The organism is Mesorhizobium sp. B2-7-1 (assembly GCF_006440735.1).
GTDB lineage: Bacteria > Pseudomonadota > Alphaproteobacteria > Rhizobiales > Rhizobiaceae > Mesorhizobium.
In genome coordinates, this window is record NZ_VFUA01000007.1 from 57,215 (window position 1) to 112,928 (window position 55,714).

Here is a 55,714-nt window from a genome sequence, read left to right on the forward strand (position 1 = left end):
GATCTGCACCAGCACCCCGTCGGCGAGGATGCCGATGCGGTCGGCCATGGTCATAGCCTCGATCTGGTCATGCGTGACATAGAGCATGGTGGCGCCGAGCTCGGACTGGATGCGCTTCAACTCGAGCCTGAGATCGGCGCGCAGCTTGGCGTCGAGCGACGACAGCGGCTCGTCCATCAGGTAGATCGCGGGCTTCCTCACCAGCGCGCGGCCGATGGCGACGCGCTGCATCTCACCACCCGACAGTTTTGTCGAACGGTTGTCGAGCTTGTGGTCGATGCGCACCATGCGCGCGACCTCCTCCACGCGGCGGCGCACCGCCTCCTCCGGAAAGCGCCGCGCCGGCGAGCGCAGCGGGAAGGCTAGGTTGTCGAACACCGAAAGATGCGGGTAGAGCGAATATTGCTGGAAGACGAAGGCGGTGTCGCGCTCGGCCGGCGACAGCGTCGTCGCGTCATGGCCGCCGATCTTGATCGTGCCGCGGTCCGGCCGCTCCAGCCCCGCGACCAGCCTCAGAGTCGTCGTCTTGCCGGCGCCAGTCGGTCCGAGCAGCACGACGAACTCGCCGTCCTTGATCGCGAGGTCGAGATCGTCGATCGCGACGGTGTCGCCGAAGCTTTTGGTCACGCCCTGGATATGGACATCAGCCATGGCGCGCCTCCGCTGCCTGATCATGCATGACGGTCCTGACCGCGCGGCCGGAACCCTTCTCGAACAGCGACAGCCGCGCGCTGCTCAGCGCCAGCCCGACCTGTTCGCCGGGATTGAGAGGGATGCCCGCCGGCACGCGCGCTTTGATGATGCCGTCGGCCGTCTCGACCGCGACGATCTGCGTGGTGCCGAGATATTCGGTGCCATAGATCGCGCCGCGCAGCTTCGAGCCGTCGTCGAAGCGGATGTGCTCGGGCCGGATGCCCAGCGCCATGTCGGCGGGCGCGATATCTTCGCGCACCTCCGGCACCGCCACCTTGGCGCCCTGCACGACGATCTCCTTCGCGCCCCTGGCGAGCCCGCCGCCGAACTTCAGGAAATTCATCGGCGGCGAGCCGATGAAATCGGCGACGAACATGGTCGCCGGCCGGTCGTAGATCTCGCGCGGCGTGCCGAACTGTTCGATGACGCCATGGTTCATCACAGCAATCTTGTCGGCCATCGACATCGCTTCCATCTGGTCGTGCGTGACATAGACCGTCGTGGCGTGGATGCGGTTGTGCAACTCGCGCAGCTCATGCACCATCAGATCGCGGAACTCGGTATCGAGCGTGCCGAGCGGCTCATCCATGAGAAAACATTTCGGCCGCCGCACGATGGCGCGGCCGAGCGCGACGCGCTGGCGGTCGCCGCCGGCAAGGCCGGAGACGGATTTGTTCAGCAAATGGTCAATACGCAAGAGCTTCGCCGTCTCCTCGACACGGCTGCGGATCTCGGCCGCCGGCATGCCCTGCGCCAGCAGCGGGAAGCCGATATTCTTGCGCACGTTCATATGCGGATAGAGCGCGAAGAGCTGGAAGACGAAGGCGATGTCGCGCTCGCGTGCCCGGCGCATGGTGACGTCCTCGCCGCCGAGCAGGATCTTGCCGCCGGTCGGCAACTCGAGGCCGGCGATCATGCGAAGCGTGGTCGTCTTGCCGCAGCCGGACGGCCCGAGCATGACGAAGAACTCGCCATCCTCGACGACGAAGTTGGAATCCTGCACGGCAACGAATGCGCCGAAGGCCTTCCTCAGGTTCTGAACACGGATCTCGGCCATCGTTACTCCGGGAATTTCGAGACGATGATGAACATCACCGTGCCGGCAAGCATGGTGACGAAGGAATAGGTGTAGAGCGACAGCGCGAAGGGCTGGAACAGCATCAGGAAGCCGATCGCGATGATCGCCGTCGCGATGTTTTCCATGAGGCCGCGCCTTGCCCAGACAGGCCAGCGCGATTTGCGTTTTGCAGGCTGTATCGTGCTCATTTGCGCACCGCGCCGAAAGTTATGCCGCGCAGCAATTGCTTGCGGAGCAGGATGGTGAAGACGAGGATCGGCACCAGGAAGATCGTCGTGCCCGCGGCCACCGCCGGCCAGTCCTGGCCGCCCTCGCCGATGATGGTCGGGATGAAGGGCGGCGCGGTCTGCGCCGTGCCGGAGGTCAGCAGCGCGGCGAACGCATATTCGTTCCAGGCGAAGATCAGGCAGAAGATCGCGGTCGCGGCGATGCCGGTCGTCGCCTGCGGCAGCACCGTGCGCCAGAAGGCCTGCAGCCGCGTGTAGCCGTCGATCATCGCGGCCTCTTCGTACTCGCGCGGGATTTCGTCGATGAAGCCCTTGAGTAGCCAGACCGCCAGCGAGACGTTGACCGCGGTGTAGAGCAGGATCATGCCGAGCGCCGTGTCGGAGAGGCCGAGCTCGCGATACATCAGATAGATCGGGATCGCTACGGCGATCGGCGGCATGAAGCGCGTCGACAGGATGAAGAACAGAAGGTCGTCGGCCAAAGGCACCTTGAAGCGCGAGAAGCCATAGGCCGAGAGCGTGCCGAGGAACACCGCGCAGAAGGTCGAGCCGAAGGCGATGATCAGCGAGTTGACGAAGCGCGGCAGGAAGTTCGACGGCCCGGCGATGACCATGTTGCGCTTGCGCACCGTCTCGTCGCAGAAGCCGGTCGGCGGCCCCAGCGCGTTGATGTACTCCGGCGTCTGCCGGGTGCGGGTCGTGAACAGGTTGCAATAGCCCTCGATGCTCGGCTGGAAGACGATCTTCGGCGGATAGGCGATCGAATCCGGCGGCGTCTTGAAGCTGGTGGCGAAGATCCACAACAGCGGCACGATCGAGATCAGCGCATAGGCGATGATGATCGTGCCGGCGATCAGCTTCGCGTTCGACGACGGTGCTACGACGGAATGGGCGGTGGTCAGGCTCATCTCTGCTTCACCTTGTTGAGCGCCTTGACGTAGATGTTGGCGAGGCCGAACACCGCGACGAACAGGATGATGGCGAAGGCCGAGGAATAGCCGGTGCGCCAGCTTTCGAAGGCCTGCCGCTTCAGCGTGATCGAGGCGACCTCGGTGGTCGAGCCTGGCCCGCCGCCGGTCAAGAGGTTGACCATGTCGAACATCTTGAAGTTCTCGATGCCGCGAAACAGCACCGCGAGCATGATGAAGGGCAGCGCCATCGGCAGCGTGATCGACCAGAACTGCCGCCAGTTGGAGGCGCGGTCGACCTCGGCCGCCTCATAGATGTATTCGGGAATGGAGCGCAGGCCGGCAAGGCAGATCAGCATGACGTAGGGCGTCCACATCCATGTGTCGACGATGATGATCGACCACGGCGCCAGCTCGACATTGGACAGCATCTGCACATTCGTCGGCGGAATGCCGGTGACGAAGGAGACGACATAGGAAAACAGCCCGATCTGCGGCTCGTAGAGGAAGCGCCAGAAATTGCCGACCACCGCCGGCGACAGCATCATCGGCACCAGGATGATGGTGGTCCAGAAGGCGTGGCCGCGGAATTTGCGGTCGATCAGCCAGGCCAGCGTGAAGCCGATCACCGTCTGCAAGAGGATCGTCCAGAACACGAAATGCGCGGTGGTCTGCATGGCGATCCAGATGTCCTGATCGCCAAGGATACGCTTGTAGTTTGCGAGCCCCAGGTTCTTCACCACCTCGTTGGGCCGGTTGGCGCGGTAGTTGGTGAACGACAGATAGATCGCCCAGAACAGCGGGAAGATGTTGATGGCAAGCAGCAAAAGGATCGTCGGCGAGATGAACAGCCAGGCGAGGCCCTTGTCGCTGATGCCCCGGATCTTCTTGGCCAACGGCTCCGGGGTCGCCCGGGCAGCGTTGTCCGCAGTCCGATTGAGCATGGTCAGTCCTGCTTCGGTCACGGTAGGTCTCGATGATGGAATTTATCTGAACTGCGTCCCGTGCCAAGGGCGGCACGGGACGCTTCGGTCCGGCTCGGGAGGAGCCTTACATCTTGGCCCGGTTACATCTTGCCGTCGTCCTGGAAGACCTGGGTCCAGTCCTTGACGAGGCCGTCGAGCGCGTCCTTGGGCGAGCCCTGGCCGGCCACGACATAGTCATGGAAGCGCTTCTGCGAAGCCTGCAGCAGCGGTGCGTAGCTCGGTTCGGCCCAGAAGTCCTTCACGATGGCCATCGAGTCGAGGAAAGCCTGCGCGTAGGGCTGACTGGACGGGAACTTCGGGTCCTTGACGACTGAGTTCAGGCAGGAATAGCCGCCGAGCGACCACCACTTGGCCTGCACGTCCTTGTTGGCGAACCACTTGATGTATTTCAGCGCCGATTCCTGCTTGTCGGAATAGGAAACCACTGAAATGCCCTGGCCGCCGAGCTGCGCGAACTGGTCGCCGTCGGGACCTTTCGGATTGACGAAATAGCCGATCTTGTCACCGCCGACATTCTCGTCCTTCTGCAGGCCGGGCCAGGTGAAGGCGAAGTTCATATGCATCGCCACCTGTCCGGATTTGAAGGCGTCGACGCCTTCGCCCATGTAGCTGTTGGAGGCGCCGGGCGGCGTGCAGCAGTCATAGAGCGCCTTGTAGAACTCCAGCCCCTTCACCGATTTCTCGGAATTGACGAAGCCTTCCATCTCGTAGGGCTTCTTGGGGTTTTCATACTGGAAGCCATAGCTGTAGAGCACGTCCATGGCGCCCATGGTGATGCCTTCCGAGCCGCGCTCGGTATAGATCGAGGCGCCATAGACCGTCTTGCCGTCGATCTGCCGCTTCTGGAAGAATTCGGCGATCTGCTTCAGCTGGTCGAAAGTGGTCGGCGGGGCGAGGTCCCAGCCATATTTCTCCTTGAATTCCTTCTGCAGCTCGGGCCGCGAGAACCAGTCCTTGCGATAGGTCCAGCCGACAACGTCGCCCATGGCCGGCAGCGCCCAGTAGTTCGGCGTATTCTTCGGCCATTCCGAATAGCCGACCACGGTCGCCGGCACGAAGTCGTCCATGCTGATCTTCTCCTTGTCGAAGAAGTCGTTCAGCTTGACGTAGTGGCCGTTCTCTGCGGCGCCGCCGATCCACTGGCTGTCGCCGATGATCAGGTCGCAGAGCTTGCCATGCGAGTTGAGCTCGTTGAGGAAGCGGTCGGCGTAATTGGTCCACGGCACGAACTCGAACTTCATGCCGATGCCGGTTTCCTTGGTGAAGTCCTTGGACAGTTCCACGAGCGCGTTGGCCGGATCCCAGGCCGCCCAGCACAGCGTCAGGTCTTCCGCATGCGCGACGTTCGAGACGGCTGTCGACGCAAAGATCGCCGAGGCCAGTCCCAACGCCAGTTTCAAGGTCGATTTCATGCCTTACCTCCCATTTGCGAAACGCGTCCGGATGACGGCTTCAAGAGCCCTCAACCCTCGCTCCTCCGAGGGCCCAAACATGGTGCGCCAAGCGCTGCCAATGTTTAGTAATTTGTTTAGTAGTGCCATTTTTACTAAACAAGGCAAGCGAATTCGTTGCTGCGCCGCAGCATGGCGAAAACGGGTGATTGAAATCGTTGGGAAATGATTTCCGGACGCTGCGGCCTGCCGCCGTCAGCCGGCCGGGTTGGCAGGGCTCGGGCTTGCCGTCACCGGCCGGACCGGCGGCGCTGGCGGCAGCAATGCGCGTATGTCGGCGAAGGGAAAGGTCGGCTCGAAGCGGAAGGCTTCCGCCAGCGCGCCGGAAACGCCGTTGCACTGGCCGGCGCGAAACTCGTTCTGAAGGCGCGCCCTGTGCACATAATGCTCCGGACCCTGCGACTGGTGCGCGCGGATCGCCTTCGCCTTGATCTCCCAATGATGCGAAATCTCGACATAATGCGTCGGCGAAAAGCCGGTGCCGCCGAGCGTGTCGGCATGCAGCACCGGAACGGCGAAGGATGCGGCGATGCGCACGCCGTCGGACAGGGCGCGATGGTCGCCGTGATAGTCGTAGGGCGCATGGGTGATCGCCAGGTCGGGTTTCACTTCGCCGATCAGCGCCTTCAGCATCGAAATCAACGCCGCATCGGCGACGAGTTCTCCGTCGGGAAAGTCGAGGAAGCGCGGCTCGACGCCGAGCAGGCCTGCCGCCTTGGTCGCTTCCTGGCGTCGCAAGCGGGCAAGCGCCTTCGGATCGCCCTTGCCGCCCTTGGCACCATCGGTGGCTATCGCAAAATTGAGCTCTGCGCCTTGCGCTGCATAGGCGGCCAGCGTACCGAACATGAATATCTCGATATCGTCGGGATGTGCCCCCAGCGCCAGTATCCTCATGTCTTCTCTCCCGGAAATGGTATGCCGAACGGAATCCTGCTCGCCCTTCTCGCTTACGCAAACTATTCGTTCAGCGACGCCGTCATCAAGGGTCTGGGCGGGCAGTTCACCGTCTTCGAGATCGGCTTCTTCGTAACCTTGTTTGCCGGCTGTTTCCTGTTCTTCACCCGGCCGAAGGAGGAGCGCTGGCGCGATTTCTGGCGCACCAGGCGGCCCTGGGCCGTACAGGCCCGCGCCTGGGCGGGTATCGTGTCGGGCGTGCTCAGCGTCTATGCCTTCACCACCATTCCGCTGGCGGAAGTCTACGCCCTGCTCTTTCTGGCCCCGTTGCTCGTCACCGTGCTTTCGACCGTCATCCTGAAGGAGAAGGTCGGTCCATGGCGGTGGCTGGCAGTGGTCGCCGGCTTTGTCGGCGTCATGCTGGTGGTGCGGCCGGGCTTCCGCGAGCTGCATCTCGGCCATCTCGCCGCCTTTGCCAACGCGTTTGTCGCGGCAACCATCGTCATCCTGATGCGCTCTCTCGCCCAGCAGGAGAAGCGCACCACCATGTTGGGCACGCTGATCGGCTGCGGCCTGTTGTTCAACGGCGTCGGCGCGGCCGCGACGTCGTTTTCGCTTCCCAATCTGTGGCAACTGGGCTGGCTGGTCCTGGGCGGTCTGTTCACCGCCGGCGGTCAATTGCTGCATCTCCTGGCGGCCAAATACGCTCCGGCCAACCGCATCGCGCCGACGCATTATTCGCAGATTGTCTGGGCGGTCATCCTCGGCGCGATGTTCTTCAAGGAATACCCCGACGCCATGACGCTGGTCGGCCTTGTCGTCGTCGGCGCTTCCGGCCTGCTCACCATGGTGCGCGAGGAAGTGCGGCTTGGCACGGTGCGCTGGAACCCGTTCACGCGCACCCGGCTTTGAGTTGCGCAGCGGTCGCGACCGCTGATATGCGGGCGCCATGACGACGAAACCCTTGCCGGACCTTCCGGTCGCAGCCGTGCTGCCGGCGCTTGCCGAGGCACTTGCCGGGCGCAGCAGCGCCGTGCTGGTGGCACCGCCCGGTGCTGGCAAGACGACGCTGGTGCCGCTGGCGCTGCTCGACGCGCCGTGGCTCGGGCCGGGCCGGATCGTGCTGCTCGAGCCACGTCGGCTCGCCGCCCGCGCCGCCGCCCGCCGCATGGCCGAGCTGCTGGATGAGGAACCAGGCGGCACGGTCGGCTACGCCATGCGCATGGAGAACCGAACCTCGGCGCGGACAAAGATCCTGGTCGTCACCGAAGGCGTGCTCTCGCGCATGGTCCTCGACGACCCGGAGCTGCCAGGCGTTTCGGCGGTGATCTTCGACGAATTCCACGAGCGTTCGCTGGATGGCGATTTCGGCCTGGCGCTGGCGCTCGACGTGCAGGGCGCGCTCAGGCCGGACCTGCGTCTGCTGGTCATGTCGGCGACGCTCGACGGCGCCCGCGTGGCGAAGCTTTTGTCGGATGCGCCGGTGATCGAAAGCGAGGGCCGCGCCTTTCCGGTCGAGATCCGCCATGACGAGCGGCCGGCCGGCATCGCGATCGAGGATGCCATGGCCAAGGCCGTGCGTGCGGCGTTGGCCGGCGAGCAGGGCAGCGTGCTCGCCTTCCTGCCCGGACAGCGCGAGATCGAGCGCACCGCCGAGCGGCTTCAGGGCAATGTCGCCGCCGATACCGACATCGTTCCGCTCTCCGGTCAGCTCGACAACCGGGCGCAGGACCAGGCGATCAAACCGGCGCCGGCCGGCCGCCGCAAGGTGGTTCTGGCAACCTCGATCGCCGAGACCTCGATCACCATCGACGGCGTGCGCGTCGTCATCGATTCCGGCCTGTCGCGGCTGCCACGCTATGAGCCGGCGAGCGGCCTGACCAGGCTCGAGACGGTGCGCGTCAGCAAGGCTTCGGCCGACCAGCGCGCCGGCCGCGCCGGCCGCACGCAAGCCGGCGTGGCGGTTCGCCTGTGGCGGGCCGAGCAGACGGCGTCGCTCCCTGCCTTCACGCCGCCGGAGATCCTCGAGGCGGATCTTTCCGGCCTGCTGCTCGACTGCGCCGCTTTCGGGGTGGCCGATCCGTCGAGCCTTTCCTTCCTCGATCCGCCGCCGGCGCCGGCGCTCAACGAGGCGAGGGTCCTGCTCAAGGCGCTGCATGCCATCGACGATGCCGGCAGGCTGACCGGGGCGGGCGCCGCCATGCGCAAATTGGCGCTGCCGGTGCGGCTGGCGCATATGGTCGCCGAGGCCGCGAAGACCGGTCATGCGCGGGAAGCGGCCTTGCTCGCCGTGCTTTTGACAGAGCGTGGATTAGGCGGCGACAGCGCCGACCTGGAGCGGCGCCTGATCCGGTTTCGCGGCGAGAAATCCCCCCGCGCCAACGCCGCCAGGCAGCTCGCCGAGCGGTTGGCCAGGCAGGGCGGCGGCGGCCAGGGCAGCGAGGCGGCAGCCGCCGGCTCGCTCCTCATCCATGCCTGGCCGGATCGGGTCGCCAGGGCGCGCGGCGAGCGCGGCCGCTTCGTGCTCGCCAACGGGTCGGGCGCCATGGTCGATGCCGCCGATCCGCTGGCCAACGAAACCTGGCTCGTCGTCGCCGACCTGCAGGGCAAGGCGCAGAACGCCCGCATCACCGCCGCCGCGCCGGTTGAAGAAGCCGATATCCGCGCCGCCCTTGCCGAGCGCATCGAGACGAAGCGCGAGGCGGGCTTCGACCGCGAGCGCCGTGCCGTGCGCATGCGCGAGACCGCCAGGCTCGGCGCCATCACGCTTTCCGAGCGCATGCTGCCGGCGCCATCCGGCGCCGATGCCGACCGCGCCATGATAGATGCCGTGCGCGAGCACGGCCTGTCGCTGCTCGACTGGGGCAAGGAGGCGGAAACGCTCCGCCAGCGGCTTGGCTGGCTGCACAGTGGCCTCGGCGCGCCCTGGCCCGATGTTTCGGATGAAGCGCTTGTCGAGGGTCTCGACGATTGGCTCCTGCCGTTTCTCGCCGGCGACGCCTCTTTCGCCGCCATCAAGCCGGCGACGCTGTCGTCGGCGCTGATGGCCTTGGTCCCGCACGACCTGCAGCGCAAGGTCGACGCGCTGGCGCCGACCCATTTCGACGCGCCGTCGGGCAGCCACGTGCCGATCCGCTATGACGGCGAATGGCCGGTGCTGGCGGTCCGTGTGCAGGAGCTGTTCGGCCTCGACGGCCATCCGGCGATCGCCAACGGCACCGTGCCGCTGACGTTGGAATTGCTGTCGCCGGCGCACCGGCCGATCCAGACGACACGCGACCTCCCCGGCTTCTGGCGCGGCTCCTGGGCGGACGTGCGCGCCGACATGCGCGGCCGCTACCCAAAACATGTCTGGCCGGAAAATCCGCTCCAGGCGGCCGCCACCAGTCGCGCCAAGCCGCGCGGGACGTAGTGTCGGGGCGGACCGCAAACCTTTGCGATTGGCGCAAACGCCCGTTCCTTCGTCGTCCACGGGCGGAGCAAGGAGCGAAGCGACGCGCGTAGAACCCGAGGATCCATTCCGTGACGTTGAGGCGGCGCCGCGGTTCAGAATTCTGTTCCGCTGCATTCTACGCTCAAGGTAACGGAATGGATCCCCGGGTCTGCGCTCCGCTTCGCGTCGCTCCGCCCGTGGATGACGAAGTCGCGAGGGCCTCGGCCAATCTCGAATGGTTATGATGAAACACCCGCTGCCAACGGGTCGGGTCGCCTTTACAGGGCTACTAGCGCTTACCCTCCCGCGGTTATAATCGTAAGTCGATGATCAACATCCTGCGCGCGCCCGATTCCCAGCAAAGCCAGCGGTTGCGGCTCAACACGCTGATCCGCCTTCGCTGGCTGGCCATCGTCGGCCAGAGCCTGACCGTGCTGGTCGTCGCCTATGGCCTGAAGTTCCCGTTGCCGGTGTCGATGTGCTTTGCGCTGATCGCCTGCTCGGCCTGGATGAATCTGTGGCTCACCTTCCGCTATCCGGCGGCGCATCGGCTCACCCCGCTTTCGGCCTTCGCGATCCTCACTTTCGACGGCATCCAGCTCACCGGCCTGCTCTACATGACCGGCGGCCTCACCAACCCGTTTTCGGTGCTGCTATCGGTCCCGGTCGTCATCTCGGCCGCTTCGCTGCCGCTGCGCATGACCGCGGTGCTTGGCGCGCTGGTCATGATGGCCGCCACGCTGCTGGTGTTCTTCCACCTGCCGCTGCCCTGGTACGAGGAGGCGCCGCTGCCGATGCCGTTCATCTATGTCGCCGGCATGTGGATGGCTGTCTTCGCCTCGATCGCCTTCACCGCCATCTATGCTTTCCGCGTCGCGGCCGAAGCGCGCCTGCTCGCCAACGCGCTGGCCGCCACCGAGCTGGTGCTGCAGCGCGAGCAGCATCTGTCGGCGCTGGACGGGCTGGCGGCGGCCGCCGCGCATGAACTCGGCACGCCCCTGGCAACCATCACCGTCGTCGCCAAGGAGATGGAAAAGGCGCTCGGCAAGGACCCTAAATACGGCGAGGACGTGAAGCTCCTGCGCTCGCAAAGCGAGCGTTGCCGCGAGATTCTCAAGCGGCTGACCAGCCTTTCCTCGGAAGGCGAGGCGCATATGTCGCGCATGCCGCTCACCTCGCTCGTCGAGGAGGTGACGGCGCCGCATCGCGATTTCGGCATCTCGATCCGGCTGCGGCCCGGCGAACGCATCGGCCCCGAGCCGGTCGGCCAGCGGAGCCCCGGCGTCATCTACGGGCTCGGCAACCTGGTCGAGAACGCCGTCGATTTCGCCCGCAAGTCCGTCACCGTCAGCTGGAGCTGGGACAATGAGGCGGTCATCTTCTCGATCACCGATGACGGGCCGGGCTTTCCGGCCGAGATCATCGACCGCATCGGCGAGCCCTATATGTCGACGCGCCAGGGCACCGAGGCGGGCGGCGGGCTGGGGCTAGGGCTGTTCATCGCCAAGACCCTGCTGGAACGGTCGGGCGCCACCATCGATTTCCGTAATTCGAGCGGGCTCGGCGAAGGCGCGGTGGTGCAGATCGCCTGGCCGCGCGGCGTCTTCCTTAACCAGGACCAGGCCTCCACCATGTTCGACAATGCCTAGAGCAATTCCAGGAAAAGTGCGTAGCGGTTGGGCTCGGCGACTTCGCCGTAGCTTTCCGTCCGGAATTGCGAAACGGTGAACCATGCCTTGCATTTACTGCATGGCAGCTCTGTTGCGGGCTCTAAAAATTGGACATTGCTGTTGCGGAATTGTATCTGCGTAAAAGTGAGGCATGTCGCCTAAAACTGTGCAGCCGCGTTTGGCGAGACGGCATGCCTGGAAACAAGGACTTAAGGCGCATTCGGTAGAATTCGTTTTGATGCGAAGGTGCTCTTGGTCAGTAGGATGTCGATAAGATGAGCGGAGACGAAACGACGGGCGCAATGGTCGAGGGCGAGGATACCTCGCTGCTCATCGTCGAGGACGACAAGCCGTTCCTCACCCGGCTTGCCCGGGCCATGGAAACCCGGGGTTTCGTGGTCGAGACGGCGGAGAGCGTGGAAGAGGCGGTCGCCAAGGCGCGCGCCCATCCGCCGGCCTATGCGGTGGTCGACATGCGGCTCGGCGACGGCAACGGCCTCGATGTCGTGGCCGCCATCCGCGAGAAGCGCAACGACGCCCGCGCCATCATCCTGACCGGCTACGGCAACATCGCCACCGCGGTGACGGCGGTGAAGCTCGGCGCCGTCGACTACCTGTCCAAGCCCGCCGATGCCGACGACGTCTTCGCCGCGCTTACCCGCACCTCCGGCGAGCGTGCCGCGCCGCCGGAAAACCCGATGTCGGCCGACCGCGTGCGCTGGGAGCACATCCAGCGTGTCTACGAAATGTGCGACCGCAACGTTTCCGAGACGGCCAGGCGATTGAACATGCACCGCCGCACGCTGCAGCGGATCCTCGCAAAGCGGGCGCCGCGGTAGGCAGACATTCGTCATCCTCGGGTCTCCGCGGTCGCTTCGCTCCTTGCTTCGCCCATGGATGACGAAAGGACAGGCGTTTCAGCCAACTTTCGAAACATGCGCTGGCGTGTAACTTGTAAGCCTTGCGTCATCGCTGGCGCCGCGCATCATTGGAATACAGACTCCCGGCCGATAAGGCTAGGTGAGGCTGGGCTAGGGAGGGACCATGCGAGACGAACGGCCGAAATCGATCCTGCGCGAATTCCTCGATGGCGAGGCCGCCGGCGGCATCATCCTGATGGTGGCCGCCGCGCTCGCGCTGATCGTCGCCAATACGCCTCTGGCTGCAACCTATTTCGCCGTCCTGCACGCCTATCTCGGGCCGCTCAGCGTCTCGCACTGGATCAATGACGGGCTGATGGCGGTGTTCTTCCTGCTGGTCGGGCTGGAGATCAAGCGCGAGATGCTGGACGGCCAGCTCTCGACCTGGCCTCGCCGCGTGCTGCCGGGCATCGCCGCCGCCGGCGGCATGGTGGTGCCGGCGCTGGTCTATGTCTTGATCAACCGCAACAATGCGGCCGCGCTCTCCGGCTGGGCGATCCCCACCGCCACCGACATCGCCTTTGCGCTCGGCGTGCTCTCGCTGCTCGGCAGCCGCGTGCCGGCCTCGCTGAAAGTCTTCCTCACCGCTCTCGCGATCATCGACGATCTCGGCGCCGTCATCATCATCGCGCTGTTCTACACAAGCGGCCTGTCGCTCGCTTATCTGGCCGCCGCCTTCGTCGTCATCGCTCTGCTGGTCGTGCTCAACCGCATGCGGGCCATGAAGCTCTGGCCATACCTGCTGCTCGGCGCGCTGCTGTGGGTTCTGGTGCTGAAGTCGGGCGTGCACGCCACGCTTGCCGGTGTGGCGCTGGCGCTCACCATCCCGCTGGAGCGTTCTCCCGGCATCAGCCATGATACAGAACATTCGCCGCTGCACCGGCTGGAGCACGGCCTGCATAAGCTCGTGCCCTTCATCGTCATCCCGATCTTCGGCTTCGCCAATGCCGGCGTCTCGCTCGGCGGCGTGAGCTTTGCGGCACTTGTCGAACCGCTGACGCTGGGCGTCGCCGCCGGCCTTGTGCTGGGCAAGCTGGTCGGCGTCTTCGGCTCTTCGGCGCTCGCCATCCGCTTCGGCCTCGCCGACCTGCCGGTCAATGCCGGCTGGCTGCATATGCTGGGCATCTCGCTGCTTTGCGGCATCGGCTTCACCATGAGCCTGTTCATCGGCCTGCTCGCCTTCGCCAGCGACCCGGCGCTGCAGGACGCGGTGAAAGTCGGCATTCTTGCCGGTTCGCTGATTGCCGCGCTGGTCGGCGCCGCCGTGCTGCTCATGGCGCCGGCGGCCGGCGGGGTGGACGAGGATCTGGGCTAAGGCAGGCTGGGTTCCGGCGGCAGGCCGAAGGCCGCAAACAAGCTGGGACCGAGCGGCGGGACATAGATCGTCAGCACGGCGATCCTGTCGCCGGTCGGCTCGATGACATGCAGCGAATGCGGCCGCCACTTGGAATCCTGGCGGCCAAGCGCGTAGACGCCGACGGCCGGCTGGGTGTTGGCGCCGACGGCCACCGCGCGATAGCCGGCAAAATTACCCCAGACGCTTCCCAGGAAAGCGCCGATGGCAGGACGTCCGAAGTACCATTCCCGCCAAGGCGGCATGTGGTAGACGGCGTCTTCCTTGAGCAGCTCGACGAGCCCGTTCAGATTGTTGGCCTGCCAGGCCCGCATATAGCGTTCGAGAAGCACGCCTTCGTCCGCGCTGGGCCGCGACCGTTGCGGCGGGCGCACCTGGCGGCCACCCAGCGTCGCGCGGGCCCGCTGCAAGGCGCTGTTGATCGAGGCGGTCGATCCGCCCAGCAGTTGCGCGGTCTCGATTGCGGACCACCCGAGCACGTCGCATAGCAGCAAGGTTGCTCGCTGCCTCGGCGGCAGCAGCTGGATCGCCGCGACGAAGGCGAGCCGCACGGCCTCGCGGGCTTCGTAGCGCGCTTCCGGACCGGGCCTGTCGTCGGCAATGTCGGGCAGTTCCGCGTCCGGATATGGCTCCAGCCAGGTGAGTTCGATGGCCGGGCCGCCGGTCGCTCTTCCTTCGGAAGGCGGCCGTCCGGGCTGCTCGAGAATGCGCCGCGTGGATGCCCGTGCCTTGATCGCATTGAGGCAGCTGTTGGTGGCGATCGAGTAGAGCCAGCCGCGCGCCGAGCCGCGTCCGTCGAATTGCGACCGTGCGCGCCAGGCCTTGAGGAACGTCTCCTGGACGAGATCGTCCGCCTCGTTGAGCGAGCCCATCATCCGGTAGCAATGCAGCTTGAGCGCGCGGCGGTGGGCGACGCTCAGGCGCTCGAAGGCCAGCCGGTCGAGGGCCGGCTGGCCTGGCCGGCCCAAAGGCCGGGTAGGGCCGGAAGCGTCAGTCATGCGGAGCCCGGAGAGCTGAATTCGGCCGCCATCCTGCGCGCCTCATGCCGTCGCCGCAAGGCCGCTGCCGCTCACCGTGAAGGAACTGCCTTGCGGCTTGCCCGTCACGAGCTGGATCACCGCCTGTCCGACATCGGCCGGCGTCTGCATGTCGCTCATGCTGGCCAGGAAGTCGGCCGGGCGGATGCCCATATAGGCCGCAATGCCGTCGATGCCGCGATCGCCGACTCCGGTGCCCGGCATAATGCGGGCCGGTGAAAGCGCCATGAAGCGCAGGCCGAGGCCGAGCCGGTCCGATTCCTTCTGGCAATGGCCGGCCAGGAATATCTGCATGCGCTTTGCGCCGGCATAGCCGCCCGAATTCGGCGGGCCGCCGCTGATGGCGGCGCCGCTGGCGATCAGCAGCACACGGGCTCCGGGCTTGAGCCGGCCCTTGAGAGCTTCCCGGCAGAACAGGAACGACGCCTTGACGTCCATCTCCCAGTTGGCCGAGAAGACCTCCCAGCTCTGCTCCTGGATCGGCGCGGCCGGGGCGAGCGCGCCCGCGCAGACCACCAGCACGTCGGGCGCCAGCGCGTCGAAAACCACTTGCGGCGCGTCTTCCGCCGTCGCGTCGGCGGCCAAGGTCTTCAGGGCTGGCCGTTCCCAGGCGAGTTGCTTCAGGTCGGCCGCGCCTCGGGCGACGGCAAGCACGGTCGCTCCCGCGTCAAGCGCTGCTTCCACGATCGAACGGCCGACACCGCGGCTGCCTCCGACGACGACGACATTCTGGTTTTGCAGGGATTTCATGCTTCACCTCTTTTCCAGGCCGCCGGCCATCCGGACGCGCATGTAGGTGAAGACAAACGGGATCGGCGGAAATCATCGGTGCGAGGCGAAAATTCTCGCCGACCTCGCGCGGGGGGAACCTGACCTACTCGCTCTCGCCGTCCAGCGCCGGCACCGCGACGCCGGCAAGCTCGGCTGCCAAGAGCCGCGCGGCGCCCGCTCGGGCAATCCGCAGCATCAGCGCCTTGCGCGTCGCGGCCGCCATGCGGTGCTCCGGCGCCTCGCGCAGGATCTCGGCGCCATAGCCGTCGGAAAGGATGAAGCCGCATTCCTCGGGGAAAATGTCCTGCGGGACGCCGGGATGGGTGGCGAAGAAGAAGCGGTCGGAATGCAGCCGGTAGTCAGGCCATTTGCGGTCGACCCGGAAATCCTCGATCGAGGATTTGATCTCGATGATCCAGATGTCGCCCTGCCTGGTCAGAGCCACGAGATCGGCCCGCCGCCCGGTGGCGAGCGAAAGCTCCGGCAGCACATGCGCGCCCATCTCGGTGAGCAGCCGCTGCACGCCGCGCCGCACCAGCATGGCGCGCTCCGACTGGCGGCCGTCGATCAAAGGGTTGAGGGGAATCGGGGAAACGATGGGCATGGGAGGCACCATGCCAGATTTTGTTCACGGTTTGAACCCCTGCAGGTCGGGCGATTATCTGGTTGACAAACCAAGCCTTTCATAGGATAATAATCCTATACAGCGGCTATATCGCTCGCGCCTTCACAAGGCGAGATCAAAAAATCCTTAGAAATGTCGCCTTTGATCCCAATGAGTTGGCTTGCTATGTCAACAATGCTGTCATATCTACGGCTGGTGAAAGCTTCCCTTTCATGCCAATAATGGAACCAAGGGACAGTCATGGGGTTACGGTAGACCCTGGATAACGGCACGTTAACCGCCAGAGTTTAAACGTAAATGTCCTGTGGGGAGAACTAGATGGCCGTCATGATGGAGCGATTCGCCGAGTCACTAGGCTGGTACACAAAGCGCGAATCAATGCGCGCGGCCACTACCGTGCGCGAAGAGAAACCGGCCCAGCACATGGTCGGGGAATACTGCGCTGACTACAGCGGTCTTTCAGAAGACCAGTTGAAAGAGACTGACGCCGAAATGGATGCGTTCATCCACAAAAGTAGACTAGTTTCTGAAAAGCGCGGACTGTGATACGTCCACCCTATGGGGTGGACATTCCTTGAGATAGAGACATTGCCGGAACCGGGCGACATCGTCTGGTGCAAGTTCCCCTATACTCGCGGCAAGCCCGGCCCCGTTGCGCGCCCTACGTTGGTTCGCGCCAATGCTGTCTACGAGAACCCCGAAACAGGGACACTCTACGGCTCAGTTGAAGTTTCCTACGGCACGGGCGAATTCACGGAAGAGCAGGAAAAAATCGACCTAGTCATAAAAAACTGGGACGCCGTTAAGCGCTGCGGGCTGCATAAGCCGACTCGCTTCTCTCTCGATCCAGCAAACAGGAAAAATCTTATCTGGTGCGAAGAGTTCTTTGTCCCGTCCGACTATCTACGCGATGCACAGGTACATATTGGCCGACTTGGAGAAGCTGAAACTGCGCAGATGCGCGAACGCCTGATCCGACGCGGCCTTCTGGCGGCCGAGAGCTGACCTAGTCAGCTTTGCGCTTCCGTCGCGCCAGCGAGTAAGCCGTTTTCATCCGCTGCTTTGGGGCTGGTTCGTCGACTCGATCTCAGCGGGGACCGTGCATTGCACCCTGATTTGCAAAAGCTGTCTGCCAGTGATGTCGCGGACTGTGCAAACGATATCGCTGGTCTTTGCGCTTAGCAGCATTCGGCGAGCGATTTCGAAGGCTTGTTCCTTGGCCTCCTTCAGCGCCCTCAGTTCTTTCCCTCGGGCGTCGTGGTAGACATCCCCGCTATGGGAGAGCTCAAAGAAATATCTGGCCATGACGCATAACAAACGTCGCTGCCGGGAGAAAAAGTCCAGCCTTTTTAGATGGTGGCCCGGTGTTGCGTGCGTGGGCCGGACAAGCGATCAAGAGATGTCTGTCAAATAGATAATCGCCGCGGGTCGCGATTATCGGCCGGTTCCTTCAACGGTCGGTGGCACAAAAGGCAGCGGTGAAGCATATGTCCGCGGCGATGCCCCCTACTACGAGTCCCTCGCTCGAAATTCATCCGCCAGAAGCCTGGCAAGGTGGTCGCGGCTCAGGCTCAATGTCTCTTTCAGGAACCACAGGAAGTTGCTCGGGCCGTCTGTCGGCAGGCCGTTTTCTTCCGCCTGGGTGATGACCGCGCGCTGGCGCTCGATCCGCTGTTCGATCTCGCGGATGTGCTGCTCGACCCGTCCGATGTCTTCCTGGAGACTCATGGCCGGCAATCTCATTGTGCACGATCGTCAAGATAGCACCAAACCGGAAATGCGTGGAGCGTAAAGCCAAGCGGGATGCTTGGCCCTGGTTCACGCAAGATTAGGTCTTGCTAACCATATCCCTTGGCAGCAATCTCGCCCTGAGAGGATTTCCCCATGACCCGCGATCAGATGCTTGCCCACCTCCGGTCCGCCGACGCCGTCGCGCGCGAGGCGGCGGCGCACGGGCATCATCCGTTCGGCTGCGTGCTGATCGGGCCGGACGATCGCGTTTTGATGCGGCAGGGCAATCTCGACACGGTGCGCCATGCCGAGACGGAGCTCGCCCGCCGCGCCGCGGCGGCCTATGAGCCTGAGTTCCTGTGGCAATGCACGTTGGTCTCGACCTTCGAACCGTGCGCGATGTGCGCCGGCACGATGTACTGGGCGAATATCGGGCGCCTGGTCTATGGGGTCGAGGAAACCAGCCTCCTGGCGCTCACCGGCGATCACGAGGAGAATCCGACGATGAACCTCGCCTCGCGCACCGTCTTCGCCTCCGGCCAGAAAAAGATCGAGGTGTTTGGTCCTTTCCCCGAAATCGCGGACGAGCTGCTCGCCCCGCACCGCGATTTCTGGAAGCGCTGACGCGGTCTCAGAAGCGGGTGTTTCCCGCCTCGTTGAACCGATAGACGAGCGAGAACGAGAGCGTCTGCACTTTCGGCTTGAAGGCGATGGCGCTGTCCGGGGCTCCGGTGGCATCGACATACATGCCGGCGCTTTTGCGGCCGTAGTCGGCGAAGCGGTATTCGGTCTTCATGAACCAGCCCGGTGAAGCGATGCCCGTGAAGTCGAGCGTGTTTTCGACGCCGCCGCCGACGAACCAGCCGTCATAATGTTGTCCGGCAACGCTCAAGGGCACGAGCGGTGTCGGGTCGAGGCCGGATCCCGTGAACTCGGCGTGGCTGTAGCCGCCATTGGCATAGATCAGCACGTCCGGCGTTGCCAGCACGCCGAGGCGAAGTCCCGCGGCAAGGTTCAGCCTGTTGCTCGTGGTGCCGGAATATTGCTCGAAGGGCGCCCGGATCGTGCCCCGGATGTCGCCGAACTGAGCGTCGGCGTAGGCGCCGGCCAGCCAGGAAGGGGCAAATTGCCAGTCATAGCCGCCGCCCACAGTGGCAAAGCCGCCGCTCCCTGTGGTCTGCTCGGATGGTCCGGGCGCGGGAAAGCCTCCGAAATCGGTGTACTGGTCGGCGCTCCACCATCCGAACCCGCCGCCGGCCGAAAGATAGAACCCGCTCCAGTCCCGGGCCGGCGCTTGCCCCGCGGCATTCATGTCGGCCGCTGATGCCGCCGGCGGCAACATGCTCACGATGACGATACCGGCCGCGCGCAAAACTCTCATGCAAATTCCTCGAAGTTGATCCTGGCACGTGCAGCCATGGCTGATTTCGCGGCTGCCGTCTTGGACCGGCGGGCTCCGGCATTGGATGGGCGGGCGTGGTTTGAAATCGATCGGGAATGTGGCGCGGCTGCAACGAATACCGATCCAAATGATCGCGGCTTGGACTGGATGGCTCTAGAATTGGACTGGCGAGCCCGATCGCTTCTTTTTGGCCGATCCGCGCCGCGACGGCCGTGCTAGGCTGAGCACGGGGCAAACAGATTTCCGCCAATGCAGAAGATCGATTTTTCGTCGGACAGCCTGCCAGCGCATCTGAGCGACAAGGATCGCTTTCGCCTCTGGCGCGACATGTGGATGGAGCAGCTCGGCGCGGCCGAGATCAGGCATGCCGAGGACAAGCGCTTCGCAACGGCGACGAAGATGCGCTTCCTCGGCGACCTCCGCGTCGGCCTGTTCGAGACCACGACCGAGTACTATGTGCGCACGCGCCGGCATGTAGCCAACGATCGCGACGATATCTTCGTGGGGTTTTACCGCAGCCCTAAGCCGCAGGTCTGGTCGGTCGCCGATTGCGATCTGTCGCTGCTGCGCGGCAACGGCATCGCCTACAACGTCGCCCAGCCCTGCCGCAGTTTCACCGACGGCGTGACCGCCTGGGTGCTGGCCTCGATCCCTCGCGCCTCGCTGCTCAGCATGGTGCCGCATGCCGACGACCGCCCGGTGACGCGGCTCGACCCGGCAAACCCCGCCGTCCGGCATCTGGAACGCACGATCGACTTCCTGCTGCAATCCGAGGAGCTGGACGGAGAGCCGGCGCTTTCGCGGCAGGCCGGGACGGCGCTGGCCGATCTGATGGTGCTGGCGCTGGGAGCCAAGGGCGATGCCGCGGAGATCGCGACCGGCCGCGGGCTGCGCGCGGCACGGCTTCGCGAAGCCGTGGCGGTGATCGAGGCGCGTTTTGCCGATCCGGCGCTGTCGACGGAGATGGTCGCCCGCGCGATCGGTCTGTCGCGTCGCTATCTCAACACGCTTCTGCTGGAGAGCGGCCGCACCTTTGCCGAACGCGTGCTGGAGCTGCGCCTGCAGAAGGCATCCGCCATGCTGTCGGATATCCGCAACGACGCCACGAGGGTGAGCGACATCGCGCTCGCCGCGGGGTTCAACGACGTGTCCTATTTCAACCGGCGGTTCCGGGTTCGGTTCGGCGCTTCGCCCACGCAATATCGCGGCGGGTAGGGCGGGGGCCTGTCAGGCGGAGAGCTGGTCCACCGCGCCAGCCATATCGTCCAGGATCGGGCAGTCCGGCCGGTGGTCGCCGTGGCAGGCGTGGATCAGTGTCTGCAGCGTCGAGCGCATCGACTGTAATTCGCGCACCTTCTCCTCGATCGCCCTGACATGGGCGGCGGCGATCTCGCGCACGTCGTGGCTGGCGCGGTCGCGGTCCTGATAGAGCGCCATCAGCTGCCTGCAATCGTCGATTGAGAAGCCGAGGTTGCGCGCGCGGCGCAGGAAGGCGAGCCGGTGGATGTCCTCGCCGGAGTAATCGCGATAGCCGTTCCCGGCCCGCGCCGGACGGATCAGGCCGATCTCCTCATAGTAGCGGATGGTCTTGGCCGGCAGGCCGGAACGCTCGGCGGCATCTCCGACATTCATGGCGCTCTCCTCGAATTCCAGGCGGCTCTCTGAGTCGCCTCATTGATTTTGCTTCACAATCCCGTGAGGCCTGTTGCGGAAATGCCGCAGTTCGGCACTTACCAGCACGTAAGGTCTTGCATATAGGCAGTGCGCGCTTGGCAAGCAAAAGAAATGCCAGCATGAATGATGGCAAGAAGGCGGCCGACTCGTGCCGCTGCCATAGAGACGGGGCGTCGGACCTATTCATGCGCTTGAAGTCATTTGCAATCCTCGCCGCTCTTGCGCTGTCGACCGCGATCAGCGGGTGCAGCACCATCGGTGGGCAAATGTTCACCAACAACTATGGCGCGATGACCGATGCCGGTTATCAGCTGCCGCGCATCCCGATCGAGAAGGTCCCCGCCAGGTACCACCGCCAGGAAGTGCGGTATGATTCTTCGGAGAAGCCGGGCACCATCATCGTCGATACCCAGAACAAGTTCCTCTATTTCATCGAGGGCGACGGCATGGCGATGCGCTATGGCATCGGCGTCGGCCGCGAGGGTTTCGAGTGGCACGGCACGGCCCATATCGCGCTGAAGCGCGAATGGCCGACCTGGACGCCGCCTTCGCAGATGATCAAGCGCCAGCCCGAGCTCGCCAAGTTCGCCGGCGGCATGGAGCCGGGCCTGAAGAACCCGCTCGGCGCGCGCGCCATGTATCTCTTCAACAAGGGCGGCGACATGGGCTACCGCCTGCATGGCAGCCCGGAATGGTTCTCGATCGGCAAGGCGATGTCGTCGGGCTGCATCCGGCTGATGAACCAGGACATTATCGATCTCTACGACCGCACGTCGGTCGGCGCCAAAGTCATCGTGATGTGATCACGAAGGCCGAGGCCAAAAGCTTTCGCAAGCGGACCGTCTAGGCAACAACAAGACGTCCAAGAACAGAAAACCGGGCTGGGGGCCCGGTTTTTTGTTTTTGTGGTTTGCTGGAATATCGCGGCGCGACGCCCTTTTAAGAGTTCGCCCTGCTGAATCCATATGGCTTGGTTTTCGAGAACCGGAGCGGAGCGTACTTTAAGTACGTAAGCACCGGAAGCGCAGAAAACCGAGCCAGATGGTCAGCGGGGTAGAACTACAATGGCGTCAGGCGACCTGCTCGACCTGCTGGACCTCCGGAACGAAGTGGCGAAGCAGGTTCTGGATGCCATGTTTCAGCGTCGCCGTCGAGGACGGGCAACCGGCGCAGGCGCCCTTCATATGCAGGAACACGGTGCCGTTCTCGAAGCCGCGGAAGGTGATGTCGCCGCCATCCTGGGCGACCGCCGGGCGCACACGCGTGTCGAGCAGTTCCTTGATGGTCAGCACCAGCTCTTCGTCTGCCTTGTCGTAGAACTCGCCGGTCTCGCCGACGTCGCTCGTCGGAGCGGTCGAGGCCATGACCGGCGCGCCGGACATGAAGTGCTCCATGATGGCGCCGAGGATCGCCGGCTTCAGGTGCTGCCAGTCCGGGCCGTCCTTGGTCACGGTGATGAAATCATAGCCGAAGAAAACGCCGGTGACGCCCGGGATCTCGAACAGACGGCCGGCCAGCGGCGAAGCCTCCGCCGCGGCTTCGGCGTTGCGGAAATCGGCCGTGCCTTCGCGCAGCACTTCCTTGCCCGGCAGGAATTTCAGCGTCGCCGGGTTCGGCGTCGATTCGGTCTGGATGAACATGGGTATCTCCAGGCCCTTCGCGGGCCGATAGTTTGGAATAATTCTAAATAGGCTCTATCGGCTGGACATTCAAGCGAAACGCGTCGCTAGGAACGGCTGGCTGGCGGAATGTTTTTTCGACCCCTCATCCACTTGAGATGTGTTGAGATTCAGGTCAGGCCGAGTCGAGAACGGTGGTTTCGAGAACCGGAGCGGAGCGTACTTGAAGTACGTGAGCACCGGAAGCGCAGGAAACCGCCGTTCGCAGGCCGGCCTCACCTGAATATCAGCACATCTCAGGCTAAGCTGTCGATCTCCTCATCCGACAGATTCTGCGGCACCACCGTCACCGGGATGGGGAAAGCGGCGCCCTTGCCGGCCACCGCGCCGACCAGCGGCCCGGGGCCTTCCTTGCCGGCGCCAGCCGCCAGCACCAGGATGGCTATGTCCTGGTCGTCCTCGATCAGCTTGTGGATTTCTTCCGTGGGCTTGCCTTCGCGCACCACCAGCTCCGGCTCGATCCCGACATGCTGACGCACCTTGTTGGCGTAGCCGTCGAGCGCTGCGCGGGCTGTCGCCGTGGCTTCCTCGCGCATGATCTTTTCCACGCCCAGCCAGTGCTGGAAATCGTCCGGCTCGATGACGTAGAGCAGCACCAGCACGCCGCTGGTATGCTGCGCCCGTTTCGAGGCGTAAGCGACGGCGCGCTCGCATTCCGGCGTATCGTCGATGATCGCCAGGAATTTTCTGCGATGCCCGGCTTCTCGGCTGAGGCGTTTGGAGACCATGTCTATCTGCTCGGTATGGTTTCGGCCGCAATCTGCCACTGCCGCGAACCGGCGGCAAGCCGCCGTCCGGCGTGACGGTGGTCCCTGGAGCAATTCCAGGAGACTGGTCGATCAGTCCTGCAGCAGGCCGATGATGTCGCGCACCGTCTTCATCGTGCCCTCGGCGAGCCCCCGCGCCCTGTTGCCGCCATCCTTGAGCACGGCGTCGACATAGGCGCGATCACCCTCGATGCGGCGCATCTCGGAAGCGATCGGCGCCAGCTTCTCCACGGCAAGGTCGGCCAAAGCCGGCTTGAACACGGAGAACTGCTGGCCGCCATATTCCTTCAGCACGTCTTCCTTCGAGATCTCGGCGAGGCCGGCATAGATGCCGACGAGGTTTTCGGCCTCAGGCCGGCTTTCCAAGCCGTCTATCTCGCTCGGCAAGGCTTCCGGGTCGGTCTTGGCCTTGCGGATCTTCTTCGAGATCGTATCGGCATCGTCCGTCAGGTTGATGCGCGACAGGTCCGACGGGTCCGACTTCGACATCTTCTTCGAGCCGTCGCGCAGGCTCATGATACGCGCCGCCGGACCGCCGATGACCGGTTCGGTGATCGGGAAATAGCCGTTCACCGTCTCTTCGCCGACTTGCATCTCGACGCCGACGCCGAGCGCCGCGATCTTCTCGGAGAAGTCGTTGTTGAATTTCTGGGCGATGTCGCGGGTGAGCTCCAGATGCTGCTTCTGGTCCTCGCCCACCGGCACATGGGTGGCGCGGTAAAGCAGGATGTCGGCGGCCATCAGGCTCGGATAAGCGAGCAGGCCGAGCGAAGCGTTCTCGCGGTCCTTTCCGGCCTTGTCCTTGAATTGCGTCATCTTGTTCATCCAGCCGATGCGCGCCACGCAGTTGAAGATCCAGGCCAGCTCGGCATGCTGCATGACCCGCGACTGGTTGAAGACGATGTGCTTCTTGGGGTCGATGCCGGAGGCGAGGAACGCCGCGGTGATCGAGCGCGTCTGGTCGCCGAGATCCTGATGGACGAGCTGCGCCGTCAGCGAATGCAGGTCGACGACGCAGTAGATGCAGTCGGACTGTTCCTGGAGGGCGACGAATTTCTTGATGGCGCCGAGATAATTGCCGAGATGCAGGTTGCCGGTCGGCTGGACGCCAGAAAAGACGAGTGGCTTGAAGGCGGACATGAGTTCCTCATGGCTTGTGGAGGGCCGTATAAACATGATTCCAAAAAGTTGCAGACTTTTTGGAGCCAATCATGCGGCTGGAGACCGCGCGCGGCGAAAGTCTTTCGACGGCGGGCTTATGGACCAACCCGAGGGCGGGAGCAAGTACCGACGACAGGCGAGGTGGCAGGCTGACTATTCGTCGAGATTGGGCTTGGACGCCGACGCGGCCTTTGCCTCGCCTCGCTTCACGTTCCGGCGGATCATGCCGAAATCGGCGCCGCCGGTGCCGAAGGCGGCGATGAAGTAGAGCGCCGCTCCCCCGGCAACGAGCGCAAGCACGGTCGTCGCCTTCACCACCAGCGGTGAACCCGGTCCGATCTGCGTGGCAAAATGGCGCTCAGCGAAGTAAAGCGCGACGGCCATGATCACAGCCGACAGCACCAGCCTCGGGATGCGCTTCAGCAGGGGGATGTCGCGGCCCCAATGACCGCGCCTGATCAGCATGGCGAGCAGCATCAGCGCGTTGACCCAGCCCGCGACGGCCGAAGCCACCGCGATGCCCGGAGCGCCCATCGACGGGAATAAGGTCAGCGCCGTTGCGACATTCACGCCGACGGAGATGGCGGCGAAGATCATCGGCGTGCGCGTGTCCTCGCGCGCGAAATAGCCCGGCGTGAAGGCCTTGATCAACACGAAGGCAGGCAGGCCGAGGCCGAAGACCGCCAGGATGGAGGCGACGACCGGCGTCGAGTGGTTGGCGGCGAAGGCGCCGCGCTCATAGACCAGCCGCACGATCGGTTCCGACATCACCCACAGCGCCGCCGCCGCCGGCAGCGTTATGAACAAGGTGAACTCGACCGACCGGTTCTGCAGGTTGGCGGCTTCGATCAGATTGCCCGATTTCAGCGCCCGCGACAGCTCCGGCAACAGCACGATGGCGACCGCAACGCCGACGACGCCGAGCGGCAGCTGGTAGATGCGGTCGGCATAGGCGAGCGACGACACGGCGCTGTTCTGACCCGAGGCGATCGCCGTGCCGATCAGCTGGTTGATCTGGGTGATGCCGCCGGTGATCGCCGCCGGCAGCGCCAGGACCAGGAGCCGCTTGACGTTCGGCGTCATCTTCGGCCGGCGGAAGCCGATCGAGATGCCGGCATAGCGCACTGCCACCCACACGATCGCCAACTGAACGATGCCCGCCGCCAGCACGCCCCAGGACAGCCCGAAGCCGACATCATGCGCGTCCAGCCCATGATACCAGGCATAGGCGAGCACGCTGATCAGGATGATGTTGAGGAAGGCGGGTGCGATCGCCGCGGCGAAATAGCGGCGCAGCGAGTTCAGCATGCCCGCCATCATGGCGCCGAGCGACATGCAGATCAGATAGGGAAACATGATCGTCGCAAGCGTGACGGTCGTCTCGAACTTGCCCGGCGTGCTGGCAAAGCCCGGAGCCACCAGGTAGCGGACGATCAGCGGCATCGCCAGTTCCATGAGGACGGTGAGCGCCAGCAGCACCGAGAACAGAACCCCGAAAACCTCCTCCGAGAAGCGCTTGGCTCCCTCCGTGCCGTGCTGTTCGATCTCCTTGGCGAACAGCGGCACGAAGGCGGCGTTGAAGGCGCCTTCGGCGAACAGCCGGCGGAAGGTGTTGGGGAGCTGGAAGGCGGCATTGAAGGCGTCGGCGACCGGCCCGGTGCCGAGCGCCGCCGCCATCAGCATCTCACGGCCGAAGCCCAGCGCGCGGCTCATCAGCGTGCCGGAGGCGACGGTGGCGAATTTCTTGACTAGGCTCATGCTGGGGACGACTGCCAGAAAAATTGCGTCAAATGGATGGTCACTCGGCCGCCGCCTTGGCCCTGCCGTTGCGTTCGGACGAATTGCCTTCCAGCGTATCGATCAGCCGCTTGTGGATGGCGGCGGTGCGCGTCGGGCTGTCGATCTTCTGGCCGGTGAGGTCGGTGACGTAGAACGTGTCGATGACCTTCTCGCCGAAGGTGGTGATATGCGCCGAGGCGATGTCGAGCGACAGGTCGGACAGCGTCCCGGTGATCTCGGAGAGCAGCCCCGGCCGGTCCAGTCCCTCGACCTCGATCACCGAGAAGCGGTTCGACAGCGTGTTGCGGATTTCGGCGCGCGGCGGAATGCGGAACGCCTTGGCCCCGCGCTTCGGCTTGGTGCGCTTCTCGATCATCTCGGGCAGCCAGCTCTTGCCGGACAGCACGTCCTCGATCAACCGGCCGACGCGCTCGGCGCGGCGGCGTTCGTCCTCGTCGAGGTCGAACTCCCGGGAGATCAGGATGGTGTCCAGCGCGCGCCCGTCCGAGGTGGTGAAGATCTGCGCGTCGACGATGTTGCCGCCGGCCGCGGCACAGGCCCCTGCGATGATCGAAAGCAGGCGCGGATGGTCCGGCGCCAGCACGGTGATCTCGGTCACCGCTTCGAACTCATGCGTCTTGACCATGGTGGCGAGCTTCTTGCCGGCCGCATCCGCCTCGCGGACGAATTCGGCATGGCGCAACTGGTCGGACAGGTCGACGGTCAAGAGGTAGTTCTCGTAATGCTGCGCGACATAGCGCCTGCGCTCCTTCGCCGGCCAGGCGGACAGCGCCTCGGCCAGCCGCTCGCGCGCCGCCGTCGTGCGCTCGGCGCGCGAGACTTCCGAGAAGCCGCCGGTCAGCAACAATTCGGTCTCGAAATAAAGCGTGCGCAGCAACTGGCCCTTCCAGCCGTTCCACACACCTGGTCCGACGCCCCTGATGTCGCAGACGGTGAGGATCAAAAGCAGCTTCAGCCGCTCGACCGACTGCACGATCGAGGCGAAATCCTCGATGGTCTTGCGGTCGTTGAGGTCGCGCGTCTGCGCCGTCATCGACATCACGAGGTGGTTCTCGACCAGCCAGGCGACCGTCTCGGTATCGGCCGCCGACAGCCCCATATGCGGACAGATGCGCCGGGCGATCCGGGCTCCGGCTTCCGAATGGTCCTCCGGCCGGCCCTTGGCGATGTCGTGCAAAAGCACCGCGACATAAAGCGCCTCGCGGCTCTTCTTCAGTCCCGGCATCAGCGAATGCGACAGCGGATGCACTTTCGCGCCGTCGCCGCGCTCGATTTCGGCCAAAACGCCGATGCAGCGGATCAGATGCTCGTCCACCGTGTAGTGGTGGTACATCGAGAACTGCATCATGGCGACGATCTTGCCGAAGTCCGGGATCAGCCTGCCGAGCAGTCCCGCCTCGTTCATGCGCCTGAGATTGAGCTCGGCATTGCGGTCCGAGGTCAGGATGTCGAGGAACAGCCGATTGGCTTCCTCGTCGCGCCGCAGCGACTTGTTGACCAGGCCAAGCGAGCGGGTGAGCAGCTTCAGCGCATCGGGATGGAACTCCAGCCCATGCTTGTCGGCGAACCAGAACAACCTGAGCAGGTTGACCGGGTCGCGCTCGAACACGCTGTCATCGGCGATATTGATGCGGTGGTTGTCGACGATGAAATCGGACGTGCCGGCAAGCTTGCGCTTGCGCCGCTGGAAGGTGAGGAAGATACGGTTGAAGCCGGGCACGTGCTTGGCCTGCTCTTCCTCGAGCGCCGCACAGAAGATGCGGGTCAGGTCGCCGACATCCTTGGCGACGAGGAAATAGTGCTTCATGAAGCGCTCGACGGCCGACAGGCCGGGATGCGTGGTGTAGCCGAGCCGCTCGGCGATCTCGCGCTGGATGTCGAAATGCAGCCGCTCCTCCGCCTTGCCGGTGAGGAAATGCATGTGGCAGCGTACCGCCCACAGGAAATCCTCGGCCTTCTGGAACTCGCGATATTCGGCCTCGGTGAAGACGCCCTTCTCGACCAGCTCCTCGCCGGTGCGCACGCGGTAGAAATATTTGCCGATCCAGAACAGCGTCTGCAGGTCGCGCAGCCCGCCCTTGCCGTCCTTGACGTTGGGTTCGACCAGATAGCGGCTTTCGCCGGCCTTGGCGTGGCGATCGTCGCGCTCGGCAAGCTTGGCCTGCACATATTCCGGCCCGGTCGTGCGCACCACTTCATGGTCGAAGCGGGTGAGCAGCTCGTCATAGAGCTTGCGTTCGCCCCACAGGTATCGCGCTTCCAGGATAGAGGTGCGGATGGTGATGTCGCCGCGCGAGAGCCTGAGGCACTCGTGGATGTTGCGGGTGGCGTGGCCGACCTTCAGCCCCATGTCCCACAGCATGTAGAGCATGTATTCGACGATCTGCTCGCCCCAAGGCGTCTGCTTGTAGGGCAGCAGGAACAGGAGATCGATGTCGGAGCCCGGCGCCAGCGTGCCGCGGCCATAGCCGCCGACGGCCACGACAGCCATGCGCTCGGCCGCCGACCGGTTCTTGACCCGGTAGACATGGGTGGCGGCGAAATCATAGAGCGCCCGGATCAGCTCATCCATCAGATGCGAGAGCCGCTCGGCGCAGGCATTGCCGCCGCCATCCTGCATAAGCATGGCCTCGGCGATCTTTCGTCCTTCCGCCATCCTGCCCTTGAGCAATTGGAGGACAGCCGCGCGAACAGCGGCCCCCGAGCCGTCGCCGGCGCTTGCCGCCGTCAGCGCGGTCAGGTCGCGGCGCAGCGCGTCGCCATCGATCATTTCGTCGAGTTTCAGGGAGATCTTTGCCATTCGGCGGCGTCTATAGCCTGTTTTCGCGGCGCTGTGTATGGGGCGGGCCGCCACGTTTCCAGTCGTATGCGATAGACGCTATGGGCAACTGAAAGGCGAAAGTCTAAAAATCCGAACCGCCCCTTGACCTTCCAGTAGCTGGAAGGACTACCTCCGCCTCAAGTTCGAAAATTTGAGGCGTTGTCATGAGCCATTCCGACCACCACCATCACCGTCATAAGCATGGCGGAGCCTGCTGTTCCGCCAAGGATGCCGCGCCTGCCGCCGATGCAGTGATTCGCGATCCTGTCTGCGGGATGATGGTCGATCCGGCGGGCGGCAAGCCGACGGCCGAGCACGGCGGCCGGACGTTTCATTTCTGCAGCGAACGCTGCCGGACGAAATTCCAGGCCGAGTCTCAAGCATATCTTGCGGCCACCGACCCCGTCTGCGGAATGAATGTCGACCGCGCGAGCGCCAAGCACTTCGTTCGCCACGAAGGGCAGGGCTTCTACTTCTGTTCGGCGGGCTGCAAGGGCAAGTTCGAGGCGGAGCCGGCAAAATACCTTGCCGGGCGGCCCGAGCCGCAGCCGATGCCGAAGGGCACCCAATACACCTGTCCGATGCATCCCGAGATCGTCCGCGACAAGCCCGGCTCCTGCCCGATCTGCGGCATGGCGCTGGAACCGATGGGCGTTCCGACCGGCGACGAAGGCCCTAACCCCGAGCTCGTCGATTTCACGCGCCGGTTCTGGGTCAGCGCTGCGCTCTCCCTGCCGCTGCTGATCGTCGCCATGGCGCCGATGCTGGGTTTCAGCTTCGAAAACCTCGTCGACGGCCGCACCAAGACCTGGGTGGAGCTGGCTCTGGCGAGCCCCGTGGTGTTGTGGGCGGCGTTTCCGTTCTTCCATCGCGGCTGGGAATCGATCCTTAACCGCAGCCCAAATATGTGGACGCTGATTTCGCTGGGTGTGGGTGCCGCCTATCTCTTCAGCCTCGTCGCGACGCTGTTCCCGGATGTCTTCCCGCATCAGTTCCGCGGTCATGACGGCGCCGTCCCGGTCTATTTCGAGGCCGCCGCCGTCATCGTCGCGCTGGTCTTCCTCGGCCAGGTGCTGGAACTCAGAGCTCGCGAGCGCACCGGCTCGGCCATCCGCGCCCTGCTCGACCTTGCGCCGAAGACAGCGAGGCTGATCGGCGCCGACGGCTCCGAGAAGGACGTGCCGCTCGACAGCGTCAAGACCGGAGATCGGCTTCGCATCCGCCCTGGCGACGCGGTGCCGGTCGACGGCACCGTGCTGGAGGGACGCTCGGCGATCGACGAATCCATGATCACCGGCGAGCCGCTGCCGGTCGAGAAGACGCAAGGCGATGCGCTTACCGGCGGCACGCTGAACAGACAAGGCTCGCTGGTCATGCGCGCCGAGAAGGTCGGCGCCGAAACCACGCTGTCGCGCATCGTCGAGCTGGTCGCCAAGGCGCAGCGCTCGCGCGCGCCGATCCAGGGGCTGGCCGACCGCGTGTCCTTCTATTTCGTTCCAGCCGTCGTGCTGGTCGCGGTCATCGCTTTCATTGCCTGGGCGGCCGTCGGCCCCGAGCCGAGCCTGATCTTCGCCATCGTCTCGGCAGTGTCGGTGCTGATCATCGCTTGCCCTTGCGCGCTTGGTCTCGCGACGCCGATGTCGATCATGACCGCGACCGGGCGCGGCGCGCATGCCGGCGTGCTGATCAAGGAGGCCGCGGCGCTGGAACGTTTCGCCGCCGTCGACACGCTGATCGTCGACAAGACCGGCACGTTGACTGAGGGCAAGCCCAGGCTCACCGATGTCGTCGCGGCCGGCGGCATCGAGGAGAATGAGTTGCTCGGCCTCGCCGCCGCGCTCGAAAAGGGTTCGGAGCATCCGCTGGCCGAGGCGATCGTCGAGGGCGCCACCGCGCGCGGTCTGAAGCTCGCCGATGCCGTCGATTTCGAAGCCGTCACCGGCAAGGGCGTTTCGGGCACGGTGTCGGGCCGGAAGGTCGCGCTCGGCAATGCGGCGATGATGGCGGATCTCGGCATGGAGGCGCCGGCGGCCAGTGCCGGGGCGCTGCAGGCCGACGGCAAGACGGCCATGTTCGTGGCTGTCGACGGCAGCTTCGCCGGCTTGGTCGCCGTGGCCGATCCCGTGAAAGCGACGACGGCCGAGGCGATCAAGGCGCTGCATGACAAGGGCCTGCGCATCATCATGGCGACGGGCGACAACGAGCGCACCGCGAAAGCCATCGCCGGCAGGCTGGGCATTGACGAGATCCGTGCCGGCCTGCTGCCGGACGGCAAAAGCGCGCTGGTGGCAGAACTGCGCGGCCAAGGCGCTGTCGTTGCGATGGCCGGCGACGGCGTCAACGACGCGCCGGCCTTGGCCAGCGCCGATGTCGGCATCGCCATGGGCACCGGCGCCGATGTCGCGGTCGAAAGCGCCGGCATCACGCTGGTCAAGGGCGATCTCAACGGCATCGTCAGGGCCCGCACGCTCGCCCAGGCGACGATCCTCAACATCCGCCAGAACCTGTTTTTCGCCTTCCTCTACAACGTGCTCGGCGTGCCGGTCGCGGCCGGCGTGCTCTACCCGCTCACCGGCACGCTGCTGTCGCCGATGCTCGCGGCTGCGGCGATGAGCCTGTCGTCGGTATCGGTGATCGGCAACGCGCTGCGGCTGAGAACGATGAAACTCTGAGCAAAACACCCAGATACGAAATCCAACAGAAGGAGACCTGAATGACCCTGGCCAAGAAAATCGTGCTGCTGCTGATGGCCGCCGGAATGCTGCTTGCCGTCTTCCTCGAAAGCGTGCCGGCCTCGTCGGAGGAGATGAAGCACGACATGTCCAAGATGGCGATGGGCGCCCAGAGCCCGGCCACCGTCGGCTACGAGGCGGCGATGAAGAAGATGCACAAGGACATGATGATCAAATACACCGGCAATGCCGATGTCGATTTCGTCCGCGGCATGATCCCGCATCATCAGGGCGCCATCGACATGGCCAAGGTGGTGATCGCCAACGGCAAGGACCCGGAAATCCGCAAGCTCGCCGAAGGCGTCGTCGCGGCGCAGGAAGCCGAGATCAAGGAAATGCAGGACTGGCTCGCCAAGCATCCGGTGAAGTAGCCGCTGCGGGAATTCAAGGCAGCCCCAGAATCCGGACAGCCACGAGCCTTCGGTCTGGATTTCCGGCCAAGGCTGTGCTGCGATCCGGCCTCACACGGAGAAAGCCATGACCTCGTCGATCAGAACCTTGAAGCTGCCGTCTGGCGAAGCCGTTCCGGTGCTGGGTCAAGGCACCTGGAAAATGGGTGAGGATCGGCGTCGCCGTGCCGATGAGGTCGCGGCGCTGAAGCTGGGGCTCGACCTTGGCATCACGCTGATCGACACCGCCGAGATGTATGCCAGCGGCGGTGCCGAGGAAGTGGTGGCGGAGGCCATCGCCGGGCGCCGCGACGAGACCTTCCTGGTCTCCAAGGTGCTGCCCTCCAACGCCTCGCGCGCCGGCGTGAAGCGCGCCTGCGAGAACAGCCTGAAACGGCTCGCCACCGACCGCATCGATCTCTATCTGCTGCACTGGCCGGGCAGCGTGCCGCTCTCCGAAACCGTGGAGGCGTTCGAGGCGCTGAAGGCCGAAGGCAAGATCCGCCACTGGGGCGTCAGCAATTTCGACACCGACGAGATGGAGGATCTGGTCGGCCTGCCGCGTGGCGGCAACGTCCAGACCAACCAGGTGCTCTACAATCTGTCGCGGCGCGGCCCGGAATTCGATCTGGCCCCCTGGTGTGCAGAGCGCGGCATTCCGCTGATGGCCTATTCGCCGGTCGAGCAGGGCGCGCTGGCGCGCAACGCCCGGCTCGAGGCAGTCGCTGCCCGGCATAACGCCACCGCGGCGCAGATCGCGCTTGTCTGGGTCATGGCGCAGCCAGGTGTCATCGCCATCCCGAAGGCCAGCCGGCAGGAGCATGTCCGCCAGAACGCCGCCGCGCTCGACATCAAGCTGACGGCGCAGGATATCGCCGATCTCGACCGCGCCTTCCCGCCGCCGACGCGCAAGCGCGGGTTGGAGATGATCTAGCCGAAACCCAGGTTGAAAGAGAGCAAGCGTGGAACGAATTTCAGACGGGCCCTTTCACGCGACCTACAAGATCGGCGACATCAAGGTCACCTCGCTGCGCGACGGTTACGTCGATATGCCGGTCCGGCGGCTGCGCCAGCCGGGAGACAAGCCTTTCGGCGACGATTTCCCGTCGCAAGTACCGCTCTTCGACGGCGCGCTCAGATTGTCGGTCAATGCCTTTGCCATCGACGACGGCGAAGCAATCACGCTGATCGACACGGGATCCTCGAACGCCTGGCACCCGACGATGGGGTTCCTGCCGAAGGCGCTGAGCGAGGCGAAGATCGCTGTCGATCGGATACGTACGGTTGCCTTCACCCATACGCATCTCGACCATATCCACGGGCTCGTCCTTCCGGACGGCCGCGAGGGCTTCCCGCAACTCTCCCGCTTGCTTGTCCCTCGAGCCGAGCTCGACATGTTTCGGTCGGTAGCGAGGTTGAGCCGCTTCTATGATCGAGCAGAACCTTCAGACCCCGGGCAGCGCCTGAGCGCGAACATCGAGGCGGTCGCCGCTGTTGGCCACGAAATCGGTCACACCGGCTTCCATGTCACCAGCGGCGGCGAGACATTGCTGGTCTGGGGCGACCTCGTGCATGTGCCCTCGCTCCAGTTCGACCGGCCTGAGATCACTTGGGAATTCGACGCCGACCAGGAACAGGCGCGGGCAACCCGGCTGCGTATCTTGGCGCTTGCCGCCGACAGCGCTTGGTGCGTTGCCGGCGCGCATCTCGATTCCCCCGGCGTCGGCCGGGTTTCCCGAACCGAAACGGGTTTCCGCTTCGAAGGTTTGTAGGAGCCGGGCTAGATCTTGGCCGGCAGCCCAAGCCGCATCCGCTGTCGGCGCAAGGCCCTCGAAAATACATCGAGGTCGTTGGCGGCGCGGGCAAGCGTGAGTGCGCCCTGAATGGCGGCGACGGCCTCCTCGGCCAACTCGCTGGCTTCGCCCGGTGGATGTCCGGATCGCTCCAGAGCGCGGGCAAGATGCACGACCCAGCGGCCGAAATAGCTTCCAATCTGGCCGGCGAAGAGGGCGCGCGATTCATCGAGCGCGAAGGCTCCGATGAGGCAAACCCGGCGCCCCGAGCGGAAATAGCTGTCGGTCGCCTCGAGCATCTGCCCGATCCCGGCCAGCGGCTCGACGGCGTCGCGCAAGGGCACGAAGACATTGTCCTCGAACCAGCCGTCTATATGGGCAATGACGGCCCGAGCCATCTCTTCCTTGCCGCCGGGAAAGAAGTGGTAGAGGCTTCCCTTGCCGAGTCCCGTCGCCTCACCGATCAGGGTCAGGCTGGCGCCCTCATAGCCATGCTCGCGGAACACCTCGGCAACGATCCCCAGCAGCTGGTCGCGATCTGGCGCGATGCGCCGCATCCACTCGGCCCTCTAGAGCCCGAGCTCGGAAAGGCCGGGATGGTCGTCCGGCCGGCGGCCGAGCGGCCAGTGATATTTCCGCTCGCTTTCAGTGATCGGCAGGTCGTTGATGCTCGCCACGCGTCGGCGCATCAGCCCTGCCTCGTCGAATTCCCAGTTCTCGTTGCCGTAGGAGCGGAACCAATGCCCGCTGTCGTCGCGCCATTCATAGGCGAAGCGCACCGCGATCCGGTTCTCGTTCCAGGTCCAGACCTCCTTGATCAGGCGATAGTCCAGCTCGCGCGCCCATTTGCGCTGGAGGAAGCCGACGATCTCGCCGCGGCCGGAGACGAATTCGGCCCGGTTCCGCCAGATGCTGTCCTCGGTATAGGCGAGCGACACCCGTTCCGGGTCGCGGCTGTTCCAGGCGTCCTCCGCAAGGCGCGCCTTTTGCGCTGCCGTTTCGGCCGTGAAGGGCGGCAATGGCGGGCGGCTCATGAAATCTCCTGTCGGTTTCGATCATCGATAACCGACATTGTACCGATCGGTACAATGAGTCAACACAGCTTCTGTTCTTCGCGGCGCCTCAGACGGCTGGACTTATCGAATCTCGGTTTTCAGCCTTTCAAAGGCATCCCGGACATATCCTGCCAGCGGATGCTTGGCTTGTTGCTGCTGCCATGTTTCCACGGCCAGGCGCAACGCCACGACCGCCACCAGGGAAACCAGCCGCAGACCGTTGCGTGCCTGGTCCGGCCGCAACTCGCATAAGCCGTCGAAAATGGCTTGTTCGAGCTGCAGGTAGTCCGCGTGCGTGCGCGAGCGCAGCGTCTTGCTTTCCCGCATGATCTTGGCGGTCGCCATCATCTCCGATCCTTGGACACTGCCGGCAAGATTGAGCAATGCGCTTCGGGCGACGTCGATCGCCGATCCGGTCGGTGGCTCGCCAAGGATCATGGCTTTGACCATGCTCGCGTAGTTGCCCAGAGACGCAAGCAGAACCTCGTCCTTGCTCTTGAAATAGTGGAAGAACGTCCGGCGCGAGATGCCGGCGGCCGCGGCTATCTCGTCAAGCGTGGTCGCGTCGTAGCCGTTGGCCAGGAAAGCCTTCAGGCCGGCGTCGGCGATGCGGCGGGACGTTTCCCGCCGCTTCCGCTCGCGCAGGCCCTCCGGTTTTGGCGCATCGTTCATGGAGCGCTCCTGCCATGACATTTCCTCAAATGCGACAAGAAATTTGGCCCACATTCAAGTCCCGTCGCCACGCCTCGCCATAATGGCGCCATCAATTTATTGCACTGAGTGCAATTATTGACGCTCCCCAGCACGCCCCGCCGGCGCACCCAGACAGAGGCATCCATGGCAGCTTGCTTGCGTTCCCGTCGCGAGGCTCACGTCAGTCGTGCCCCCGTCGATCCGCGCGCGTGTCGCGCGGACCTCCGTATGAGATGGCCGGTTGTGCTGGCCTTGAGCATGCTCGCCGTCGGCTGCGCGGCCGCGCCGCTCGATCAGGTGGGCTCGCTGCAATCCTATGACGAGCTGAACCGTCGGACAGTTTGTTAGCCGCTCACTAATGCGGGTGAGCAAGGACGACGTGCTTGCGGCAAAGACCGTTCGGATCATTCCGACGGGCTTCTCGCAGTCCGCCGGCGGAAGATCGACTTTGTCTCCAGCGCAGCGCAGCCTTGTCGCCAACGCTGTCGACAGGACGCTCTGCTCGGGCTTGAGCCAGCGCTTCCGGGTGGTCGATCTGACCGAGCCCGCCGACCTGACGGTCCATGCCATGGTGACGCCGACGAACGCTTTGGCGGTCGGCGTTTCGAAAGTCGCGTCCACGGCGGTTTCCGAAGCGATGCCCGAAGTCCGTGTTCCGGTTCCTCGCCTGCCGATCGGATTGGGCAGCCTGTCGCTCGAAGCCGAAGCGATTGATGACAACGGCAAGCAGGCGGCGGCGATGATCTGGGGGCGCGGCGCCAATGCCTTGCTGGATTCCGGCCGGGTCGCCCGCGAGGGCGACGCCTACGACCTGGCGGCGAAGTTCGGCGACGATTTCAGCAAGCTCCTGGTCACCGGCAAGACGCCGTTGAACAAGCTGCCGTCGCTGCCGACCAGGGCGGAATTGCGCGCCATGTTCGGCGGCGGGCCTAAATACCCCGCCTGCAAGGCCTTCGGAAAGTCGCCCGGTCTCGTCGGCTTCGTCGGCGATCGGATGGGATTGCCGCCGGCCTGGACCGACAAGGGAGCTGCGGTGCGCAATGACTGAGGCGGTGACGCAAATGCAGAAGAAGTCCCCGATGCCGCTTTCAGCTTTTCAACAAAGCAGAAGGATGCGCTTTCTTTGGCTGGTTGCTCCCGTCGTCCTGGCGCCGATCCTGCTTGCGGAGAGCGGGTGGCCGCAAGGCAGCACCTTTCGCGAAATGCTGGAATTTGCGGGTACCGTGCTGATCTTCATGTGTATCGGCGGCCGCTGCTGGGCATCGCTCTATGTTGGCGGACGCAAGAACCGTGAACTCGTCACAACCGGCCCCTATGCCTATACGCGCAACCCGCTCTATTTCTTCTCGGCCCTTGGACTGGCCGGCGTCGGGCTGACATTCGGGTCGCTGATCCTTTCGGCGTTTCTCTTTGCCTTCACCTGTCTGGTCTTTTCCTATGTCGCGATGCGCGAAGCGATCGCGCTGGACGCGATCTTTGGCGAGGCCTATTGGCGTTATTGTCGAAGCGTGCCGGCCTTCTTTCCCCGTCTGCGGCGCGATGACGACGACCTCTTAGGCCCGTCTCCCGTCACGTTCGATTCGGTGGCGCTGAGGCGGACCTCCATCGACAGCTCTTACTTTCTTGCGGCGATACTCGCGGTCGAATTGCTCGGCTGGTTCCAGTCGGCAGGGCTGGTGACGCCGATGTTCCGATTGTTTTGATTACCGATCCGCTAGCCCCTTCAGCCGGTAGAGCGCCTCCAGCGCCTCGCGCGGTGTCATCTCGTCCGGATTGATCGCGCCGAGCGCTTCGCCCAGCGCATCGCTCTTCACCGGCTTTGGCGCCTCGCGCTTCATCGCCACCGAAAACAGCGGCAGGTCGTCGACCAGCCGATTGGTCTTGCCGGAAACTTCGCCTTCTTCCAGTTGGTGCAGCACTTCCTTGGCGCGCCCGACCACCGCTTCAGGCAGGCCTGCCAGCCGCGCGACCTGCACGCCGTAGGAGCGGTCGGCCGCGCCCTTGCCGACCTCGTGCAGGAAGACGACGTCGCCTTCCCATTCCTTGACCCGCATGGTGACGTTGTGAAGCCGGGGCAATTTGCCGGCCAGCACCGTCATCTCGTGGAAATGCGTGGCGAAGATCGCCCGGCAGCGGTTCTTCTCATGCAGATATTCCACCGCCGCCCAGGCGATCGACAGCCCGTCGAAAGTCGCGGTGCCGCGGCCGATCTCGTCGAGGATGACCAATGCCCGCTCGCCAGCCTGGTTGAGGATCGCCGCCGTCTCGACCATCTCAACCATGAAGGTCGAACGTCCGCGCGCCAGGTCGTCCGAGGCGCCGACACGCGAGAACAGCCGGTCGACGACGCCGATATGGGCGCTTTCAGCCGGCACGAAGGAGCCGGTCTGGGCAAGGATGGCCATCAGCGCATTCTGCCTCAGGAACGTCGATTTACCGCCCATATTGGGACCGGTGAGCAGCCAGATCGCGCCGGCCTTGGCGCTGCCCTCGGGCGACAGGTCGCAATCATTGGCGACGAACGGCCCGTCGCCGGATCGCCTGAGCGCCTGTTCGACCACCGGATGACGCCCGCCCGAAATCTCGAAGGCGAGGCTCGAATCGACCAGCGGCCGGCACCAGCTTTCGTTTTCGGAAAGCAGCGCCAATGCCGCCGACACGTCCAGAACGGCAAGCGCCTCGGCGCCGGCGCGGATGCTGTCCGCCGCACCCACCACTTCCGCCGTAAGCCGGTCGAAGGCGGCGAGCTCGATGCCGAGCGCTTTGTCGGCGGCGTTGGCGATCTTCGATTCCAATTCCGCCAGTTCCGTCGTCGTGAAGCGCATGGCGTTGGCCATAGTCTGGCGATGGATGAAGCGCGCCTTGGCGGCGTCGCTGCCGGTCATGATCGAGTGATGGTTGGCCGTCACCTCGATGTAATAGCCGAGCACATTGTTGTGCCGGATCTTCAGCGAGCGGATACCGGTTTCCTCGATCAGCGAGCGTTCCAGCCCGGCGATCACCTTTCGCGATTCGTCGCGCAGCGCCCGCATCTCGTCGAGCTCGGCATTGTAGCTCGACCGCACGAAGCCGCCGTCGCGCTTGATCAGCGGCAGCTCGTCGTCGAGCGCTTCGCTGAGATGGCGGGCAAGCGCCTCGGGCAAGGCGAGGATCGCGGCAAGTGCTGCACCGAGCTCGGCGGGCAGGGCGGACGCCGAGAACAGTTCGGCGATCGCGCCTGCCGCCTCGAAACCGGCGCGCAGAGCACCCAGATCGCGCGGTCCGCCGCGGTTGAGCGCGAGCCTGGACAGCGCCCTCGGCATGTCGGCGACGCTTTTGAGGCTTGTCCGCAATCCTTGGCAGAGCCGTGTCTCGGAGCGGAAGAAGGAGACCGAATCCAGCCGTGCCGCGATCGTCGCCGGATCGGTCAGCGGCGCCATCAGCCGGTCGGCCAGCAATCGCGCGCCGCCGCCGGTCACGGTGCGGTCGATCGCCTTGAACAGCGAGCCGTCGCGGCTGCCGGACAGCGTGCGCAGCAGTTCCAGATTGGCGCGCGTCGCCGGGTCGATGAACAGCGTCGAGCCCTGCTCCTCGCGCTCGGGCCGCGACAGCGGCGGGCGTTCGGCTTTCTGCGTCTTCTCGACATAGGCGATGGCGCCCGAGATCGCCGACAGTTCCGCGCGCGAGAACGTGCCGAAGCTGTCCGGCGTCGCGACCTCGAAGAAGCGCGCGATGCGGCTTGTGGCCGACGCCGAATCGAACAGCGAAGGCGGCTGCGGATTGGCGACCCGGCCCAGCACATCGAATATCGGCCTGAGCTCCGGATCGTGGAAAACCGGCTCGGCGACGATCAGCTCGCGCGGGTCGACGCGGAAGATATCGGCAAGCAGCCGCTCGGCGCTCGTCTCGGCAACCCGGAAGGCGCCGGTCGAAATGTCGATCCAGGCCAATGCAAAGCCGGCCTGGCTGGTCGCCGCGCCGCCACCCTTGACGCGCCCCAGCGCCATCAGGAAGCTCGATTCCGAGGGTGCGAGCAGCTTGTCCTCGGTGATGGTGCCCGGCGTGACCAGCCGCACCACGTCGCGGCGCACCACCGATTTGGAGCCGCGTTTCTTGGCTTCGGCCGGGTCCTCGATCTGCTCGCAGACGGCAACGCGAAAGCCTTGTGCGATCAGCTTCTGCAGATAATCGTCCGCGGCGTGCACCGGCACGCCGCACATTGGGATGTCGTGGCCCTGGTGCTTGCCGCGCTTGGTCAAAACGATGCCCAGCGCCTGGCTTGCCTTCTCCGCATCCTCGAAGAACAGCTCGTAGAAATCGCCCATGCGGTAGAACAGCAGCGAATCCGGGTTCGCCGCCTTGATCTCGATGAATTGCTCCATCATCGGCGTGACGCCGCCCGTGGCGGGCGCAGGCGTCGTCGTCTCCTGGACGTCGGTGTCTGTCGGCATGTGCATGTTCATGCCCGAACGCTAGCAGATGTGGCAGCCCGGTTTAATGCCGGCGGCGCGAAAAGCAGGGGAAGACTGGGCGGTTGCCGCCATAAGCAGGACAGGTGTGGAAGGAATGTTGCCTCATGCCGTCGGCCCATGAGAACATGGTAGGGCGATGAAGAAGGACGGACACGAGACGTTCGAGGAAATGGTCGGCCCCGCCGGCTCGTCGCTCGGCCGTATTCGGCTTCTTGCCACCAACCGCGCCAATCGAACCAGAACCAAAATCAAGGCGTGGACGCGGATACGGTTGCCCTTCATCCTTCCGGCGCGCGGGCCGCTCTCAGGCCTCGATGGCGGCATCGATATGCCCGTCCATATCTTCAGTCGCGATCCGCTGATCTTCTACATACCTGTCGGCGGCCGGCGCCCGCTCTACGCGCTCGCTGCTTTCTGCCGGCGCCTGGCGCCACGGCGCGCTACCTTCCTTCTGATGCCGAACTGGACGCTGGAAAGGCCCGCCGTCGTCGAGCAGATACGCAAGGATCTCGCCTGGTTCGCCAGGGTCTGCCCCAACCATGAGCTGATCTTCCTTTGCAACACGGAGGAAGAGCGGCGCCTGATTGCAGGCGTTGGCGGCACAGCGATCTTCTCCAACCACAATCTGATGATTTCGGAAGACGTCTTCCGGCCGCTGCCGGACGTGCCGGTCGAGTACGATGCCGTCTACAACGGCCGCATCTCGCACACCAAGCGGCACTATCTCGCCTTCGAGATCGAAAGACTGGTCCATGTGACGTCCTCGATCGGCGAATTGCCGCCGGCCGGCGACCGCGCCTTCATCCGCCGCCTGCAGGCGCAATCGCCGCTTCACAGCATCGCCAATCCGCTCGTTGATGGCCTGCCCGGTCGGATGCCGTCGCAAGAGGTCAACCGCGTCTACAACCAGGCCGCGGTCGGGCTCTGCCTGTCGGTGGTGGAAGGGGCGATGTATTCCAGCATGGAGTATCTGTTGGCCGGCCTGCCCATCGTCTCGACACCGAGCATCGGCGGCCGCGATGTTTATTTCGATCCGGACTACTGCATTATCGCCGAGCCGGAGCCGGCCGCGATCCGCCGCGCGGTCGAGCGGCTTCGCGACCGCGCCATACCGCGGGAGGAGATACGCGGCCGCACGCTTGAAAGGGTAAAGGTGGAACGGCTGGAATTGATGGCCTATCTCTCGGCGCTTAAGCAACGCATGGGAAGCGATGATCCGCCCTTCTCCGAATGGCCGTTCGCCGGTACCTCTGGGCTGACGCGCTGGGCTCCGGTGCGCGAGCACCTGCGCGAGATTGCCGCGATCTCATCGGGCAAGATTTGACTGTCGCCGGCAACGCCGAGGAACATCGTCACTGCATGGCTTGGCGGTTTACAGCGGCGGAGTATGGCCTTAAGCCGGTAATTCAAACGAATGCGCTCGCCTCAAGAGCGCGAAATGGTGAGGAAAACGTCAGGCATCATGGCCAGGAAAACTGAAAGCAGCGGCCCCTCCGTCAGTGCCGAGGAGGCGCTGGAGTTCCACGCCATGGGACGGCCCGGCAAGCTGGAGATCGTCGCCACCAAGCCGATGGCGACACAGCGCGACCTGAGCCTGGCCTATTCGCCTGGCGTCGCCGTTCCCGTGCGCGCCATCGCCGAGGATCCGAGCCGCGCCTTCGACTACACGACGCGCGGCAACATGGTCGCCGTCATCTCCAACGGCACCGCCATTCTCGGCCTCGGCAATCTCGGCGCGCTGGCCTCCAAACCGGTGATGGAAGGCAAGGCGGTGCTGTTCAAGCGCTTCGCCGATGTCGATTCCATCGACCTTGAGGTCGCGACCGAGGACGCCGACGAGTTCATCAACTGCGTGCGCTTCCTCGGGCCGTCCTTCGGCGGCATCAATCTCGAGGACATCAAGGCACCGGAATGCTTCATCATCGAGCAGCGGCTGCGCGAGCTGATGGACATTCCCGTCTTTCATGACGACCAGCATGGCACGGCAATCATCTCGGCCGCCGGGCTGATCAATGCGCTGGAGGTCACCGGCCGCGACATGAAGACCACCAAGATGGTCTGCAACGGCGCGGGTGCGGCCGGCATCGCCTGCATCGAATTGATGAAGGCGATGGGCTTTGCGCCGGAAAACGTCACTCTGTGCGACACCAAGGGCGTGGTCTTCCAGGGCCGCACCGAAGGCATGAACCAGTGGAAGTCGGCGCATGCCGTCAAGACCGAGGCGCGCAGCCTGGCCGAAGCGCTGGACGGCGCCGACGTCTTCCTCGGCCTGTCCGCCAAGGGCGCGCTCACCACCGCCATGGTGCAGTCGATGGCGAAAAACCCAATCATCTTCGCCATGGCCAATCCCGATCCGGAGATCACCCCGGAGGAAGTGGCCGAGATCCGCACCGACGCCATTATGGCGACCGGTCGCTCGGACTACCCGAACCAGGTCAACAATGTCCTTGGCTTCCCCTATATCTTCCGCGGCGCGCTGGATGTGCGCGCCACCACCATCAACGACGAGATGAAGATCGCGGCCGCCAGGGCGTTGGCCGAGCTGGCGCGCCAGGACGTGCCGGACGACGTCGCCGCCGCCTATCAGGGCAACCGGCCGAAATTCGGCCCCAACTACATCATCCCGGTGCCGTTCGATCCGCGCCTTATCTCGGCGATCCCGCTGGCGGTGGCCAAGGCGGCGATGGAATCCGGCGTTGCCCGCAAGCCGATCCTCGACCTCGACCGCTACGCGCAGGAACTGTCCGCCCGCCGCGACCCGATCGCCTCCACCTTGCAGCGCATCTACGACCGCGTGCGCCGCCAGCCCAAACGCATCGTCTTCGCCGAGGGCGAGGAGGAGCAGGTGATGCGTGCCGCCGTCTCCTATGTGAACCAGAAGCTCGGCACGGCGATCCTGCTCGGCCGCGACGACGTCATCAAGGACAATGCCCGCAATGCCGGCATCGACTTGAACAAGCCGGGCCTCGAAATCATCAATGCCAGGCTGTCGCGCCGCAACGGCATCTACACCGACTATCTCTACGAGCGCATGCAGCGGAAGGGCTTCCTGTTCCGCGACTGCCAGCGGCTGATCAACAACGACCGCAACCATTTCGCCGCCTGCATGGTGGCGCTGGGCGATGCCGACGGCATCGTCACCGGCGTCACCCGCAACTACTCGACCGCGCTCGACGACGTGCGCCGCATCATCGACGCCAAGCCCGGCCATCGCGTCATCGGCGTCTCGATCGTGCTGGCGCGTGGCCGCACGGTGCTGGTCGCCGACACCGCCGTGCACGACATGCCGAACGCCGAGCAGATCGCCGACATCGCCGAGGAGGCGGCCGGGTTCGCCCGCCGCATGGGCTATGAGCCGCGGCTCGCCATGCTTGCCTATTCCACCTTCGGCCATCCGCAGGGCGAACGTTCCGAGCGTGTGCAGGAAGCGGTGCGCATCCTCGACAAGCGCCGCGTCGATTTCGAGTATGACGGCGAGATGGCGGCCGACGTCGCGCTGAACCCGCGCGCCATGGCGCAGTATCCTTTCATCCGCCTGACCGGCCCGGCCAATGTGCTGGTGATGCCAGCCTTCCACTCGGCCTCGATCTCGACCAAGATGCTGCAGGAGCTCGGCGGCTCGACCGTCATCGGCCCGCTGCTGGTCGGCCTCAATAAGCCGGTCCAGATCGTGTCGTTGAACGCCAAGGACTCCGACATCGTCAACATGGCGGCGATCGCGGCCTATACGGCGGGGAATTGACCAAGCAATTCCAGGAAAAGTGTGAGCGGTTTTCCGTCCGGAATTGCGTAAGAAACAAAGAGCCAGGGGGTTTCGCCGTTTCCGTGAAACGGCGAAAACGCACTAGGTAGCAGAGCGATCGTTTCTTTATTTGAACCAAAGAAAGGCCCGCGGCGATGCCGCGGGCCTTTCTTTATGATCTTTGCATTCGATTAGAAGTTGCGCTGGAAGCGGACGATGCCGCCCCAGTTGTTCTTCCTGAAGGCCTTGGTGAAATTGTAGTCGTCGGCCTGACCGAACTTGCCATCGTGGTAGTAGTTGACTTCGGTCGTGACCGTGAAGCCCGAGACGATCGTGTAGGCTACGTTTGCCGCCACGGCGAAGTTCTTGGCGTCGTCGGCCGAGACCTGGAGGTTGAAGGCGGTCTTCGGGTTGAACTTGTAGGTGCCGCCGCCCCAGACGGCCCAGTTGCCGCCCCAGGGCTTGTAGAAGCCGCGGCCGCTGGCGTGGTCGACGAAATTGTCGTCGGTGCCGTAGCCGCCCATGACGAACAGCGACAGTTCCTTGGTGACGTTGACGTCCAGGCGGACCTTGCCGGCCACTTCCTCGTAGTTACTGTCATAGGCGACGACGCCGGTGATCGCGCCCCAGTCGCCCTTGTACTTCAGGCCGCCGACGACATGCGGGACATAGCTATCGATCGTGCCGTGGATGTCGCCGGTGTCCGCACCCTCTTCGAGCGAGACCACGCCCGAGAAGCCGCTGCCGGCGTCGAAATAGTAGCTGACGACGTTGGTGACCTTGATGCCGTACGGGATGATCGTGTCCTGCACGACGTTGCCGGCATAGCCGATGAACTGGTCGTAAGGCGTCTCATCCACACCGACGCGCAGGCCGCCAAGCTGGACCCAGCCGAATTCCAGATTCACCGCCGACGTGCCGTTCTTGAAGTTGAAGCGGGCCTCGGTATAGGTCTTCAACGTGCCGAGCTCGGTTTCCTGGCCGGTCCAGGTCCTGAACGCGAAGCGGGCGTTCTTATTCCAGCTGTTGTTGAAATTCGGATCTGAGTCGGGGCCAGGATCCATTGTATCTCTGACTCTCCGGCCGTCCAATGTGCCGGGATCGCCGAATCCGGCGTCATAGCGGATGTAGCCGCCGATGCGCAGGCAGGTCTCGGTACCGGGGATGTAGAAGTAGCCGGCGCCATAGACGTCGCAGATCTTGACGTATTCGGCCGGTTCCGGCTCGGCGACGGTCACCGCATCGGCGGCGCGCGCGCCCGAAACTGCGATCAGGGCCGCAGCGGAGCCGAGAAGAAGGCTCTTGATGTTCATTTTCTTGAATCTCCAGTCAAAGGTTCAAGACAGGCCTGACATGCCGTTCGGCTCTTGCCACCCCCGTCCCCATCGTTGAAGAAGTCGCGCACCGGCGCCGCTTCTTCGCCTTGGACATGGCTTAATCGGCCGTCACGTACAACAGAGATTGTGTCTGAAAGGCGGCTTTTTGAATCTTATGAAGGTCTTGTTGCCCAAATATCACGTCATACATCTGTAAAAATGGGACATACTGCACAATCTATACAACCTAAGTGCGGGGAAGACCTGGAAATGTGCCAAATGTGCCAATTATTATGGTTTTATGACAGGAATTTTGCCGAATAAATTTCTAAAAGTTCGGACGAATATGGAAAAAACGACTCCGGATCAGGACAGGGGCGCGTGCGGCGCGGACCACGTCCTCGACCATGTCATCCCTCAACATCTCGATGGGGACGCGGCCGCCCAGCTCGGGCGAAGGCCGGCTCAGCCAGAACCAGGCAAGCCGCGGATTGGCGATCGCCGAAAGCACGTCGCCGATACCCAGAACCGGCCTGCCGTCGATGAACTGGGCCAGTGGGAAGACATGCTTGCGGCCGCCCTTGCGGAGCGCAATGACCTCGCCGCGTCTTTGCCAGCGATGCAGCGTGGAGCGCGGAATGCGGAGCTTCTCTTCCAGATAGGTCGAGCCGGCGACCTCGCCAGCCCAATCCTCGATCGGCATCGATTGCAGGTCCGCGGCTCGCTCGGCGATCGGCTGGGCCGCCGGCCTCCCTGTCTCCGATTTCCGCGCCGGGCGCTCAGGGCCGCGCTCGGATGCGGCCGAACCGTCGCTCGCGACCTTGTTCGTCATCACACGAAGAAAGTCGGAGGCAAGGTCGGTCCACTCGCCCTTGAAGGAGCCGATGGCCAGGCGCTGTGCAGGCGGCAGGAAGGGGAGGGCGGCAGCCAGATGGCCGGCGATCTTGCTTGCCGACGTCAGCGCCTCGGCATCCAGCATGACGCCATGCTGCATCAACGCCTGTTGCACGGCTTCGGCCATTAGGCCTGCCAATGCCTCTTGTGAAATCCCGTCGGACGGGTTCTGGAATCTGGTCATGAATCTGTCTTGCGGCCCGCGCTCCTCCCAGGCGCCGGCGATTGCTGAAATTTTATAGCGGAAAATAAAATACGCGACGGCAACTGGCGCCGCGGCCCGGCAGCTTGCTGGTTTGCATCTTCACACCCCTGGTTTGGCGCGCCGAAATGTCAGTCGCGGAACGCCTCATTTTGCATCTTAGAGGGCCAACGTGACAGGTCCGCGACAGCCGGCGCACTATCTTCTCCCCTTATGAGCAGCCGGGTGGATCGACGCACAGCGCCGAGACGGATGAGGGGGTGCTCCAGCTTGGCGCCGATTACCCCTCGCCCGGATTGCCAGCCGAATTGCGAAGCGCAATTCGGGACAATCCGACCTCCCACGGGGGGAGGTAGAGGCCCTAGAGGAGCCCGGCCTGCTCGGCCTCGCGGCGCAGACTCTGGCGCGGGCGCGGGCCGATCTGCTGGATCACCAACCCCGCGGCCAGCGAACCGAGATCGCCGCAATCCTTGAGGCTGCGTCCGGTCGTGTAGCCGTAGAGGAAGCCGGCGGCATAGAGGTCGCCGGCGCCGGTCGTGTCGACCAGTTCCTTGATCTTCGTCGCCTGGATGGCGACGGTCTCGTCGCCGCGCACGATCACCGAGCCTTTTTCGGAGCGGGTGACGGCGGCTATTCTGCAATCCTTGCGGATGGCGGCGAGCGCCTCCTCGAACGACGCGGTCTGGTAAAGCGACTTGATCTCGTGGCTGTTGGCAAAGACGATGTCGACGGTGCCCGAGCGCATCAAGTCGAGAAACTCGTCGCGGTAGCGGTCGACGCAGAAGGAGTCCGACAGTGTCATCGACACTTCGCGGCCCGCCGCATGCGCCAGCTTGGCGGTCTGCCGAATTGCTTCCTTGGCGCGCGGCGGATCCCACAGATAGCCTTCGAAATAGGTCACTTTAGAGCCGGAAGCCTTGTCCGCCTCGACATCCTCGGGGCCAAGCTCGACGCAGGCGCCGAGATAGGTGTTCATCGAACGCTCACCATCGGGCGTGACGAAGATCATCGAGCGCGCGGTCGGCGGTTCGCCCCCGAGAGGCCTGGTGTCGAAGGCAACGCCCTGGGCGTGGATATCATGGGTGTAGATATCGCCCAGCGCGTCGTTCGACACCTTGCCAAAGAAGGCCGCCCGCCCGCCGAGGCTGGCGACGCCGGCCGCCGTGTTGCCGGCGCTGCCGCCCGAAGCCTCGATCGCCGGTCCCATGCGGCCGTAAAGCAATTCGGCGCGCCTGGCGTCGATGAGGTTCATCGCGCCCTTGATGATGCCGTTGGTCTCGAGAAAAGCCTCGTCGCACTGCGCGATGATGTCGACAATGGCATTGCCGATGCAAAGCACGTCATATTCCGGCATCAAAATCTCCGCCAAGAGCCAATCAGGCTTCTGGCCGGCTATCTGGCATGCCGACCGGGCGCGGGTCTAGCGACTTGGCGCTGCTTTGCCTACCCCGAAAATCGCCATTGCCTTCCACGGAACCGACCGTGGCGCCGATTGTTCGCCGGCTGCGGCAGCGTTCGTATCGAACTGGCCCACAACAGTCACGACCGTGACAGCTATGGTTTCACCGCGATCTAAACATTTCCGCGACGTTGCGGGCTAGAAGCAATTCCAGGAAAAGTGCGTGGCGGTTTTCCGTCCGGAATTGCGTAAGAACCGTAAGAACAAAGCGGATCGTTCCGGCGACAGGCTGAAGGCGCGAACCACGAATGTCCGAGAAGACCGAAATGTCCACCGACCTTGCGCTGCTTGGCGTTTTGGCGGTGCTGTGGGGCGCTTCCTACACCTTCATCAAGATCGGCGTCGAGACGATCCCGCCGGTGACCTTCATTGCCGCCCGGACGCTGATTGCCGGGGCTATTCTCTTCACCATCATCCGCTGGCGCGGCCTCGCCATGCCCGCCGACGCGGCAATCTGGCGCCGCTTCGCCTTCCAGGCCTGCCTCAACAGCGTCGTGCCGTTCACGCTGATCGCCGCCGCCGAGCGCTCGGTCGATGCCGGTCTTGCCACAATCCTCAATTCGACCTCGCCGATCTTCACCTTCCTGCTGACGGCGTTGATCACGCGCCATGAGCCCGTCACGGCGCGCAAGCTGGTCGGTGTCGGCGCCGGCATCGTCGGCATCTGTCTCATCATCGGCACGGAGGCGCTCGGCGGACTCGGCCGTGAGCTCTGGGCGCAGCTTGCGATCGTCATCGCGACGGTCTCCTATGCCGGGGCGGCGATCTTCGGCCGCGGCTTCAAGGGCCTCGATCCGATGATACCCGCCGCGGGTTCGATGCTTTGCGGCGCCGTCATACTTGTTCCTCTGAGCTTGGTCGTGGACCAGCCATGGACGCTTGCGCCGTCGGGCGCATCGATCCTGGCCCTGCTCGGCCTGTCGGTCTTCTCGACGGCGCTGGCCTTCGTCATCTATTTCCGCCTGATCCACACGCTGGGCTCGGTCGGCACCACCTCGCAGGCCTATCTGCGCGTGCCGATCGGCGTCGGCATCGGCGCCGTCTTCCTCGGCGAAAGCCTGGGGCCGATGGCCTGGGTCGGCATGGGCTTTGTCGTCGCCGGCGTTGCGGCCATGACCATTCCGGCACGGCAGGTCAGGCTTGCGCGATAATGCATGTCGCCCAAAAGTGTGACACGGTTTTGGGATAACCGACATGCATCGAGACTAAACCAAAGCGCGTCGGCGCGACGCGCTTTGGTTGCGTCTGGGCAGAAGCCCGCCTATCTCGGGGACGTCATTACTCGATGAGGGCCTGGACCCGCCGTGATCCTAGACGCTGCACGCGCCGCCGCCAGCCGGCTGTTCTCGCCTGAATTCCGCTCCGTCTTCCTGAAGACGCTTGGGCTGACGCTGCTCGCTCTGCTGGCGCTCTGGCTCGGCCTGGAGAGCCTGCTCGAATGGCTGGCCTGGCCCTGGCTGCAAACGCTGCTGCCTGGCCTGCCGTCCTGGGCCGGATGGCTGGGCGGCATCATCGCCGGCATCGTTCTGGCCGTGGGCCTGGCCTTGCTCATTGCGCCGGTGACGGCGATCGTCGCCGGTCTCTTCCTCGACGATATCGCCGAAGTCGTCGAACGTACCGACTATCCCAACGATCCGCCCGGCCATGCCGTGCCGGCGCTGCGCTCGCTTGCGCTGGCGATCAAATTCTTCGGCGTTGTCGTCCTCGGCAACATCGTCGCGCTGCTCTTGCTTCTGGTCCCGGGCATCAACATCGCCGCCTTCTTCATCGTCAACGGCTATCTGCTGGGCCGCGAATTCTTCGAGTTCGCGACCATGCGCTTTCGCTCCGAACCCGAGGCCAAGGCGCTCCGCCGCAAATATGCCGGCACCGTGTTCCTGGCCGGGCTGGTCATCGCCCTGTTCCTGGCGGTGCCGCTGCTCAATCTTCTGACGCCGCTTTTCGCGGCCGCCATGATGGTGCATCTGCACAAGGCGGTTTCGGCGCGGGAGCCGATCTAGCCCTACTCCTTGCCCTCACGGAACAGCGCTTGCAGCTTGCCGAACGGCATCGCCGCCCGGGTGAAGCCGAAAGTGCCGTCCTGCTGGATTTCGCGCGCCGCCGTCTCCAGCATGCCATAGGCGAAATTGGTCAGCCACGGTCCGAGCGAGATGCGCTTGACGCCGGCCATGGCAAGGTCGGCGATGGTGAAACCGGGTCGGGCCATCACGTTGACCGGCCGGCTCACCGACGAGCAGATCGTGCGCACCATTTCGACGTCGCCGATGCCGGGCGCATAAAGCACGTCGGCGCCGGCTTTCTCGAAGGCCTGCAGCCGCTTGATGGTATCGTCGAGGTCGGTCCTGCCCCACAGGAAATTCTCGGCCCGCGCGGTGAAGACGAAATCGTGCTTGAGCGCGCGGGCGGCCTCGACGGCGGCGGCGACGCGCTCGACGGCGTGCGAGAAATCATAGATCGGGTTGGCGGCGTCGCCGGTATGGTCCTCGATCGAGCAGCCGGCGAGACCGGCGGCCTCGGCCGCGAAGATGGTCTCGGCCGCTTGTTCGGCGCTGTCGCCCTTGCCGCGTTCGAGATCGGCCGAAACCGGCAGCTCCGTCGCGGCCGTCACCTCGCGGCAATGATGGATCATGGCGTCGAAGGTCACGGCGCCGTCCGGCAGGCCGCGGGAGAAGGCGAAACCGGCGCTGGTCGTCGCCAGCGCCTTGAAGCCGAACGAGGCCAGAAGCTTGGTCGTGCCTATGTCCCAGGGGTTGGGCATGACGAAGGTGGAGGCATGCAGATCGCGAAAAATCTTGCCCTTGTCCATGGCGGGTCCTCAATCATGAGTGGGGGTCGTGCGGGGAATTTATCGCGGCCGCTCGAACCGGGCAAACGAATGCGTGTGGCTCAGAAGCGTTCGGCGTTTTCTGCTGACAATTTCTCGAAGGCGTCGGAATCCTTCACGTAGCGTGACGCCTTGGCATCCCAGCGATAAGTGACGGAAATATCGTGCGAGACCGCCTTGGGCGCCGGCTCCTCGCAGCTTTCCTCGCTCGGCTCGGTGGCGTCGGTCACCGTCACCTTGATCGCCGCGTAGGGCTTCTCAGCGCCGAGCGCCTGGAAGGAGAGGTCCTGCGTGCGCTTGTAGGCGCAGACATTCTCGTCGAACGTATTGATCTGGTCGATCGGCTCGAAGCGGTCGTTGCGGACCAGGATCAGGATCGTGCCGGCATAGCCCTGGTTCGAATTGAAATGCGTGCTCATGGTGATGAGCGCGTCGTCATCCGGGCTGATCGCCAGCTTTCCAGGATCGCGAAAATAGGTGCTCCGGTCGGTTCCGACATTGACCGCGTCGAGCAGCTTCGGCTTGCCGGTGAGATCGAAGAGCGCCAGCACGGCAAATCCTTCGGCGCTGTCCTGCGCCTGGCCGAGGTCGAGAAGCATCGTCAGCCGTCCCTTGCCGCCGGCCTTGATGGCCAGCACCGCCGCATTCGGCAGGTTGATGGTTTCAGGCGGCGATCCGCCGTCGTCGCCACCGAGGATGTCGCGCATCTCGATCGGCGCGCTGCCCTTGTAGAAACCGTCATCGCCGGCCTTGAGGTCAGGCACGATCATTTTGGCAAGGTCGAAATAAGTGACGTCCTGATGTCCGGGAACGGCGCTGCTCAGCTCCGGAAAGCCGACCGCCTGGGCCAGCGCGGCCGCCCACAGGCAAGGCAGCAGCAGGCATGCGAGCATGAAACGGCTTAATGTGGAAACCATGGACCGCGCCCCCCTCGGATCAGCCCACGCTAGCACGGCGTTTTACGGCGCGCAGCCAAATGCGATCAGTGGATAGGTACCAGCCCTGCCAGTTCGCGCATGTCGTCGAACAGGATGCCGCCGGCCGCCGCCAGGCCGTCGCGATCGGAGAACGGATCGGCATGGTAGGAGAACACCCGCATGCCGGCGGCAATACCGGCTTGGGTGCCCGCAACGCTGTCCTCGATGACGACGCAGTCGGCCGGCGCGAAGCCCATCGTCGCTGCGGCATGCAGGAAGAGGTCCGGGAACGGCTTGCCGCGGCTGACCATGGTGGCGGAAAACATGGCATGCTCGAACAGCGGCAAAAGTCCGGTCTGTCCAAGCGTAATATGCATCTTCGAGACCCGCGCCGAGGAGGCGACGCAATAGGCGATGCCGGCTTTGCGCACCGTCTCGATGAAATCGCCCACATAGGGGATTGCCTCGACGCCATGCGAGAAAAGATCCGGCAGGCCGGCATTCCAGCGATCGACGAAGTTGGCGCCGAGCCGGACCTCGGTCGTCTCTTCGATCTCTTTCTGCACCGAGACCATGCTGCGGCCGGAGAAATTCTTGCGGCAATATTCGAATGTGGTCGCAAAACCGGCGGCGGTCAGCCATTCGGCGAGGCGCCGGTTGGCAAGGTTCTCGGTGTCGACCAGGACCCCGTCGCAGTCGAAGATGACCAGCTTTGGAACTTGCATTTAGGCGGTGCCGGTCGATCCGAAACCGCCGGCGCCGCGCGTCGTGCCGCCGGCCAGCGCGCGCTCCTCGCTGGCCACCTGCGTCACCGCGGCGAAAACGATCTGGGCGATGCGCATGCCGCGGGTCACCGAGAAATCCTCGTCGCCGAGATTGACGAGCAGCACTTTCACCTCGCCGCGATAGTCGCTGTCGACGGTGCCGGGCGTGTTGAGGACGGTCAGCCCATGCTTGAAGGCAAGGCCCGAGCGTGGCCGCACCTGGCCTTCCATGCCTTCCGGGATTTCCAGGACAAGCCCGGTCGGCACCAAGGCCCGCTTTCCCGGCAGGATGAGCAGCGGCCGGTCTTCCGGCACCGCGGCCCGCAGATCCATGCCGGCGGCGCCGGCGCTTTCATAGGCCGGCAGAGGCAGGCCTTCTCCATGCGGGAGCCTGACGAAACCGACGGTGGGGCCGATGACGGAGGAAGGATGGACAGCTGTGCGCATAAAATCGATCCTATCGGCGCGAGCGGCGATTCGGTCAACTCGCCCGCCATGCTATCAACGGCTTTCTTTCTGGCGCGACTATGACCTCGCCATCCATTTTGGCGATTGGCGAGAACGCTCGTCGCTTCGTCCGTGGATGACGAAGCGATGAGGCTTTGCCAACCTAGCGCAGTTCCACCGGCACCACGGTTGTCTCCTTGATCTCCTCCATGACGAAGGAGGCCGAGACATCCGACAGCGCCACCTTGGCGATCAGCCGCTGGTAGAGCCGGTCATAGGCTTTCACGTCGGCTACCCGGGCCCTCAGCACATAATCGAGGTCGCCCGACATGCGGTAGACGCCGGTGATCTCGGCAAAGCCGGTCACCGCCGCGCGGAATTTCTGCAGCCAGTCCGGGTCGTGGTTGGAGGTGCGGATCAGGATGAAGACGGAAAGGCCGAGGCCAAGCTTGTCGGCGTCGACCAGCGCCACGCGGCCGGTGATGACGCCATCCTCTTCCAGCCGCTTGACGCGTCGCCAGCAGGCATTGCGCGACAGCGCCACCCGCTCCGACAGCTGGTCGATCGACAGCGTGCCGTCGCGTTGCAACTCGGCAAGCAATCTTCGATCGATCTCATCGAGTTCTGTCGGCATATTGGGATGAATGTCTCATGGTTCTATCAAAATCAAGGACAATTTGGGACCGATGAACCAAAGCCCTGTGGCACGATACTCACCATCGGGGCTTATCCCGGCAGGAGGGATCACCATGACGACCAGGCTTACGGCACTGTTCACCTCTCACCCTGAGAAGGTCGGCGAGACCTATTTCGGCCACATGGCCTTCGCCGCCTGGTTCTGCTCGCGCCTGTCGATGGCGGCCGGTGCCGCGCTCGTTCACGCTTTCTTGCCGTTTCTGTTCGAAACTACGGCGAGCCGAATCGTTCGCGAGCTCTACGAGCGCACGCACAACCGAGGCTCACATGCGGTCAAGGAGCCGGCGGCTCTGATGGATCGCGCCTGATAAATGGTGGAATGCGATGTGCCGGTGGGCGGCCTATCTTGGTGAAGCGGTCTTCCTCGAAGACATCATCACCGCGCCCTGCCATTCGCTGATCGCCCAGAGCCACTGCGCCCAGGAAGCCAAGTCGCCGACCAATGGCGACGGCTTCGGCCTTGCCTGGTACGGCGACCGGCCCGAGCCCGGCCTTTATCGCGACATCCTGCCGGCCTGGTCCGACCCCAACCTGAAGAGCCTGTGCCGGCAGATCAAATCGGGACTGTTCCTGGCCCATGTGCGCGCCTCGACCGGCGGCGCCACCAGCCGCATGAACTGTCATCCCTTCGTCTCCGGCCGCTGGTCGTTCATGCATAACGGCCAGATCGGCGGCTTCGAAAAGATCCGCCGCGCGCTGGAAAACACGCTCACCGACGCGGTCTTCGACCAGCGCGAGGGCACTACCGATTCCGAACTCTTTTTTCTCCTGATGATCGACCAGGGCCTGGCGACCGACCCGCAGGGTGCGGTGTCACGGGCGACCGGTCGCATCATCGAGGCATCCCGCCGCGCCGGCATCGAGCCGGCGCTGAAGCTGACCGCGGCCTTTTCGGATGGCGAGGCGCTGTACGCCGTTCGCTACGCCACCGACGACCATGCGCCGACGCTCTATACCGGCGCCTTCACGAAGCGCGCCGGTCATTGCATCGTCTCGGAACCCTTCGACCGCGACGGCGGCGAGTGGCAGGCGATACCTCCGGCAAGCTTCGTCACCATGACCAGGGACGGCACCGGCATCCGGCCGTTCGCGCCGGCGGCGAACAAGCTGGCGCTGGTCGTCGGTTGAAGTAGAATCCCGAACTGCCGCGTTCAGGCAGAGATCAGCAAAACGTAAGCGCGGCGTAAGGACGTCCAACCTCCCTCCTGTCATCTGTGGCGCCAGACGAGCGGCGAATTCATTCGCGCGCTCAAAAACGCGTCGACAGAGGATGACAGGACAATGTGCAGGTGGGCAGCCTATCTCGGCGACGCGATCTTCCTGGAAGACGTCATCGCCGCCCCCTCCCGGCCTGGTCCGACACCAATCTCAGGAGCCTTGGACGCCAGGTGAAATCCGGCCTGTTCCTGGCCCATGTCCGCGCTTCGACAGGCGGCGCCACCAGCCGCGCGAACTGCCATCCCTTCCCCTCGGGCCGCTGGTCGTTCATGCATAACGGCCAGATCGGTGGCTTCGAGAAGATCCGTCGTCCGCTCGAGAACTCGCTCTCGGATGCGCTGTTCGACCAGATCGAAGGGACCACGGATTCCGAGCTGTTTTTCCGCGTGATGCTCGGCGAAGGCCTTGCGCAGGATCCGCAAGGCGCGGTGTCCCGCGCCACCGGCCGCGTGATCGAGGCTGCGCACCGCGTCGGCATCGACCCGTCCCTGAAGCTGACGGCCGCCTTCAGTAACGGAAGGGCGCTTCATGCCGTTCGCTACGCCACCGACGATCAAGCACCGACGCTTTACACCGCCGCCTTCGCCAAAGGCGTCGGCCGTTGCATCGTCTCCGAGCCGTTCGATCGCGACGGCCGGACCTGACACGAGATTCCGCAATCGAGCTTCGTGACGATGACCCACGACAGCACCAGCATCCGCCCGTTCGCGCCAGCGACGTCCCGGTGGGCGCTGGCAAGCTGAAGCCTCGGCATTGGCGGCTTCCGCCATCGGCCGGCTGCTAAACGAAGCGCGACAGAGCGTAAGGCGCGAGCAACGCATCGCGCTCGCCGTCGAGGATTTCGCGGGCAACAAACAGGCCGACGGCGGGCGCCAGCGTGATGCCGGAATGAGTGACGGCGATGTAGAGGCCGCCGACGCCGTCGGCGCGGCTGACGATCGGGAAACCATCGGCCGGCGTTGGACGGTAGCCGATCGTGTGAAAGTCGAATTCCAGCCCGTCCGCGCCACGCAGCATCGCTTTCGTCGCGGCGAACAGCG

General features: G+C 64.3%; 53 protein-coding genes and 1 pseudogene (2 of these 54 cut by a window edge). 23 read left to right on the forward strand and 31 right to left on the reverse strand.

The genetic code is table 11. The features are described 5' to 3' along the window. The 7 genes from FJ471_RS04830 to FJ471_RS04860 form a co-directional block, all read right to left on the reverse strand. On the reverse strand, positions 1-651 hold the 5' portion of the coding sequence (locus tag FJ471_RS04830) for an ABC transporter ATP-binding protein (RefSeq protein ID WP_140802025.1). 363 nt of this gene lie to the left of the window's left edge; the window shows 651 of its 1,014 coding nt (coding positions 1-651); it begins with the start codon at positions 649-651; the stop codon falls past the left edge of the window. Beyond that, positions 644-1,750, reverse strand: a complete 1,107-nt coding sequence (locus FJ471_RS04835; RefSeq protein WP_140802026.1) for an ABC transporter ATP-binding protein — start codon at positions 1,748-1,750, stop codon at positions 644-646. The genes FJ471_RS04830 and FJ471_RS04835 overlap by 8 nt, the downstream gene beginning before the upstream one ends. A gap of 2 nt (positions 1,751-1,752) precedes the next feature. Beyond that, complete coding sequence (locus tag FJ471_RS04840) at positions 1,753-1,959, reverse strand: hypothetical protein (RefSeq protein WP_140802027.1); 207 nt, start codon at positions 1,957-1,959, stop codon at positions 1,753-1,755. Then, complete coding sequence (locus tag FJ471_RS04845; protein ID WP_140802028.1) at positions 1,956-2,906, reverse strand: carbohydrate ABC transporter permease; 951 nt, start codon at positions 2,904-2,906, stop codon at positions 1,956-1,958. Before FJ471_RS04845 ends, FJ471_RS04840 begins: the two co-directional genes overlap by 4 nt. After that, positions 2,903-3,850, reverse strand: a complete 948-nt coding sequence (locus FJ471_RS04850) for a sugar ABC transporter permease (protein WP_140802084.1) — start codon at positions 3,848-3,850, stop codon at positions 2,903-2,905. Before FJ471_RS04850 ends, FJ471_RS04845 begins: the two co-directional genes overlap by 4 nt. A 122-nt stretch (positions 3,851-3,972) precedes the next feature. Further along, positions 3,973-5,304, reverse strand: coding sequence for an ABC transporter substrate-binding protein (locus tag FJ471_RS04855; protein ID WP_140802029.1), 1,332 nt, complete (start codon positions 5,302-5,304; stop codon positions 3,973-3,975). 234 nt (positions 5,305-5,538) lie between these two features. Then, positions 5,539-6,237 carry a PIG-L deacetylase family protein gene (locus tag FJ471_RS04860; protein ID WP_140802030.1) on the reverse strand — a complete coding sequence of 233 codons (699 nt, stop codon included), beginning with the start codon at positions 6,235-6,237 and terminating at the stop codon, positions 5,539-5,541. A 21-nt stretch (positions 6,238-6,258) separates the two neighbouring features. On the opposite strand from FJ471_RS04860, the gene FJ471_RS04865 reads away from it, so the two are divergent. The 5 genes from FJ471_RS04865 to nhaA all read left to right on the forward strand — a co-directional run bounded on the left by FJ471_RS04865 (position 6,259) and on the right by nhaA (position 13,575). Further along, positions 6,259-7,149: a DMT family transporter gene (locus FJ471_RS04865; protein ID WP_140802031.1), complete on the forward strand. Its 891-nt coding sequence runs from the start codon at positions 6,259-6,261 to the stop codon at positions 7,147-7,149. Between the two features lie 37 nt (positions 7,150-7,186). Continuing rightward, complete coding sequence (hrpB, locus tag FJ471_RS04870; RefSeq protein ID WP_140802032.1) at positions 7,187-9,649, forward strand: ATP-dependent helicase HrpB; 2,463 nt, start codon at positions 7,187-7,189, stop codon at positions 9,647-9,649. Between the two features lie 347 nt (positions 9,650-9,996). Beyond that, entirely contained in the window at positions 9,997-11,319 is a 1,323-nt protein-coding gene (locus tag FJ471_RS04875) for an ActS/PrrB/RegB family redox-sensitive histidine kinase (RefSeq protein WP_140802033.1), read from the forward strand. Between the two features lie 296 nt (positions 11,320-11,615). Further along, positions 11,616-12,179: an ActR/PrrA/RegA family redox response regulator transcription factor gene (locus FJ471_RS04880; RefSeq protein ID WP_140802034.1), complete on the forward strand. Its 564-nt coding sequence runs from the start codon at positions 11,616-11,618 to the stop codon at positions 12,177-12,179. 205 nt (positions 12,180-12,384) lie between these two features. Further along, positions 12,385-13,575, forward strand: coding sequence for a Na+/H+ antiporter NhaA (nhaA, locus tag FJ471_RS04885; protein WP_140802035.1), 1,191 nt, complete (start codon positions 12,385-12,387; stop codon positions 13,573-13,575). On the opposite strand, the gene FJ471_RS04890 is transcribed toward nhaA, so the two are convergent. The 3 genes from FJ471_RS04890 to FJ471_RS04900 form a co-directional block, all read right to left on the reverse strand. Then, entirely contained in the window at positions 13,572-14,612 is a 1,041-nt protein-coding gene (locus tag FJ471_RS04890) for an RNA polymerase subunit sigma-70 (protein ID WP_140802036.1), read from the reverse strand. The genes nhaA and FJ471_RS04890 overlap by 4 nt on opposite strands. 42 nt (positions 14,613-14,654) lie before the next feature. Next, entirely contained in the window at positions 14,655-15,401 is a 747-nt protein-coding gene (locus FJ471_RS04895) for an SDR family oxidoreductase (protein WP_140802037.1), read from the reverse strand. 124 nt (positions 15,402-15,525) lie between these two features. Beyond that, positions 15,526-16,026, reverse strand: coding sequence for an MmcB family DNA repair protein (locus tag FJ471_RS04900; protein ID WP_181177496.1), 501 nt, complete (start codon positions 16,024-16,026; stop codon positions 15,526-15,528). A 339-nt stretch (positions 16,027-16,365) separates the two neighbouring features. Here FJ471_RS04900 and FJ471_RS04905 point away from each other — a divergent pair, with 339 nt between their 5' ends. Together FJ471_RS04905 and FJ471_RS04910 are read left to right on the forward strand one after the other, a co-directional pair. After that, positions 16,366-16,593 carry a hypothetical protein gene (locus tag FJ471_RS04905; protein ID WP_140802039.1) on the forward strand — a complete coding sequence of 76 codons (228 nt, stop codon included), beginning with the start codon at positions 16,366-16,368 and terminating at the stop codon, positions 16,591-16,593. Positions 16,594-16,635: 42 nt separating this feature from the next. Next, entirely contained in the window at positions 16,636-17,052 is a 417-nt protein-coding gene (locus FJ471_RS04910; RefSeq protein ID WP_140802040.1) for a hypothetical protein, read from the forward strand. Positions 17,053-17,556: 504 nt separating this feature from the next. On the opposite strand, the gene FJ471_RS04915 is transcribed toward FJ471_RS04910, so the two are convergent. Next, positions 17,557-17,790, reverse strand: coding sequence for a hypothetical protein (locus FJ471_RS04915; RefSeq protein ID WP_140802041.1), 234 nt, complete (start codon positions 17,788-17,790; stop codon positions 17,557-17,559). A 141-nt stretch (positions 17,791-17,931) separates the two neighbouring features. On the opposite strand from FJ471_RS04915, the gene FJ471_RS04920 reads away from it, so the two are divergent. Beyond that, positions 17,932-18,402 (forward strand): nucleoside deaminase, encoded by a 471-nt coding sequence (locus FJ471_RS04920; protein ID WP_073987685.1) that lies wholly within the window; start codon positions 17,932-17,934, stop codon positions 18,400-18,402. Between the two features lie 7 nt (positions 18,403-18,409). On the opposite strand, the gene FJ471_RS04925 is transcribed toward FJ471_RS04920, so the two are convergent. Next, positions 18,410-19,159, reverse strand: a complete 750-nt coding sequence (locus FJ471_RS04925; RefSeq protein WP_140802042.1) for an outer membrane beta-barrel protein — start codon at positions 19,157-19,159, stop codon at positions 18,410-18,412. A 270-nt stretch (positions 19,160-19,429) separates the two neighbouring features. Here FJ471_RS04925 and FJ471_RS04930 point away from each other — a divergent pair, with 270 nt between their 5' ends. Further along, a complete protein-coding gene (locus FJ471_RS04930; RefSeq protein ID WP_140802043.1) occupies positions 19,430-20,395 on the forward strand; it encodes a helix-turn-helix domain-containing protein in 966 nt (321 codons plus the stop codon). Positions 20,396-20,407: 12 nt separating this feature from the next. Here the strand turns inward: FJ471_RS04930 and cueR are convergent, their stop codons facing one another. Next, on the reverse strand, positions 20,408-20,812 hold the full coding sequence (gene cueR, locus FJ471_RS04935) for a Cu(I)-responsive transcriptional regulator (RefSeq protein WP_140802044.1): 405 nt from the start codon (positions 20,810-20,812) through the stop codon (positions 20,408-20,410). Positions 20,813-21,039: 227 nt separating this feature from the next. Here cueR and FJ471_RS04940 point away from each other — a divergent pair, with 227 nt between their 5' ends. Further along, on the forward strand, positions 21,040-21,657 hold the full coding sequence (locus FJ471_RS04940) for a L,D-transpeptidase (RefSeq protein WP_140802045.1): 618 nt from the start codon (positions 21,040-21,042) through the stop codon (positions 21,655-21,657). Positions 21,658-21,924: 267 nt separating this feature from the next. On the opposite strand, the gene FJ471_RS04945 is transcribed toward FJ471_RS04940, so the two are convergent. From FJ471_RS04945 to FJ471_RS04965, 5 genes are all read right to left on the reverse strand, one after another. After that, the gene (locus FJ471_RS04945; RefSeq protein ID WP_140802046.1) at positions 21,925-22,494 is read right to left on the reverse strand and encodes a NifU family protein; all 570 of its coding nucleotides are present in this window, start codon (positions 22,492-22,494) and stop codon (positions 21,925-21,927) included. Positions 22,495-22,769: 275 nt separating this feature from the next. Continuing rightward, positions 22,770-23,261 (reverse strand): universal stress protein, encoded by a 492-nt coding sequence (locus tag FJ471_RS04950; protein WP_140802047.1) that lies wholly within the window; start codon positions 23,259-23,261, stop codon positions 22,770-22,772. A gap of 111 nt (positions 23,262-23,372) precedes the next feature. Continuing rightward, entirely contained in the window at positions 23,373-24,440 is a 1,068-nt protein-coding gene (trpS, locus tag FJ471_RS04955) for a tryptophan--tRNA ligase (protein WP_140802048.1), read from the reverse strand. A gap of 174 nt (positions 24,441-24,614) precedes the next feature. Continuing rightward, positions 24,615-26,219 carry a murein biosynthesis integral membrane protein MurJ gene (gene murJ / locus FJ471_RS04960; RefSeq protein WP_140802049.1) on the reverse strand — a complete coding sequence of 535 codons (1,605 nt, stop codon included), beginning with the start codon at positions 26,217-26,219 and terminating at the stop codon, positions 24,615-24,617. A 40-nt stretch (positions 26,220-26,259) separates the two neighbouring features. Beyond that, entirely contained in the window at positions 26,260-29,061 is a 2,802-nt protein-coding gene (locus tag FJ471_RS04965; protein ID WP_140802050.1) for a [protein-PII] uridylyltransferase, read from the reverse strand. A gap of 185 nt (positions 29,062-29,246) precedes the next feature. On the opposite strand from FJ471_RS04965, the gene FJ471_RS04970 reads away from it, so the two are divergent. The 4 genes from FJ471_RS04970 to FJ471_RS04985 all read left to right on the forward strand — a co-directional run bounded on the left by FJ471_RS04970 (position 29,247) and on the right by FJ471_RS04985 (position 33,975). Then, on the forward strand, positions 29,247-31,754 hold the full coding sequence (locus FJ471_RS04970) for a heavy metal translocating P-type ATPase (RefSeq protein WP_140802051.1): 2,508 nt from the start codon (positions 29,247-29,249) through the stop codon (positions 31,752-31,754). A 41-nt stretch (positions 31,755-31,795) separates the two neighbouring features. After that, entirely contained in the window at positions 31,796-32,185 is a 390-nt protein-coding gene (locus tag FJ471_RS04975; protein WP_140802052.1) for a DUF305 domain-containing protein, read from the forward strand. A gap of 106 nt (positions 32,186-32,291) precedes the next feature. Then, positions 32,292-33,137 (forward strand): aldo/keto reductase, encoded by an 846-nt coding sequence (locus FJ471_RS04980; protein ID WP_140802053.1) that lies wholly within the window; start codon positions 32,292-32,294, stop codon positions 33,135-33,137. 28 nt (positions 33,138-33,165) lie between these two features. Then, positions 33,166-33,975, forward strand: coding sequence for an MBL fold metallo-hydrolase (locus FJ471_RS04985; protein ID WP_140802054.1), 810 nt, complete (start codon positions 33,166-33,168; stop codon positions 33,973-33,975). An 8-nt stretch (positions 33,976-33,983) separates the two neighbouring features. On the opposite strand, the gene FJ471_RS04990 is transcribed toward FJ471_RS04985, so the two are convergent. From FJ471_RS04990 to FJ471_RS05000, 3 genes are all read right to left on the reverse strand, one after another. Further along, on the reverse strand, positions 33,984-34,553 hold the full coding sequence (locus tag FJ471_RS04990) for a TetR/AcrR family transcriptional regulator (protein ID WP_140802055.1): 570 nt from the start codon (positions 34,551-34,553) through the stop codon (positions 33,984-33,986). A gap of 12 nt (positions 34,554-34,565) precedes the next feature. Next, positions 34,566-35,030, reverse strand: coding sequence for a nuclear transport factor 2 family protein (locus tag FJ471_RS04995; RefSeq protein WP_140802056.1), 465 nt, complete (start codon positions 35,028-35,030; stop codon positions 34,566-34,568). A 102-nt stretch (positions 35,031-35,132) separates the two neighbouring features. Then, on the reverse strand, positions 35,133-35,723 hold the full coding sequence (locus tag FJ471_RS05000) for a TetR/AcrR family transcriptional regulator (RefSeq protein WP_140802057.1): 591 nt from the start codon (positions 35,721-35,723) through the stop codon (positions 35,133-35,135). A gap of 379 nt (positions 35,724-36,102) precedes the next feature. Between FJ471_RS05000 and FJ471_RS05005 the strand changes: the two genes are divergently transcribed. Further along, positions 36,103-36,792: a DUF3313 domain-containing protein gene (locus FJ471_RS05005; protein ID WP_246684612.1), complete on the forward strand. Its 690-nt coding sequence runs from the start codon at positions 36,103-36,105 to the stop codon at positions 36,790-36,792. Next, positions 36,785-37,447 (forward strand): isoprenylcysteine carboxylmethyltransferase family protein, encoded by a 663-nt coding sequence (locus FJ471_RS05010; protein WP_181179170.1) that lies wholly within the window; start codon positions 36,785-36,787, stop codon positions 37,445-37,447. Before FJ471_RS05005 ends, FJ471_RS05010 begins: the two co-directional genes overlap by 8 nt. On the opposite strand, the gene mutS is transcribed toward FJ471_RS05010, so the two are convergent. Further along, the gene (gene mutS, locus FJ471_RS05015) at positions 37,448-40,186 is read right to left on the reverse strand and encodes a DNA mismatch repair protein MutS (RefSeq protein ID WP_140802058.1); all 2,739 of its coding nucleotides are present in this window, start codon (positions 40,184-40,186) and stop codon (positions 37,448-37,450) included. A gap of 145 nt (positions 40,187-40,331) precedes the next feature. Here mutS and FJ471_RS05020 point away from each other — a divergent pair, with 145 nt between their 5' ends. Together FJ471_RS05020 and FJ471_RS05025 are read left to right on the forward strand one after the other, a co-directional pair. Continuing rightward, a complete protein-coding gene (locus FJ471_RS05020; protein WP_140802059.1) occupies positions 40,332-41,519 on the forward strand; it encodes a glycosyltransferase in 1,188 nt (395 codons plus the stop codon). Positions 41,520-41,657: 138 nt separating this feature from the next. Next, positions 41,658-43,937 carry an NADP-dependent malic enzyme gene (locus FJ471_RS05025; protein WP_140802060.1) on the forward strand — a complete coding sequence of 760 codons (2,280 nt, stop codon included), beginning with the start codon at positions 41,658-41,660 and terminating at the stop codon, positions 43,935-43,937. Positions 43,938-44,128: 191 nt separating this feature from the next. Here FJ471_RS05025 and FJ471_RS05030 read toward each other — a convergent pair whose 3' ends face one another. The 3 genes from FJ471_RS05030 to FJ471_RS05040 form a co-directional block, all read right to left on the reverse strand. After that, positions 44,129-45,250 carry a porin gene (locus tag FJ471_RS05030; protein ID WP_140802061.1) on the reverse strand — a complete coding sequence of 374 codons (1,122 nt, stop codon included), beginning with the start codon at positions 45,248-45,250 and terminating at the stop codon, positions 44,129-44,131. 331 nt (positions 45,251-45,581) lie between these two features. Further along, on the reverse strand, positions 45,582-46,331 hold the full coding sequence (locus FJ471_RS05035) for an antitoxin Xre/MbcA/ParS toxin-binding domain-containing protein (RefSeq protein WP_140802062.1): 750 nt from the start codon (positions 46,329-46,331) through the stop codon (positions 45,582-45,584). A gap of 379 nt (positions 46,332-46,710) precedes the next feature. Continuing rightward, a complete protein-coding gene (locus FJ471_RS05040; protein ID WP_140802063.1) occupies positions 46,711-47,703 on the reverse strand; it encodes an adenosine kinase in 993 nt (330 codons plus the stop codon). Between the two features lie 371 nt (positions 47,704-48,074). Between FJ471_RS05040 and FJ471_RS05045 the strand changes: the two genes are divergently transcribed. Next, positions 48,075-48,959, forward strand: a complete 885-nt coding sequence (locus FJ471_RS05045) for an EamA family transporter (protein ID WP_246684613.1) — start codon at positions 48,075-48,077, stop codon at positions 48,957-48,959. Positions 48,960-49,112: 153 nt separating this feature from the next. Then, positions 49,113-49,808 carry a sulfate transporter family protein gene (locus tag FJ471_RS05050; protein WP_140802065.1) on the forward strand — a complete coding sequence of 232 codons (696 nt, stop codon included), beginning with the start codon at positions 49,113-49,115 and terminating at the stop codon, positions 49,806-49,808. A gap of 2 nt (positions 49,809-49,810) precedes the next feature. On the opposite strand, the gene FJ471_RS05055 is transcribed toward FJ471_RS05050, so the two are convergent. The 5 genes from FJ471_RS05055 to FJ471_RS05075 all read right to left on the reverse strand — a co-directional run bounded on the left by FJ471_RS05055 (position 49,811) and on the right by FJ471_RS05075 (position 53,394). Continuing rightward, positions 49,811-50,614, reverse strand: coding sequence for an oxaloacetate decarboxylase (locus FJ471_RS05055; RefSeq protein ID WP_140802066.1), 804 nt, complete (start codon positions 50,612-50,614; stop codon positions 49,811-49,813). 80 nt (positions 50,615-50,694) lie between these two features. Then, entirely contained in the window at positions 50,695-51,549 is an 855-nt protein-coding gene (locus FJ471_RS05060; protein WP_140802067.1) for a hypothetical protein, read from the reverse strand. Between the two features lie 65 nt (positions 51,550-51,614). Further along, positions 51,615-52,274: an HAD family phosphatase gene (locus FJ471_RS05065; RefSeq protein WP_140802068.1), complete on the reverse strand. Its 660-nt coding sequence runs from the start codon at positions 52,272-52,274 to the stop codon at positions 51,615-51,617. Beyond that, a complete protein-coding gene (gene dut, locus FJ471_RS05070; RefSeq protein ID WP_140802069.1) occupies positions 52,275-52,760 on the reverse strand; it encodes a dUTP diphosphatase in 486 nt (161 codons plus the stop codon). Positions 52,761-52,923: 163 nt separating this feature from the next. Further along, a complete protein-coding gene (locus FJ471_RS05075; RefSeq protein ID WP_140802070.1) occupies positions 52,924-53,394 on the reverse strand; it encodes an Lrp/AsnC family transcriptional regulator in 471 nt (156 codons plus the stop codon). A 115-nt stretch (positions 53,395-53,509) separates the two neighbouring features. Here FJ471_RS05075 and FJ471_RS05080 point away from each other — a divergent pair, with 115 nt between their 5' ends. The 3 genes and pseudogenes from FJ471_RS05080 to FJ471_RS05090 all read left to right on the forward strand — a co-directional run bounded on the left by FJ471_RS05080 (position 53,510) and on the right by FJ471_RS05090 (position 55,417). Beyond that, positions 53,510-53,764: a DUF6356 family protein gene (locus FJ471_RS05080; RefSeq protein ID WP_135886919.1), complete on the forward strand. Its 255-nt coding sequence runs from the start codon at positions 53,510-53,512 to the stop codon at positions 53,762-53,764. Between the two features lie 16 nt (positions 53,765-53,780). Further along, positions 53,781-54,584: a class II glutamine amidotransferase gene (locus FJ471_RS05085; RefSeq protein WP_140802071.1), complete on the forward strand. Its 804-nt coding sequence runs from the start codon at positions 53,781-53,783 to the stop codon at positions 54,582-54,584. A gap of 153 nt (positions 54,585-54,737) precedes the next feature. Next, a pseudogene (locus tag FJ471_RS05090) lies at positions 54,738-55,417 on the forward strand (class II glutamine amidotransferase). A 37-nt stretch (positions 55,418-55,454) separates the two neighbouring features. Here FJ471_RS05090 and FJ471_RS05095 read toward each other — a convergent pair. Then, a protein-coding gene (locus FJ471_RS05095; protein WP_140802072.1) for an FAD-binding oxidoreductase crosses the window boundary here: on the reverse strand, positions 55,455-55,714 show its 3' end. The gene runs 811 nt beyond the window's last position; 260 of the gene's 1,071 nt are visible here — the last part of the coding sequence; the start codon falls outside the window, past its right edge — the gene reads right to left on this strand; its stop codon occupies positions 55,455-55,457.

Excerpts from the sequence above, each read along its gene's own strand:
- FJ471_RS04995 (WP_140802056.1), bottom strand. The coding sequence starts at position 35,030 with ATGAGCCGCCCGCCATTGCCGCCCTTCACGGCCGAAACGGCAGCGCAA.
- FJ471_RS04890 (WP_140802036.1), bottom strand. The coding sequence starts at position 14,612 with ATGACTGACGCTTCCGGCCCTACCCGGCCTTTGGGCCGGCCAGGCCAG.
- FJ471_RS04975 (WP_140802052.1), top strand. The coding sequence starts at position 31,796 with ATGACCCTGGCCAAGAAAATCGTGCTGCTGCTGATGGCCGCCGGAATG.
- FJ471_RS04850 (WP_140802084.1), bottom strand. The coding sequence starts at position 3,850 with ATGCTCAATCGGACTGCGGACAACGCTGCCCGGGCGACCCCGGAGCCG.
- FJ471_RS05075 (WP_140802070.1), bottom strand. The coding sequence starts at position 53,394 with ATGCCGACAGAACTCGATGAGATCGATCGAAGATTGCTTGCCGAGTTG.
- FJ471_RS04930 (WP_140802043.1), top strand. The coding sequence starts at position 19,430 with ATGCAGAAGATCGATTTTTCGTCGGACAGCCTGCCAGCGCATCTGAGC.
- murJ (WP_140802049.1), bottom strand. The coding sequence starts at position 26,219 with ATGAGCCTAGTCAAGAAATTCGCCACCGTCGCCTCCGGCACGCTGATG.
- FJ471_RS04845 (WP_140802028.1), bottom strand. The coding sequence starts at position 2,906 with ATGAGCCTGACCACCGCCCATTCCGTCGTAGCACCGTCGTCGAACGCG.
- cueR (WP_140802044.1), bottom strand. The coding sequence starts at position 20,812 with ATGAATGTCGGAGATGCCGCCGAGCGTTCCGGCCTGCCGGCCAAGACC.
- mutS (WP_140802058.1), bottom strand. The coding sequence starts at position 40,186 with ATGAACATGCACATGCCGACAGACACCGACGTCCAGGAGACGACGACG.
- FJ471_RS05025 (WP_140802060.1), top strand. The coding sequence starts at position 41,658 with ATGGCCAGGAAAACTGAAAGCAGCGGCCCCTCCGTCAGTGCCGAGGAG.
- FJ471_RS05010 (WP_181179170.1), top strand. The coding sequence starts at position 36,785 with ATGACTGAGGCGGTGACGCAAATGCAGAAGAAGTCCCCGATGCCGCTT.
- FJ471_RS04860 (WP_140802030.1), bottom strand. The coding sequence starts at position 6,237 with ATGAGGATACTGGCGCTGGGGGCACATCCCGACGATATCGAGATATTC.
- hrpB (WP_140802032.1), top strand. The coding sequence starts at position 7,187 with ATGACGACGAAACCCTTGCCGGACCTTCCGGTCGCAGCCGTGCTGCCG.
- nhaA (WP_140802035.1), top strand. The coding sequence starts at position 12,385 with ATGCGAGACGAACGGCCGAAATCGATCCTGCGCGAATTCCTCGATGGC.
- FJ471_RS05045 (WP_246684613.1), top strand. The coding sequence starts at position 48,075 with ATGTCCACCGACCTTGCGCTGCTTGGCGTTTTGGCGGTGCTGTGGGGC.
- FJ471_RS04900 (WP_181177496.1), bottom strand. The coding sequence starts at position 16,026 with ATGCCCATCGTTTCCCCGATTCCCCTCAACCCTTTGATCGACGGCCGC.
- FJ471_RS04865 (WP_140802031.1), top strand. The coding sequence starts at position 6,259 with ATGCCGAACGGAATCCTGCTCGCCCTTCTCGCTTACGCAAACTATTCG.
- FJ471_RS04940 (WP_140802045.1), top strand. The coding sequence starts at position 21,040 with ATGCGCTTGAAGTCATTTGCAATCCTCGCCGCTCTTGCGCTGTCGACC.
- FJ471_RS04835 (WP_140802026.1), bottom strand. The coding sequence starts at position 1,750 with ATGGCCGAGATCCGTGTTCAGAACCTGAGGAAGGCCTTCGGCGCATTC.
- FJ471_RS04915 (WP_140802041.1), bottom strand. The coding sequence starts at position 17,790 with ATGAGATTGCCGGCCATGAGTCTCCAGGAAGACATCGGACGGGTCGAG.
- FJ471_RS04875 (WP_140802033.1), top strand. The coding sequence starts at position 9,997 with ATGATCAACATCCTGCGCGCGCCCGATTCCCAGCAAAGCCAGCGGTTG.
- FJ471_RS04965 (WP_140802050.1), bottom strand. The coding sequence starts at position 29,061 with ATGGCAAAGATCTCCCTGAAACTCGACGAAATGATCGATGGCGACGCG.
- FJ471_RS04905 (WP_140802039.1), top strand. The coding sequence starts at position 16,366 with ATGGCCGTCATGATGGAGCGATTCGCCGAGTCACTAGGCTGGTACACA.
- FJ471_RS05065 (WP_140802068.1), bottom strand. The coding sequence starts at position 52,274 with ATGCAAGTTCCAAAGCTGGTCATCTTCGACTGCGACGGGGTCCTGGTC.
- FJ471_RS05080 (WP_135886919.1), top strand. The coding sequence starts at position 53,510 with ATGACGACCAGGCTTACGGCACTGTTCACCTCTCACCCTGAGAAGGTC.
- FJ471_RS04945 (WP_140802046.1), bottom strand. The coding sequence starts at position 22,494 with ATGTTCATCCAGACCGAATCGACGCCGAACCCGGCGACGCTGAAATTC.
- FJ471_RS04970 (WP_140802051.1), top strand. The coding sequence starts at position 29,247 with ATGAGCCATTCCGACCACCACCATCACCGTCATAAGCATGGCGGAGCC.
- dut (WP_140802069.1), bottom strand. The coding sequence starts at position 52,760 with ATGCGCACAGCTGTCCATCCTTCCTCCGTCATCGGCCCCACCGTCGGT.
- FJ471_RS05040 (WP_140802063.1), bottom strand. The coding sequence starts at position 47,703 with ATGCCGGAATATGACGTGCTTTGCATCGGCAATGCCATTGTCGACATC.
- FJ471_RS04950 (WP_140802047.1), bottom strand. The coding sequence starts at position 23,261 with ATGGTCTCCAAACGCCTCAGCCGAGAAGCCGGGCATCGCAGAAAATTC.
- FJ471_RS04880 (WP_140802034.1), top strand. The coding sequence starts at position 11,616 with ATGAGCGGAGACGAAACGACGGGCGCAATGGTCGAGGGCGAGGATACC.
- FJ471_RS05005 (WP_246684612.1), top strand. The coding sequence starts at position 36,103 with ATGCGGGTGAGCAAGGACGACGTGCTTGCGGCAAAGACCGTTCGGATC.
- FJ471_RS04925 (WP_140802042.1), bottom strand. The coding sequence starts at position 19,159 with ATGAGAGTTTTGCGCGCGGCCGGTATCGTCATCGTGAGCATGTTGCCG.
- FJ471_RS05000 (WP_140802057.1), bottom strand. The coding sequence starts at position 35,723 with ATGAACGATGCGCCAAAACCGGAGGGCCTGCGCGAGCGGAAGCGGCGG.
- trpS (WP_140802048.1), bottom strand. The coding sequence starts at position 24,440 with ATGTCCGCCTTCAAGCCACTCGTCTTTTCTGGCGTCCAGCCGACCGGC.
- FJ471_RS04980 (WP_140802053.1), top strand. The coding sequence starts at position 32,292 with ATGACCTCGTCGATCAGAACCTTGAAGCTGCCGTCTGGCGAAGCCGTT.
- FJ471_RS05060 (WP_140802067.1), bottom strand. The coding sequence starts at position 51,549 with ATGGTTTCCACATTAAGCCGTTTCATGCTCGCATGCCTGCTGCTGCCT.
- FJ471_RS04895 (WP_140802037.1), bottom strand. The coding sequence starts at position 15,401 with ATGAAATCCCTGCAAAACCAGAATGTCGTCGTCGTCGGAGGCAGCCGC.
- FJ471_RS04920 (WP_073987685.1), top strand. The coding sequence starts at position 17,932 with ATGACCCGCGATCAGATGCTTGCCCACCTCCGGTCCGCCGACGCCGTC.
- FJ471_RS05030 (WP_140802061.1), bottom strand. The coding sequence starts at position 45,250 with ATGAACATCAAGAGCCTTCTTCTCGGCTCCGCTGCGGCCCTGATCGCA.
- FJ471_RS04990 (WP_140802055.1), bottom strand. The coding sequence starts at position 34,553 with ATGCGGCGCATCGCGCCAGATCGCGACCAGCTGCTGGGGATCGTTGCC.
- FJ471_RS04855 (WP_140802029.1), bottom strand. The coding sequence starts at position 5,304 with ATGAAATCGACCTTGAAACTGGCGTTGGGACTGGCCTCGGCGATCTTT.
- FJ471_RS05085 (WP_140802071.1), top strand. The coding sequence starts at position 53,781 with ATGTGCCGGTGGGCGGCCTATCTTGGTGAAGCGGTCTTCCTCGAAGAC.
- FJ471_RS05035 (WP_140802062.1), bottom strand. The coding sequence starts at position 46,331 with ATGACCAGATTCCAGAACCCGTCCGACGGGATTTCACAAGAGGCATTG.
- FJ471_RS04840 (WP_140802027.1), bottom strand. The coding sequence starts at position 1,959 with ATGAGCACGATACAGCCTGCAAAACGCAAATCGCGCTGGCCTGTCTGG.
- FJ471_RS05055 (WP_140802066.1), bottom strand. The coding sequence starts at position 50,614 with ATGGACAAGGGCAAGATTTTTCGCGATCTGCATGCCTCCACCTTCGTC.
- FJ471_RS05020 (WP_140802059.1), top strand. The coding sequence starts at position 40,332 with ATGAAGAAGGACGGACACGAGACGTTCGAGGAAATGGTCGGCCCCGCC.